Source organism: Streptomyces sp. NPDC048275, from assembly GCF_040652275.1.
Classification (GTDB): Bacteria; Actinomycetota; Actinomycetes; order Streptomycetales; family Streptomycetaceae; genus Streptomyces.
Map to the genome: position 1 here is coordinate 56,393 of NZ_JBEZLR010000030.1, position 40,976 is coordinate 97,368.

The 40,976-nt window shown below is 70.6% G+C and carries 36 protein-coding genes and 1 pseudogene (1 of these 37 cut by a window edge); 17 read left to right on the forward strand and 20 right to left on the reverse strand.

Features of this window, described 5'->3' with window-relative positions:
- From AB0D57_RS19770 to AB0D57_RS19790, 5 genes are all read right to left on the reverse strand, one after another.
- A protein-coding gene (locus AB0D57_RS19770; RefSeq protein WP_362074029.1) for a galactose oxidase-like domain-containing protein crosses the window boundary here: on the reverse strand, nt 1-138 show its 5' portion. It extends 2,280 nt beyond the left edge of the window; the window shows 138 of its 2,418 coding nt (coding positions 1-138); it begins with the start codon at nt 136-138; its stop codon lies beyond the left edge, outside the window.
- Nucleotides 135-1,361, reverse strand: a complete 1,227-nt coding sequence (locus AB0D57_RS19775; RefSeq protein ID WP_362074032.1) for a glycosyltransferase family 2 protein — start codon at nt 1,359-1,361, stop codon at nt 135-137. The genes AB0D57_RS19770 and AB0D57_RS19775 overlap by 4 nt, the downstream gene beginning before the upstream one ends.
- Entirely contained in the window at nt 1,358-3,019 is a 1,662-nt protein-coding gene (locus AB0D57_RS19780; protein WP_362074036.1) for a phospholipid carrier-dependent glycosyltransferase, read from the reverse strand. The genes AB0D57_RS19775 and AB0D57_RS19780 overlap by 4 nt, the downstream gene beginning before the upstream one ends.
- A 228-nt stretch (nt 3,020-3,247) precedes the next feature.
- Complete coding sequence (locus tag AB0D57_RS19785) at nt 3,248-4,501, reverse strand: glycosyltransferase (RefSeq protein WP_362074039.1); 1,254 nt, start codon at nt 4,499-4,501, stop codon at nt 3,248-3,250.
- A gap of 191 nt (nt 4,502-4,692) precedes the next feature.
- Nucleotides 4,693-6,723 (reverse strand): thioredoxin domain-containing protein, encoded by a 2,031-nt coding sequence (locus AB0D57_RS19790; RefSeq protein ID WP_362074042.1) that lies wholly within the window; start codon nt 6,721-6,723, stop codon nt 4,693-4,695.
- Nucleotides 6,724-6,937: 214 nt separating this feature from the next.
- On the opposite strand from AB0D57_RS19790, the gene AB0D57_RS19795 reads away from it, so the two are divergent.
- From AB0D57_RS19795 to AB0D57_RS19810, 4 genes are read left to right on the forward strand one after another with little or no spacing between them, the layout of a single operon-like run.
- A complete protein-coding gene (locus tag AB0D57_RS19795; protein WP_362074045.1) occupies nt 6,938-10,138 on the forward strand; it encodes a tetratricopeptide repeat protein in 3,201 nt (1,066 codons plus the stop codon).
- 42 nt (nt 10,139-10,180) lie between these two features.
- Nucleotides 10,181-12,799: a tetratricopeptide repeat protein gene (locus AB0D57_RS19800; protein WP_362074048.1), complete on the forward strand. Its 2,619-nt coding sequence runs from the start codon at nt 10,181-10,183 to the stop codon at nt 12,797-12,799.
- 5 nt (nt 12,800-12,804) lie between these two features.
- Nucleotides 12,805-14,118: a CHAT domain-containing protein gene (locus tag AB0D57_RS19805; RefSeq protein WP_362074051.1), complete on the forward strand. Its 1,314-nt coding sequence runs from the start codon at nt 12,805-12,807 to the stop codon at nt 14,116-14,118.
- Nucleotides 14,115-15,128, forward strand: coding sequence for a hypothetical protein (locus AB0D57_RS19810; protein WP_362074054.1), 1,014 nt, complete (start codon nt 14,115-14,117; stop codon nt 15,126-15,128). Before AB0D57_RS19805 ends, AB0D57_RS19810 begins: the two co-directional genes overlap by 4 nt.
- A gap of 18 nt (nt 15,129-15,146) precedes the next feature.
- Here AB0D57_RS19810 and AB0D57_RS19815 read toward each other — a convergent pair whose 3' ends face one another.
- Together AB0D57_RS19815 and mca are read right to left on the reverse strand one after the other, a co-directional pair.
- Nucleotides 15,147-15,395 carry a hypothetical protein gene (locus tag AB0D57_RS19815; protein WP_362074057.1) on the reverse strand — a complete coding sequence of 83 codons (249 nt, stop codon included), beginning with the start codon at nt 15,393-15,395 and terminating at the stop codon, nt 15,147-15,149.
- Nucleotides 15,388-16,248 (reverse strand): mycothiol conjugate amidase Mca, encoded by an 861-nt coding sequence (gene mca / locus AB0D57_RS19820; protein ID WP_362074126.1) that lies wholly within the window; start codon nt 16,246-16,248, stop codon nt 15,388-15,390. The genes AB0D57_RS19815 and mca overlap by 8 nt, the downstream gene beginning before the upstream one ends.
- Before the next feature lie 222 nt (nt 16,249-16,470).
- Here mca and AB0D57_RS19825 point away from each other — a divergent pair, with 222 nt between their 5' ends.
- Together AB0D57_RS19825 and greA are read left to right on the forward strand one after the other, a co-directional pair.
- Nucleotides 16,471-16,872, forward strand: a complete 402-nt coding sequence (locus AB0D57_RS19825; protein ID WP_362074060.1) for a DUF4307 domain-containing protein — start codon at nt 16,471-16,473, stop codon at nt 16,870-16,872.
- A 187-nt stretch (nt 16,873-17,059) separates the two neighbouring features.
- On the forward strand, nt 17,060-17,557 hold the full coding sequence (greA, locus tag AB0D57_RS19830) for a transcription elongation factor GreA (protein WP_362074063.1): 498 nt from the start codon (nt 17,060-17,062) through the stop codon (nt 17,555-17,557).
- 64 nt (nt 17,558-17,621) lie between these two features.
- Here the strand turns inward: greA and AB0D57_RS19835 are convergent, their stop codons facing one another.
- From AB0D57_RS19835 to ilvA, 3 genes are all read right to left on the reverse strand, one after another.
- Complete coding sequence (locus AB0D57_RS19835; RefSeq protein WP_362074066.1) at nt 17,622-18,479, reverse strand: ABC transporter permease; 858 nt, start codon at nt 18,477-18,479, stop codon at nt 17,622-17,624.
- Nucleotides 18,476-19,486, reverse strand: a complete 1,011-nt coding sequence (locus AB0D57_RS19840) for an ATP-binding cassette domain-containing protein (protein WP_362074069.1) — start codon at nt 19,484-19,486, stop codon at nt 18,476-18,478. Before AB0D57_RS19840 ends, AB0D57_RS19835 begins: the two co-directional genes overlap by 4 nt.
- Before the next feature lie 169 nt (nt 19,487-19,655).
- Nucleotides 19,656-20,885, reverse strand: coding sequence for a threonine ammonia-lyase (ilvA, locus tag AB0D57_RS19845; protein WP_362074072.1), 1,230 nt, complete (start codon nt 20,883-20,885; stop codon nt 19,656-19,658).
- 164 nt (nt 20,886-21,049) lie between these two features.
- Here ilvA and AB0D57_RS19850 point away from each other — a divergent pair, with 164 nt between their 5' ends.
- From AB0D57_RS19850 to AB0D57_RS19860, 3 genes are all read left to right on the forward strand, one after another.
- Nucleotides 21,050-21,553 carry a MarR family transcriptional regulator gene (locus AB0D57_RS19850; protein WP_362074129.1) on the forward strand — a complete coding sequence of 168 codons (504 nt, stop codon included), beginning with the start codon at nt 21,050-21,052 and terminating at the stop codon, nt 21,551-21,553.
- A 131-nt stretch (nt 21,554-21,684) separates the two neighbouring features.
- Nucleotides 21,685-22,182: a sigma factor-like helix-turn-helix DNA-binding protein gene (locus AB0D57_RS19855; RefSeq protein WP_362074075.1), complete on the forward strand. Its 498-nt coding sequence runs from the start codon at nt 21,685-21,687 to the stop codon at nt 22,180-22,182.
- Nucleotides 22,179-22,427 (forward strand): hypothetical protein, encoded by a 249-nt coding sequence (locus tag AB0D57_RS19860; RefSeq protein ID WP_362074078.1) that lies wholly within the window; start codon nt 22,179-22,181, stop codon nt 22,425-22,427. The genes AB0D57_RS19855 and AB0D57_RS19860 overlap by 4 nt, the downstream gene beginning before the upstream one ends.
- Before the next feature lie 26 nt (nt 22,428-22,453).
- Here the strand turns inward: AB0D57_RS19860 and AB0D57_RS19865 are convergent, their stop codons facing one another.
- Nucleotides 22,454-23,608, reverse strand: a complete 1,155-nt coding sequence (locus AB0D57_RS19865) for a cystathionine gamma-synthase (protein ID WP_362074081.1) — start codon at nt 23,606-23,608, stop codon at nt 22,454-22,456.
- Nucleotides 23,609-23,719: 111 nt separating this feature from the next.
- Between AB0D57_RS19865 and AB0D57_RS19870 the strand changes: the two genes are divergently transcribed.
- Entirely contained in the window at nt 23,720-24,838 is a 1,119-nt protein-coding gene (locus tag AB0D57_RS19870; RefSeq protein WP_362074084.1) for a hypothetical protein, read from the forward strand.
- 232 nt (nt 24,839-25,070) lie between these two features.
- On the forward strand, nt 25,071-25,739 hold the full coding sequence (msrA, locus tag AB0D57_RS19875; RefSeq protein ID WP_362074087.1) for a peptide-methionine (S)-S-oxide reductase MsrA: 669 nt from the start codon (nt 25,071-25,073) through the stop codon (nt 25,737-25,739).
- A 25-nt stretch (nt 25,740-25,764) separates the two neighbouring features.
- On the opposite strand, the gene AB0D57_RS19880 is transcribed toward msrA, so the two are convergent.
- The 7 genes from AB0D57_RS19880 to AB0D57_RS19910 all read right to left on the reverse strand — a co-directional run bounded on the left by AB0D57_RS19880 (nt 25,765) and on the right by AB0D57_RS19910 (nt 33,132).
- Complete coding sequence (locus AB0D57_RS19880; RefSeq protein ID WP_362074090.1) at nt 25,765-26,979, reverse strand: cytochrome P450; 1,215 nt, start codon at nt 26,977-26,979, stop codon at nt 25,765-25,767.
- Nucleotides 26,980-26,992: 13 nt separating this feature from the next.
- Nucleotides 26,993-28,384, reverse strand: coding sequence for an FAD-dependent oxidoreductase (locus AB0D57_RS19885; RefSeq protein WP_362074093.1), 1,392 nt, complete (start codon nt 28,382-28,384; stop codon nt 26,993-26,995).
- Nucleotides 28,381-28,608: a ferredoxin gene (locus tag AB0D57_RS19890; protein WP_362074132.1), complete on the reverse strand. Its 228-nt coding sequence runs from the start codon at nt 28,606-28,608 to the stop codon at nt 28,381-28,383. Before AB0D57_RS19890 ends, AB0D57_RS19885 begins: the two co-directional genes overlap by 4 nt.
- Before the next feature lie 383 nt (nt 28,609-28,991).
- Nucleotides 28,992-29,465: a GAP family protein gene (locus AB0D57_RS19895; protein ID WP_362074096.1), complete on the reverse strand. Its 474-nt coding sequence runs from the start codon at nt 29,463-29,465 to the stop codon at nt 28,992-28,994.
- A 280-nt stretch (nt 29,466-29,745) separates the two neighbouring features.
- Nucleotides 29,746-31,392, reverse strand: a complete 1,647-nt coding sequence (locus tag AB0D57_RS19900; RefSeq protein ID WP_362074099.1) for an MFS transporter — start codon at nt 31,390-31,392, stop codon at nt 29,746-29,748.
- Between the two features lie 729 nt (nt 31,393-32,121).
- On the reverse strand, nt 32,122-32,760 hold the full coding sequence (locus AB0D57_RS19905) for a TetR/AcrR family transcriptional regulator (protein WP_362074102.1): 639 nt from the start codon (nt 32,758-32,760) through the stop codon (nt 32,122-32,124).
- 54 nt (nt 32,761-32,814) lie between these two features.
- Nucleotides 32,815-33,132 (reverse strand): hypothetical protein, encoded by a 318-nt coding sequence (locus AB0D57_RS19910; RefSeq protein ID WP_362074144.1) that lies wholly within the window; start codon nt 33,130-33,132, stop codon nt 32,815-32,817.
- On the opposite strand from AB0D57_RS19910, the pseudogene AB0D57_RS19915 reads away from it, so the two are divergent.
- Nucleotides 33,065-33,319, forward strand: a pseudogene (locus AB0D57_RS19915) (DDE-type integrase/transposase/recombinase); the annotation flags it as partial. The gene AB0D57_RS19910 and the pseudogene AB0D57_RS19915 overlap by 68 nt on opposite strands.
- A gap of 229 nt (nt 33,320-33,548) precedes the next feature.
- Here AB0D57_RS19915 and AB0D57_RS19920 read toward each other — a convergent pair.
- Nucleotides 33,549-34,025, reverse strand: coding sequence for a hypothetical protein (locus tag AB0D57_RS19920; protein ID WP_362074105.1), 477 nt, complete (start codon nt 34,023-34,025; stop codon nt 33,549-33,551).
- Between the two features lie 370 nt (nt 34,026-34,395).
- Between AB0D57_RS19920 and AB0D57_RS19925 the strand changes: the two genes are divergently transcribed.
- Complete coding sequence (locus AB0D57_RS19925; protein ID WP_362074108.1) at nt 34,396-35,637, forward strand: hypothetical protein; 1,242 nt, start codon at nt 34,396-34,398, stop codon at nt 35,635-35,637.
- A 122-nt stretch (nt 35,638-35,759) separates the two neighbouring features.
- Nucleotides 35,760-37,175 carry an argininosuccinate synthase gene (gene argG / locus AB0D57_RS19930; protein ID WP_362074111.1) on the forward strand — a complete coding sequence of 472 codons (1,416 nt, stop codon included), beginning with the start codon at nt 35,760-35,762 and terminating at the stop codon, nt 37,173-37,175.
- A 37-nt stretch (nt 37,176-37,212) separates the two neighbouring features.
- On the opposite strand, the gene AB0D57_RS19935 is transcribed toward argG, so the two are convergent.
- On the reverse strand, nt 37,213-37,605 hold the full coding sequence (locus AB0D57_RS19935) for a VOC family protein (RefSeq protein ID WP_362074135.1): 393 nt from the start codon (nt 37,603-37,605) through the stop codon (nt 37,213-37,215).
- 161 nt (nt 37,606-37,766) lie between these two features.
- Between AB0D57_RS19935 and AB0D57_RS19940 the strand changes: the two genes are divergently transcribed.
- The 3 genes from AB0D57_RS19940 to AB0D57_RS19950 are packed head-to-tail and all read left to right on the forward strand — an operon-like array spanning nt 37,767 to nt 40,857.
- On the forward strand, nt 37,767-38,792 hold the full coding sequence (locus AB0D57_RS19940; RefSeq protein ID WP_362074138.1) for an iron-siderophore ABC transporter substrate-binding protein: 1,026 nt from the start codon (nt 37,767-37,769) through the stop codon (nt 38,790-38,792).
- Between the two features lie 35 nt (nt 38,793-38,827).
- Entirely contained in the window at nt 38,828-39,796 is a 969-nt protein-coding gene (locus tag AB0D57_RS19945; RefSeq protein WP_362074141.1) for an iron ABC transporter permease, read from the forward strand.
- Nucleotides 39,793-40,857 (forward strand): iron ABC transporter permease, encoded by a 1,065-nt coding sequence (locus AB0D57_RS19950; protein ID WP_362074114.1) that lies wholly within the window; start codon nt 39,793-39,795, stop codon nt 40,855-40,857. Before AB0D57_RS19945 ends, AB0D57_RS19950 begins: the two co-directional genes overlap by 4 nt.
- Nucleotides 40,858-40,976: the final 119 nt, after the last annotated feature.

Consider the following 40,976-nt stretch of genomic DNA (forward strand, 5'->3'; position numbering starts at 1 on the left):
GCCCGCCGTCTCGAAGCCCGGGTTGGTGACGAGGTTCGCGGCGGACGCGGGCTGCGGGGAGATGAGCAGCAGCCCGGCGGCGAGGCCCGCCACGGCCAGCAGTGACGTTCTGCGTCTTGGTCGTACCAGGTAGGTCATGCGGCTCTCCTTGCGGTGCGGCTCCCACGCGCGGCCTTTTCGCTGCGGCGCGGCAGATAGACCAGCGCTTCGGTCCCCACGAAGCGCAGGACGAAGGTCGTCACCAGGGCCAGGGCGGTGGCGGACAGCGCGCCCACCCCGAGGTGGTGGACGAAGAGCGCGATCAGCGGAATGCGCAGCACCAGATCGGCGTTGGCGAGCAGCGCGAACCGGCCCACGCGGTCCCACCGCTTGCGGTGCTTTCGGCGCTCCCGGAACAGGAGGTGCTCGATGAGCAGGAAGTTCCAGGCGACGCCGAGCTGGTTGGCGAGGATCTCCGCGGGCAGGTAGTGCATTCCGGCGGCGGTGAGCGCGTACAGGCCCAGCAGGTTCGGTACGAAGCCGGTGGCGCCGATCAGGCCGAAGACCACCATCCGTGCGAGGGGCGAGGCGGTGCGCAGCCCGACGAGGTGGCGCAGGAACCGGAAGCCCTCCTGCGCGGTCGACTTGGACTCGCCCGCGAACCGGTCCTGGAAGACGAAGGGCACCTCGGTGACCTCGCGGGGGCGGCTGCGCACGGCGAGTTCGAGCAGGATCTTGTAGCCGAGCGGCTGGAGGACCTCGGCGGTGACCGCGCTGCGGCGGATCGCGAAGAAGCCGCTCATCGGGTCGCTGATGCCGTGCAGCTTGCGCGGGAAGAGCGTCTTGGTCAGCCAGGTCGCGCCGCGCGAGACGGCGATGCGGTAGCCGCCCGCCAGGCCCTCGCGGCTGCCGCCCTTGATGTAGCGGCTGGCGACGACGAGCCCGGCGTTCGCGCGCTCGCCGGAGGCGACCAACTCCGGTACCAGGGACGGCGGGTGCTGGCAGTCGCCGTCCATGACCACGATCCATTCGGAGCTCGCCGCCTTCAGCCCCTCGACGACCGCCCCGCCGAGCCCGCCCTCGGGTCGGTCGCGGTGCAGCACGGTGACCGGGAAGGGGCAGTCCCGCGCCTCCCGGTTGATCACCTCCGGGGTGTCGTCCGTGGAGTCGTCCACGAAGACGACCTCGCAGGGCAGCCGGGCCGGTACCGACTCGGTGATCTGGTGCAGCAGCTCGCGGATGTTCGCGGACTCGTTGAAGGTCGGTACGACGATGGTGACGGCGCCCGGTTCAGCAACTGCGTTCTCGCGCTCGCTTCGCCTCCGGGGCGCTCCAGCCGGGGCGCCCAGTTCGTCGGGGACAGTGCTCTCGAAGCTGCTCATCGACTGCCTCCGGAACTCGCCGTGGTCATGGTGGTGGCGTTGATCTGCCTGATCTCGATCCGGTCCTCGCCCTTGCCGAAGGTGGCGACCGGCGTCGAGTGCTCGATGGCCGCCTTGACGTTGGGCAGGTCCACCGCGTCACGGCGCACGGTCGGGGAGGCGACGACGTAGTCGAGGTCCTTCCAGCCGCCTGGCATCGTCTTGGTCACCGCGGGGTCGAGGTCCGCCTTGTAGAACCAGATGACGCCGAGTCCGGGCCGGTAGCCGTCGTGCACGAGGTCGAGCCAGAGCGCGTCGTCGACGAGGACCCGGGTGTTGCGCGGATCGCTCACCTCGGTCTTCATCCATGCGGCGGCGGCCCGGTAGGGGGCGTTGGCGTCGGCGGTGACGGCGGTGTGGTTGCCGTCGTACCAGCGCGGGACGACATAGGCGGCGGCCGCCGCCACGAGCGCGGCCGCCGTCACCCGCCGCCCCCAGGTGACGTACGGCTTCTCGTCCGCGCCGCGTCCCCTGCGCAGCACCGCGTGGGCGACGCTCGCGGTGCCCCCGGCGAGGACCAGGGCGAGGAACGGCAGGGCCTGGATGACGTACATCGCGGGCAGGTAGCCGCTCGGGCGCAGCGCCACCAGGGCGAGGATGGCGACGGTGAGCGCGGGTCCGGCCAGCGCGCGGGCGGTCACCGACCAGCGCCAGGTGGCCAGCAGCAGCAGCGCTCCGGCCAGGCCGCCGAGGGGCAGCACGCGGTCGTAGTACAGCCAGGACTGCAGGACGCCGTACGAGCCGGTGCCCTGGTCGAGGATGAAGCCGGAGCCGGGGCGGCTCATCTGGTAGGTGATGCCGTCCCAGAGCGAGACATGGCCCGAGCCCGGGAACAACTCGCCCTTCAGCAGGGCGAAGAGGGGATACGAGAGGCCGATCAGGGCGCAGGCGGTGATGGCTCCGGTGAGCGCGAACTTGCGGGTGTCGCGGTGGCCGTGGCGCCACATGGTGACCAGGAGCGCGGGCAGGATGACAAGCATCGTCTCCTTGGTGAGCACGGCCGCCGCGGCCGCGATGCCCGCCGCGAAGTGGTGCCACAGGTGACGGCTCGGGGACGCGGCGAGGCAGAACGCGAGCAGCGTCCACATCACCGCGATGTTGTCCAGGAAGATCTCGCGCTGGAGCACCACCGACAACGGCGAGAGCCCGAAGAGCGCCATCGCGAGCCCCGCCGCCCAGCGCGGCAGCGAGAGACGGCGCGCGAGGACGTACAGCAGGATCGCGCTCACCGCGCTGACCGCCAGCATCGCGACCCGCATCGAGCCGACCGTCATCAGCGAGGGGCTGAGGTGGGCCGGGATCCAGGTCAGCGCGGCTATCTGGATCCAGCCCATGGGCGGGTGGTCGTACCAGTACGTGTAGTGGGCGAGGCCCTTGCCCTGCTGGACGGCCCAGGCCTGCGCGAGATAGGTGCCCTCGTCGTCACTGAGGGTCGGGTAGGCGGTGATGTTCCAGCCCTGCACGGCGAGTATGGCCAGGAGCAGGACACCGCACAGCACGAGGTCGGCGCGCGAGCGGCGCAGACGCTGCAGGGGACGGGAGTCGTGGACGATTTTGGGCGCGGAGGGCCGCTGCGCGGGGACCGTGGAGGTGGTCGCCGCGGGAAGGGTCGAGGTCACGCGGGAAGGTCCTCTCGGGACTTTCTGCACTTTCAGTACTTACTGGACGCTCAGCGGCAAGGCCGACCCACCGGAACGGGTCCCAGCCGGAGCACAATGGCCCTGACGGCCATATCCGCCCTCATGACCGATATCGACCCCATGGGGTCGATATCAGCCCTGACGGGCCACATCGGGTCCTGGCGGAGCCACCCCGGCCCCGCCGGATCACACCGGATCGCGCCGGCCCTAGCGGCTCACTTCGACCTCGGCGAGGTGCGCGCCGACATGGCTGGTCAACTCCCAGTCGTTGCGGCCCCTTTGCTCCCGCCACACGGCACGGACGGCCGCACCGGCGAGGAGCACCTGATAGAAGGGGCCACCGAGGACGAGCTTGACGTAGTGGACGAAGCGGACGCGCAGCCCGTACTGCTTGCCGAAGTCATGCAGTCCGACAAGCTCGAAGACGAAGGTGACCAGGGCGGTCACGGCCGGCAGGAAGGTGATGAAGGCGATACCCACGGGCACGTCGAGGAAGAGCGCGATGGCCACGTTGAGCGGGATGACCACGCCGGAGACGGCCTGCAGATACGGCGTCATGAGCGTGTAGCGGGCGAGCAGCCGCTGCCCGAAGCCCGGAAGCTGCTTCCAGTCCTTCTTCCGGTAGACCTGCAGGAAGCCCTGGTTCCACCGGGTGCGCTGCTTCATCAGTGACATCAGACTGCCGGGAGTTTCCTCCCGGGTCACCATGTCGGAGTCGTAGGCGACGACGACCTTCTTGCCGACGCTGGAGAGCCGGACCCCCAGGTCGCAGTCCTCGGCGAGGCAGTTGGGATCCCAGCCGTCGGCCTCCCGCAGCACGTCGGTCCGTACGAAGACGGTGTTGCCGCCGAGCGGGATGAACCCCTTCTGCGCGTGCAGGTGCAGCCGTGAGCGGAACCAGAAGAAGTACTCCAGGCAGTTGCGCAGGCTGTACCAGCTGGAGTTGAAGTTGATGAGCTGGACGCCGCCCTGGACGACGTCCGCACCCGTCGTGCGGAACGCATGGTCCACGTGGGCGAGCAGCTCCGGATGGACCTGGTCCTCGGCGTCGAAGACTCCGACGACGTCGCCGCGGCAGTGCGGCAGCGCCGTGTTCATGGCCTTCGGCTTGTTCTTCTTCTCGTGGCGGTCGACGACGACGCGTACGCGCGAGTCGCGCTCCGCGGCCGCCCGGGCCACCGCGGTGGTCTCCGGATCGTCGTGCCCGACGATGACGATGATCTCGAAGTCGGTGTGGCTCGACTCCAGCAGGCGCTGGATGGTGTGGTCGAGCACGGCCTGTTCATGGCGGGCCGGCAGCAGCAGCGAGAAGGCGAGCCGGTCACCGCCGTCCGGTCTGCTGAAACGGGTGGAAGCGAGCACTTCGGGCGTACGCCAGGCGTGCATCTGCCACCACAGAGTGAAGGCTGCCATCCAGAACAAGGCCAGCGAAACGGCAGCAATAAAGACAGACGTCAGCAAAAGATCCCCCCAGATCCCCAAAACCCCCTGTCGCGACGGTCAGTCACATCCGTCGCGTCACCGTGCAGATGCTATGGGTGATCTGTGAAGTGCGCACGTTGTTCTGATGAAGAGCGTGTTTCAAGACAGTCGGATTGATTACTGAATAAATCGTACACAGGTCTGGTTTAGACCGGTTGATGATCGATGTTTCAGCCGTTCAGAGCCGCGCTGAGCTGCTCCGGGTCGGCCGTCGGAGCGTCACAGGTGAAGTTACGACAAACGTACGCAGCGGGTTGCCCCTGCACCAAGGGCCGGTCGGCAAGGAGCGGCAGCTCATCACTCCCCGGAGCGCCTACGGCGACCACGGCGCCCGGCGCGGTGCCCAGCAGCGCGGTGCGGTGCAGGGCCTTCGTCGCCGGATCGCCGGCCGGACCGACGACCGCGATCTCGCGCGGCCCGTCGAGGAGCGCCTCCGCGACCGCCAGGCCCCAGCCGATGAAACGGGGAGCGCGCGGCCCGAGCGCCTTCACGACACCCAACGCCCGCTCGGCAGCGGTGCGATGGGGTTCAGCGCCGGTCTGGGCGGCATACGACAGCAGGGCTCCGGCGGCCGCGCTCCAGCCGGACGGCGTGGCGTTGTCGGTGGGGTCCTGGGGGCGGCGGATGAGCTGCTCGGCGTCGTCGGCGGTGTCGTACAGGGCGCCCGACTCGGCGTCCGCGAAGTGGATCAGGACATGGTCGAGGAGGAACCCCGCGAACTCCAGCCACACCCCCTCGCCGGTCACCGAGGCGAGCGCGAGGAACCCCTCGGCGACGTCCGCGTAGTCCTCCAACACCCCGGCGTTCGCCCCGACCCGCCCGCCCTTGCTAGTACGGGCGAGCCGCGCACGCTCGTCCAGATGCAGGCGCACGAGGAGGTCGGCGGCGCCGATCGCGGCGTCCACGAGGTCCGGGCGCTCGAAGTAGGCGCCGGTTTCAGCCAGGGCGGCGACGGCGAGGCCGTTCCAGGCGGCCACCACCTTGTCGTCGCGGCCGGGGGCCGGGCGCTCCGCGCGGGCGGCGAGCAGCCTGCGCCGGATGTCGTCGATCTTCTCGGCGTCGAACACGCCTTCGTGCTGCGGGAGTTGGAGGACGGAGGCGCCTTCCTCGAAGGTGCCTTCCTCGGTCACCCCGAAGTAGTGGGCGGCCAGTTCGGCGTCCGCGTCCCCGAGCACCTCACGCAGCTGCTCGGGCGTCCACACGTAGTACGCGCCCTCGACGTGCCGGCCGGTCCCGTCGTCGCTGTCGGCATCGAGCGCGGAGGCGAACCCGCCCTCGGCGGTGCGGAGTTCGCGGACCATGAAGTCGGCGGTCTCCAGGGCGACGCGGCGGGCGAGCTCGGAGCCGGTGGCCCGCCACAGGTGCGCGTAGACACGACACAGCAGCGCGTTGTCGTACAACATCTTCTCGAAGTGGGGCACCGTCCACTCGCGGTCGACGGAGTACCGGGCGAAGCCGCCGCCGAGCTGGTCGTAGATCCCCCCGCGCGCCATCCGCTCACAGGTGTCCTGCGCCATCTCGAGGGCGCCCTCGGAGCCGGTCCGCGCGTGACGGCGGAGCAGGAACTCGATGACCATGGACGGCGGGAACTTGGGTGCGCCGCCGAAGCCGCCCCGCGAGGCGTCGAACTCCCGGGTGAGCCCGAGCAGGGCCCCGGCCAGCTCGGGCTCACCCGGGACCTGGGCGTCCCCGTAACTCAGCTCCCGCTCGGCGAGGTCCCGCGTGATCTTCCCGGCGACCTCGGCGACCTCGTCACGCCGGCCGGTCCAGGCGGTGTGCACACCCTCCAGGACCTGCCGGAAGGAGGGCATGCCGTGACGGGGGGCCGGCGGGAAGTAGGTACCGAAGTAGAAGGGCTCGGCGTCGGGGGTGAGGAAGACCGTCATGGGCCAGCCGCCCTGGCCGGTGGCCGCCTGGACGGCCTCCATGTAGACGGCGTCGACGTCCGGGCGCTCCTCACGGTCGACCTTGACGCTGACGAAGTGCTCGTTCAGATACACGGCCGTCGCCTCGTCCTCGAAGGACTCGCCCGCCATGACGTGACACCAGTGGCAACTCGAATAGCCGACGCTCAGCAGCACCGGAACGTCCCGCCGCCGCGCCTCCGCGAAGGCCTCTTCCGACCAGGGCCACCAGTCGACGGGGTTGTCGGCATGCTGGAGCAGGTACGGGGACGTCTCATGGGCCAGTCGGTTCGGCATGTCTCCATCCTGCCCGAAGGCTCCCGGTCACGCGTGGGGCGGCCTGATCGTCGGACCGTCCTCGGTACGACGCCACCCGATCCGCCCAACCGACCCGCCCAGCGCCGCACGGGCGCCACACCCCCGCGTTTCCGTGATCGCCGCCCCCTCGCGCTCGCGCCCCGCGCGAAGGACACTTGTCGGAAAGGGAGTTGCCGCCGGAGGGGGACGTGACATGCGGGACAGCCACCGGGCGGAGGCCGAAAGGCTGTTGGCCCGGGCTGTGGAGGAAGAGGTACGGCGCTCGGGCGGGCGCACCGACGGGGCCGTGCTGCTGTCGCGGTCCCGCGCCGCGCTCGACGCCATGGGGCAGGCCGCCGCCGAGGAGTACGGGGCGTACACCCATGCCCTCGACGAGGCGGAGGCCGGCCGGCTGACCTTCGGGCAGCGCTACGCCCGGGAGGGCGCCGGAACCCCCTTGCTGGTGGCGGTCGTCGCGGCGGTCGCGGCCTGCGTGGCCGACCTGGCGCTCGGCACGGGCGCGGGGACGGCGATCGGCGCGGGGGCGACGGTCGCGGTGGTGGGTGCGGCGGCCACCGTGGTCAAGGTGACGGCCTCGCATCTGCCGGCCGCGAGCAGGCGAGCCGGAGCCCTGGGCCGGCCGGGAGGCGCCGAGCAGCTGCGACTGCAGTGGCTGACGGCCCTGGAGGTACGCGGCATCCGGCCGTTCCTCGACCAGCAGCGCGTCCTCAGCGCCACCACGGGCGCCAAGCAGGGTGCGCCCCAGCTGCGCCGCACCGACAAGAGCGCGGCGGCCAGGCGGCGCAGCGTCCTGGAGCAGTCGTTCGGCCAACTCCCCGAGCCGGAAGGCCCGTTCGCGGGCCGTCGGACCGAGCTGTCGCGGATCGCGCAGTGGGTGCACGCGGCGCGGGCGAGCACGGAGACGAAGCCGACGGTGGTGGTGCTGCACGGCGCGCCCGGCTCCGGCCGCAGCACCCTCGCCGTCCGGGCGGCACACAGCCTGCGGGACCAGTTCCGCGGCGCGTGCGTGGTGGATCTGCGCGGCGACAGCGCTCAGGAGCCGCCGCTGACCACCCGCGACGCGCTGCTGCACCTCCTGAACCGGCTCGGCGCGCCGCGCGAACAGCTCCTCTTCCGTGAGCGTTCCTCACAGGACCAGCAGGTCAGAAGGCTCAGCGAGCTGTACCACCAGCATCTGACCGGCCTGCCGGTGACGATCGTGCTCGACGACGCGTCCGACGCCGGGCAGGTGCGCACCCTGGTCCCCGAGCGCTCGGAGAGCCTGGTCCTGGTCACCGCCCGCAAACCGCTCGACCTGCCCGCCGACCTCCCCGCCTGGGTGCACCAGCTGCCCGTCGAGGCGCTGGACGCGGCGGGTGCCGAGGAACTGCTGAAGGCGGTCGCACAGGACTCGTCGGGCCCCTACGACGCGGACTCCTCCGAGCACGTAAGGGAGTTGTGCGGAAGCCTGCCGCTGGCCCTGCGCGTCGCGGGCTCCTCGTTGGGCCCGCGCACACCCCGCCAACTGGCCTCCGACCTCGGGGCGTACGGCCCCGTGGAGCCCGTCGAGCGGGTGCTGTGGCTGCGCTACACCGACCAGACGGACCCGGCCAGGCGGCTGCTGCGGCGCCTGGCCCTGGCCGGCCGCTCCTCACTGGGCGCCGCGGCGGCGGCCTCCCTGCTGGCGACGGACGAGCAGGAGGCCACCCGCCACCTGACCGCGCTCGCCCGGGCGGGCCTGATCGACCACGTCCGCGGCAGCCGCTACCGCCTGCACGACGTCGTCCGGGCCTTCGCGCAAGCGCGGCTGCTGGACGAGGAGGAACCGTCCGAGCGGACGGCGGCGCAGGAACGCCTGATCGTGAACTACGCCGAGCTGGCCGACTCGGTGATCCGACTGGTCGACGGCAAGACGTCCACACGCGCGGATCAGTTTGGTCCGCACGGATTCACCTCCCTCGACGCGGCCCTGCGCTGGCTGGACGACGAGTCGAGCTTCATCACGGCGACCCTGCGCCACGCGGAAGGCGTCGACCAGGCAGCCGTACTGCACCTGCTCGGCGCCCTGTGCGACTACTGCCTGCTGCGCGGCGACCTCTACCGCCTGGGCGAGATCAGCGAGTTGACGCAGGCCGTCGACCAGGGACTCCTGGTGCGCTCGGTCCAATGGCGCACCGGCATCGCGGCCCGCCAGCTCGGCGAGCTGGACAAGGCCCGTACGACCCTGTCCTCCGTGGTGGACCTCTACTTCGAGGCACACCACGACGCGGGCGCGGCCCGGGCCCTGTGCTCCCTCGGCATCACCCTGCACCACCAGGGCAACCTCACCGAGGCGGCGGCCAAGCTCCAGGAGGCCATGGACCTCCAGGCCGCCCCGGAACTGGCCGCGGACCGCGCCTGGACGATGCACGCGCTCGCCGCGGTGGAGCGCGACCGGGCCCACCTCGCCACCGCCCTCGACCTGCTCACCCGCGCCCTCGACCTGCACCGCGAGAGCGAGTCCGTGCACGGCGAGGCGTGGGCCCACTTCCAGCTCGGCCAGCTGGGCCTGCGCAGGGGCGACGTACCGAGCGCGGAGCGGGAGCTGCGCGCGGCCCTCGACCTGTACGGCCGCACCCGCGACGCCCGCGGCGAGGCCTGGGCGCTGACCCAGCTGGCCCGCGCCCGCCTCGTCGACGGCGACCCGACCGGCGCGATCGCGGGCCTGCGCCAGGCGATCTCCCGGCACCGGGAGAACGAGGACGCGCGCGGCGAGGCCTGGACGGTGTACTACCTGGGCCAGGCCCTGGAGGAGACCGGCAACCTGGACCAGGCGGTGCGTGAACTGGAGCGTTCCCGCACGATGTTCTCCCGGATGCGGGACGTGTACGGGCTCGCCTGCGCGCGTCACCACTCGGCCCGCGTGACCCGCGACCAGCGCGCCGCGCAGACCGGCTCGCTGCGCAACTCGGGCTTCGCCCGCCAGCTCCTGGTGGACGCGCGGGCCGACTTCCAGCGCATCGGCGTGGCCCACGGCGAGGCGTGGACCTGCCTGGAGCTGGCCGTGGTGGACGCCGGCAACGCCCGTACGCAACAGGCCCTCGCCCTGTGCGACGAGGCGGTGGACCTCTTCACCTCGTACGGCGACCGGCGCGGCGAGGACTGGGCCAGGCTCCTGCGGTGCACCCTCCTGCCGTACGCCTCCCCGGGCGGGCTCGAGGTGGGCAGCGCCGTGGCCCAGGAGGAACTGGGCGGGCTCTCCCGCACCGGCCATCCGTCCCGCGACACCAAGCTCGACGACTACGTGGAGGCGTATCAGCTCTTGCTGGAACGGGGGGTCGACCTGGACGCGGGATGGCAGGCTTGGCGATTGGGGATGGTGCCCGATCGACACGCTCGGGAAGTCATGGGGGTGGCGGTGGCCACGCCGCGATAGGGCGTACGGGGACGAGCGGGAGGCGGGGATTCGGTGCCGTTGGTGGGGCGTGGGCGCGAACTGGCGGCTGCACGGCGGGACCTGGCGGCCGGTTGGCCGCTACTGGTGACCGGCGATCCCGGCATGGGCAAGTCGGCGTTTCTCGACGAACTGGCGCGGGAGCTGGCGGCGGAGCGTGAGCTTCCGGTGTGCCGGGTGCGGGTGACGGACTTCGCCGAGGGCCAGTCGTCCACGATCACGCCGCTGCGGCTGCTGGACGTGCGCGGCGAGGTGTGTGCCGATGCTCTCGCCAGGCTGATCGGAGAGCCTCCGAACCAGCTGCGTGACGCGGTCGTCCGCACCTGCCGTGCGGTTTTCCTCGTAGACCCAGCGGTCGTGGTCGTGGACGGGGTGCCCACCGGCGCGGCAACCCACTCCCTTCTCACCGCTCTCTCCGAAACCCGGTCGCCGCTGCTGATGAGCCCGGCGGGCCCTGGCCTGCCGTTCGACAAGCGGCTGGCGGTCTGTCATCTGGGCCCGTTGTCCCGTGCCGACAGACAGGAGCTGATCCGGGAGACGCTCGCGGGCCCCAGCCCACGGCAGACGCTCGAGGCGATCGAACGGTTCGCGGGCGGCTCACCGCTGCTGGCCCGGCTCGCGGGCGCGCTGCCGGCCGCCGGTTCGCAGCACGGGCCCCCGAGGTTGCGGGTCCCGACAGGGCTGAGCGACGAGGCCGGAGAGCTTCTCGACGACCTGGCCGCACTCGGCATCGAGGAACTGCCCGCCGAGTTGGCCCCCCTTTTGGGATCCGCCACGGCCCTGCGAGAACTGCGCCGATTCGAACTGCTGCACCCCACCGGCGAAGGAGATCTGCGGCTCCATCCACTGGTCCGTTCGCTCGTCGTACGGGACTGGAGCAGCGCCAAGTTGCAAGCGAGGCAAACCGCGGTCACCCGGGCACTCTTCGACGCCGCGCACGAGCACCCGGGCGCGTTCGGTGATCACCCGGCGGCCTTCGTCGACCTGGTCAGCCGCAGCGACACGGTCGGTGAGTTCGTCGGACCGCTGGCGGACCAGCTGGCGCAACGCGGTCGGCTCGCCGAGCTGCTGGTACTGCGGCAGGTCCGCTGGGCCAGGACGGGTGAGGTGACCCTGGACGCACCTCTGGCCGTCGCCGCCCGCGAGACCGGCAACCCGGAGCTCGCCGCCGAACTCCTCACCGCCCACGTGGCGGACACCACCGCCACCCACGCGGCCGACACCACAGTCATCCTCGAACTGGCCGTCACCGCCCACCACATGGGCCGCCTCACGGACGCCGAGGGCCACCTCGCCACCCTCCCCTCCGGCCGCGGCGCCGACGGCTGGGCCCTGCTCACCCGGGCCGCCGTGCACTGCGACCGGGGTGACCTGCGCGCGCCCGGACCACTGCTCAGGCGCGCTGTCGAGGCTCACCAGGTCGCGGGCGACCGGCGCGGCGAGGCGTGGACGATGTTCCAGTACGGGCGGCTGTGTCTGCTGCGCGGCCAGGCAGAGGACGCGGAGAAGTTGCTGTACGCCGCGCAGGAGGCGTTCCACGCGATCGGTGACGTACGGGGGGTGGCCTGGGCGGCGACCGAACTCGGCCGGGTTTCCTTCCCGTTGGGTACGCCGGACCCCGAAGCCCTCGCCATGGCCCGCCGGCTGCACGAGCACGAGGGCGACCGGCGGGGCGCCGCCTGGGCGCACCTGTGGTGGATCCTGGCGGCGGACCAGCCCGGCTTCCCTTGGCACAACGAGTTCTCCGCCGTCGCACACCGCTTCCGCACCGTGTCCGACCGAGTCGGCCTCGCCTGGGCGCTGCACCACCACGGGCTGGCGTTGGCCCGCGCGGGCGGGCCGGACGAGGAGAAGCGGCGCGCGGCGGACCGGCTGCTCGAGAAGTCCCTGTCCCTCTTCGAAACCGCGGGCTGCCCCCACGGCATGGCCTGGACCATGCTGGAGCACGCGCTGCGCGCCCCCGCCCGCCGGTTCCTGGACGCCGACTGGTCGGCGGAGATCCGCCATATGTTCCGCCTCGTCGGCGACGAGGCGGGCGAGGCATGGGTGGACCTGGCCGAATCGGCACCGGACACCGCGCCACCGTACGAACTGGTCCGCCGGTACCCCGCCGCCGTGCTGGACGCGGTCGAGTGGACCGAGGACGGCGATCTGCGGATCCCCCGCGCCGCCCGCCACACCCAGCCAGAACCCCGCCCCGACAGCCACGACCCCGCTGGCCGCGGCCCCGCTGGCCGCGGCCCCGACGACCGCGGCCCGGACGCCACCCACGCCCATGTCCGCCTGACGCTCCTCGACGACGCCCCCGCCCAGGACGAGTCCGCCCGCATCGCCCTCCAGGTCGTCCCGGGCGCCCGGCACCGCTGGTCCACCGCCCCGCTCCCCGCGCTCCGCGCCCGCGCGACCCCCCTCACGCACGCCGAGGTCGAACCCCCGCACGCCGTCACCGTGACCGTGCGTGGTGAGGGCGCGGAGTTCCGTTTCACCCCGCACCGCCCCGGCCACCACCGCCTGCGCTTCACCATCGAGGACCCGGTCACCGGCGCCGTCCTCCAGCAGGTCGAGACGGAGATCGACGTGATCCCCTCCTCCCCGGGGCCCCGTGCGGCGGCGCCCCGTCCCGAACCCGCACGGAGGGCCTGATCCCCATGGCCCGCGAACTTCCCACCCAGGTCGTCCAGGACCCCAGCGCCGGCTTCACCCGCAGACCGGCGCCCTCGGTCCGCCACCCGGACCTGGTCCTCGCCCTCGACGCGTACGCCGACGACCACATCAGGGCCCGGATGTACGGCCCGGCCACTCCCCCGTCCCCGACCGAGCACGCACTGAGGCTGAACGTGAAGCCCGCCGCCGTGACCGCAGCCTCGGCGCAGCTGCGCGCCCTGTGGAAGCGGGAACTGGTCGACTTCCAGCCCGTCGACGAGCGCGGGATCCCGGTCGGGGGCCGCCCCCACTTCCCGTACGCCACCTGCCCGGATCTCACCGCCGAGCCCGAGGAGGAACTGCGCGAGATCCTCGACGAACTCGCGCGACAGGGCGCCTATCTGCTGTACGGGGAACTGCTGGGCGACGGCGGCCGGGCCACCCGGCGCTTCCGCGACATCCTGACCGGCGCGCTGAGCGGCGAACGACCGCTGCGGATCCGGGTCGACTCCAACCTGTTCCTGCCCTGGCCGATGCTCTGTCTGCCCGAGGACACGGCCACCGGCCCCGACAGCCACGTCTTCCACCGCTTCCTCGGCTACCGGCACCAGATCGAACAGACCGGCAGCTGCTACCCCGTCTTCCCCGAAGCCGAAGCCGAGGTCGAAGCCGAAGGTGCAGAGGGCACCTGTCCGCCGCCCTCCCCACCGGTCGTGAGCCTGAACCACGACAAAGGCATCGACCCAGAGGGTGTCACCCGCGCCGCCGAGGTCGAGGCCGCCCTCGCCGCGGACACCCTGTGCGTCGAACGCACCCGGCGCGAGGAACTGCTGCGCGCGCTCGGTTCGGGCGGGCTCGACGAGCAGCTGATGTACTTCTGGTGCCACGGGCACTTCAGACGCACCGCGGACGACAACTCGCCCTTGTTCGTGGTGCAGTTGAGCGACCACAAGGACATCGACGCCCGCGCGGTGCTGTCCCGGCGGACCACCGGAGGTCCGCTGCTGCGGCAGCGCCCGCTGGTGCTCCTCAACGCCTGCTACGCCGGTCTGCCCGGCACCGCCGAGCTGGTGCACCTGGGCGGCGCCCTCATCGAGGCGGGTGCGGGCGGGGTGCTGGGGCCGCAGATCGAGATGCCGCAGATGTTCGCCGCCGAGTACGCGTACGCGTACGTCACCCGCTATCTCGGCGGCCGGGAGACCGCCGGAGAGATAGCCCACGGGCTGGCCCGGCACTTCGCCGACACCTGGAACAACCCGCTCGGCTTCGCCTACACCCTGCACTGCGGCATGGACAACAGACTGGAGCGCACCGGATGAGTGGCAGGGGTGCGGCGGCCGAGGTGCGCGCCTTCGACCTCGACGAGTCCGGCTGGCCACTGGGACCCACCCGCTCGGGCCCGCGCCCCGTGCCCGCCGCGCGGCTCGACGCGTACTTCGCCGAGCGGCTCACCCCGCCGCCGTGGGCCACCGACATCGTCGTGTACGTCCATGGCTGGCAGACCTCACGGGACTCGGCGCTGGACGCCGTGGGCGACCTGCTGGGGCTGGTCCGCGAACAGTTCGAAGAGCGCCGCGAGATCTATCCCCGGCTCGACGGCGCGGGGCGGCCGTTCGTCCCCTGGCCCGTGCTGGTGCGCTGGCCGTCGCGCTCCCTGCCCTCGCTCGGCGGCTACCGGCGGATCCGGGACCGCGCGCACGCCATGTCCACCGACGGGCACGCCGCACGCGTCGTGGGACAGCTGCTCGGCTATCTGGACGGCCATCGGGCCGACCCGGCGGCCGCTCCCGTCCTGGCGAACCGCGGCGGCCAGTACCTGCACCTGGTGGGGCACTCGTTCGGCTGCCGGTTCCTGTGCGAGGCGGTGCAGTGGGCGGCGCGGCGTCGGGACGCGGGCACCCTCGGCTGGTCCACACCCGAGCCGCCGGGCCGGCCCTTCACCGTCGACTCGATGCTGCTGTTGCAGATGGCAGGGCCGCGCGACGCGTTCGCGTCGACGTTCACCGCCCTCGCCGAGGCCCCGCTGCGCGGCCCCGTCGTGGCGACGTACTCGCAGCACGACCGGGCCACCGGCTTCTGGCATCTGCGCGCCGAGAAGCGGGCGGGCATCGGGTACGCGGGCATCGGCACCGCGCCCGCACCCGTCTCCGCCATCAGGATGCGGCCCGTCGAGGAGCCGTATCCGCACGACGTCCTCGACCACCGCTTCGTCAGCGTCGACGCGAGCGAGGTATTCGTACGGGGGAACGGCCCGGCGGGTGCGCACTCCGACCACCTGCGGCCGGAGTCCGCACACCTGCTGCTGTCACTGGCGGACCACTCGCGGTGAGCGTCGACGTGAAGGGACTCAGCCCTTCGCCGGCGACGCCTTCCCACCCGGGGTGACGTCGGAGGCCGCCGCGCCCTTCTCCGGATCCTCCTCGAAGGCCACCTTGCCCATATGCCGATTCATCGACTTCATCAGCCCCCATACCGCCAGGGCCAGCGCCGCGAAGACGATGAAGCCGAGGACTCCGGGGGTGACCTTGTTCTCGTCGACCTCCTTGGCGAGAGGGACGAGGTGCGTCAGTGCCAGGCTTGCGCTCATGTCAGGCATTGTCGCGGATGCCCGCGAAGAGGTCGTCCTCGGGGAGGGAGGTATCGACGAGGGACTTGGCGAGCTCGTACTCCTCCGTGGGCCAGACCTCCTTCTGGAGCTCCATGGGGACCTTGAACCAGCCGCCGTCGGGGTCGATCTGCGTGGCGTGCGCGATCAGCGCCTTGTCACGGATCTCATAGAAGTCGGCGCACGGGACGTGGGTGGTCAGGGTGCGCTCGACGCGCTCGAACTCGCTCCACCGCTTCAGCCATTCCCCGTACGGCGACTCCAGGCCACGGTCCAGCATCGCCTGGTGCAGCGCCTCGGTGCGCGGGCGGTTGAAGCCCTGGTTGTAGTACAGCTTCTGCGGCTGGTACGCCGGGCCGTACTCGGACTCCGGGTACTTCTCGGTGTCCGTCGCCCCCTCGAACGCCACCATCGAGATCTTGTGGGTCATGATGTGGTCGGGGTGCGGATAACCGCCGTTCTCGTCGTACGTCGTGATCACCTGCGGACGGAACGAGCGGATCTGCCTGACCAGCTCCCCGGCCGCCTTGTCCACGTCCTCCAGGGCGAAGCAGCCCTCGGGCAGCGGCGGCAGCGGGTCGCCCTCGGGCAGGCCCGAGTCGACGAAGCCGAGCCACTCCTGCTTGACGCCGAGGATCTCGCGGGCCTCGTCCATCTCCTTCTTGCGTACCTCGTGGATGTTCTCCTCGATGTACTTGTCGCCCTGAAGCTTCGGGTTGAGGATGGAGCCGCGCTCCCCGCCCGTGCAGGTCACGACCAGCACGTCCACCCCCTCGGACACGTACTTCGCCATGGTGGCCGCGCCCTTGCTCGACTCGTCGTCGGGGTGGGCGTGTACGGCCATCAGTCGCAGCTGGTCAGTCAAGACTCAATCCTCGGTAAGTCGGCCACTCGGCGACGTCGGCCGGTCGGCAAGTCAGCAAGTCGGCGCCCGGCGTGAATCGGCGCCATGGGCGGCTTCTATAGTGACGGAATCGCGGGGCGAATAATTCCGGGGCCCGGTTCCCGGGGCCCCTATCCAGGACCTTGGCGAGATCTCGGTCCCGGCCCTGCCGAGAGGACGATCATGAGTACGGCGAGCACGCAGCTGCCCGAGGGCCGCTACGGCCGCTCCGCGGACGAGCGGGCCGACCGGAAGCTCAAGGTCATCGGCAGTGTGCTGGGCGTCGCCCTGCTCGCCCTGTTCGGCTACTTCGCGTACTACTACGTCGCCGCCAGCAAGATCAGCGCCGAGGTGATCGCCTTCAAGGCGGCCTCGGACAGCGCGGTCGAGGTGCACCTGGAGGTACGCAAGGACGCGGACGCCCGGGGCTACTGCACGCTGCGCTCGCAGGGCGAGGACGGCACCGAGGTGGGCCGCGCGGACTTCCGCTTCGAGCAGGACTCCTCCCGTATCGACAAGGTCGTCACGCTCCGTACGACGTCGCGTGGCACCACGGCCGAGCTGCTCGGCTGCCACGCCGAGTGACGTCGCCTTGACAACCACTGTCTGTCATGGGCAACCAGGCACTGACCTGCGTTGACGTAATTCTGATGCCTTATGTCCTCCCCCTTCAGCCGCTGAATTGTTAGGCTCGTGGTTTCGCCCACCCGTGAAGGAACATTCTTCTGGGTAGGGCGATGCTTTGTATTCCCAGTACCTACGAGGAGCACCTGTGACCCAGACCAGTGAGAACGTCACCTGGCTGACCCAGGAGGCGTACAACCAGCTCAGGGCCGAGCTGGAGTACCTGTCTGGTCCCGCGCGCACGGAGATCGCCGCCAAGATCGCGGCCGCGCGCGAGGAGGGCGACCTGCGCGAGAACGGCGGGTACCACGCAGCCAAGGAAGAGCAGGGCAAGCAGGAGCTCCGTGTGCGCCAGCTGACCCAGCTCCTGGAGAGCGCCAAGGTGGGCGAAGCTCCCGCGGCGGACGGCGCGGTCGCCCCCGGCATGGTCGTCACCATCGCCTTCGACGGCGATGAGGACGACACGCTGGACTTCCTGCTCGCCTCGCGCGAGTACGCGAGCGCCGACATCGAGACGTACTCGCCGCAGTCCCCCCTGGGCTCCGGCGTGAACGGCAAGAAGGTCGGCGAGGACGCCCAGTACGAGCTGCCCAACGGCAAGCTCGCCTCGGTGAAGATCCTCAAGGCCGAGCCCTACCAGGGCTGAGCCCGGGACCAGCGACTACGAGGGTGCCCCTGGCCGCGCGGCCAGGGGCACCCTCATGCCCGGGTCACGCGGTGGCGGATCGGTACTTGCGTACCGCGAGGGTTCTGAACACCGCGATGATCAGGATCGAGTAGATCACCGAGGCCCAGACCGGATGCTGCATGGGCCAGGCGTCCGACGTCGACACCCCCGGGTTGCCGAACAGGACCCGGCAGGCTTGCACCGTGGCACTGAACGGGTTCCAGTCCGCGATGTGCCGCAGCCAGGGCGTCATATTGCTGGAGTCCACGAACGCGTTCGAGATGAACGTGACCGGGAAGAGCCAGATCAGCCCGCCGGACGTGGCCGCCTCGGGGGTGCGCACGGACAGGCCGATGAGCGCGCCGATCCAGGTGAACGCGTACCCGGACAGGAGCAGCAGCCCGAAGGCGCCCAGCACCTTGCCGGCGTTGGTGTCGCCGTCCGACCCGACCCGCCAGCCGACCAGCAGGGCCACCGCCGCGAGGACCAGCAGGGTCAGCGCGGTCTGCACGAGGTCGGCGAGGGTACGCCCGGTGAGCACCGCGCCGCGTGCCATGGGCAGTGAGCGGAAGCGGTCGATGAGGCCCTTGTGCATGTCGTCGGCGATGCCCGCGCCGGCGCCCGCGGTGGCGAAGGTGACGGTCTGCGCGAAGATGCCCGCCATCAGGAAGTTGCGGTAGTCGGTGGAGCTGGTGCTGCCGCCGATCTGCATGGAACCGCCGAAGACATAGCTGAACAGCACCACGAACATGATCGGCTGGATCAGCCCGAAGATCACCATCTCCGGAATCCTGGACATCCGGATCAAGTTCCTCTTGGCGACGACCAGCGAGTCCCGGATGGACTGGCCGATCGGGTTCGAGGGCGCCGCAACCTGCACGGCGTCGGTGACGGCGCTCACTTGGTGGTCTCCTTCTTGCGCGCTAGGGCCTTGCGGTCGTCAGCCGTCCCGGAGCCCTCTTTCCGCTCTTCGGCCAGGTGGCCCGTGAGCGAGATGAAGACGTCGTCCAGGGTCGGGCGGCGCAGACCGATGTCGTCGATCTCGATGCCGCGGGTGTCCAGCTCGCGGATGACCTCCGCGAGGAGCTTCGCGCCGCCGGTGACGGGCACGGTGAGCTTGCGGGTGTGCTCCTCCACCGTGGTCTCGCCCTTGCCGAAGCCGCGCAGCACCTCGGCCGCGGTCACCATGTGCTCACGCTCGTGCACGACCACCTCGACGCGCTCACCGCCCGTCTGGGCCTTGAGCTGGTCGGCGGTGCCACGGGCGATGACGCGGCCGTGGTCGACCACGCAGATGTCGTGCGCGAGGTGGTCGGCCTCTTCCAGGTACTGCGTGGTCAGCAGCAGCGTCGTACCGCCGGAGACCAGCTGCTTGATGACCTCCCACAGCTGCTGGCGGTTGCGCGGGTCGAGCCCGGTCGTCGGCTCGTCCATGAACATCACCGGAGGCGAGACGACCAGGGCGGCCGCCAGGTCCAGCCGGCGGCGCATACCGCCCGAGTACGTCTTCGCGGTACGGTCGGCGGCGTCCGCGAGGTTGAACTGCTCGAGCAGCTCGTCCGCCCGCACCTTCGCGGCCTTCGCCCGCATCTGGTAGAGCTGGCCCACCATCTGCAGGTTCTCTCGGCCGGTCAGGTACTCGTCGACGGCGGCGAACTGTCCGGAGAGGCCCACCCGGCGCCGTACCGCGTCGGGGTGCTTGAGCACGTCGACTCCGGCCACGACCGCCTTTCCGCTGTCGGGCCGCAGGAGGGTGGTCAGACAGCGGACGGCGGTCGTCTTACCCGCGCCGTTCGGCCCGAGCAGGCCCAGGACGGTGCCCTCCGGGACATCGAGATCGACCCCGTCCAGAGCCCTTACGTCGCCGAAGGTCTTCACCAGACCTTCGGCGTAGATGGCGCCCGGCATGTGTTTTCTCCACGTCGTTGGGGATTTTTACGAGTTGGCACTTCAACGCTGAGCCACACCATAACGCGATGTATCGCGTTGCTCAACGGGTTTTTCCCATCGGAGACAAGGGCGGACGACAACGGCGGGCGACGCCGCCTGACGGCGACGAACGACGGCGGCCCCGACCTCAGTCGATGACCATGTAGCCCGCGTCGCGCAGCGCGCGCTCGACCTCGGCGCAGTGCTCCGGCCCCTTCGTCTCCAGGTGCAGCTCGACCTCCACCTCCGTGAGCCCGAGCCGTGGGTCGGTCCGTACATGGCTCACGTCGAGGACGTTAGCGTCAGCCACTGACAACACCCCAAGAAGTGTGGCCAGAGCCCCAGGACGGTCCGTCAGCCGCAGCGTGACCGCGAGATAGCGGCCGCCGGCGGCCATACCGTGGCGCAGGATGCGCTGCATCAGCAGCGGGTCCACATTGCCGCCCGACAGCAGCGCGACGACCGGCCCCTCGAAGGCCTGGGGCTCCCGCAGCAGCGCCGCGACCGGGCTCGCGCCGGCCGGTTCGACGACCAGCTTGGCGCGCTCCAGGCAGAGCAGCAGCGCGCTGGACAGATTGTCCTCGGAGACCGTGCGGACCTCGTCCACCAGGTCCCCGACGATCTGGAACGGCACGTCGCCCGGCCGCCCGACCTTGATGCCGTCGGCCATCGTCGCCGGCTTCTCGATCGTCACCGGGCGCCCGGCCGCCAGCGAGGGCGGATACGCCGCCGCGCCCGCCGCCTGCACGCCGACGACCCGCACGTCGGGACGGAGCGCCTTCACCGCGACCGCGACCCCCGCGGCAAGGCCGCCGCCACCGATACCGACGACGATCGTGCGCACCTCGGGGCACTGCTCCAGGATCTCCAGGCCGACCGTGCCCTGACCGGCGATGATGTCGGGGTGGTCGAAGGGGTGGATGAACACCGCACCCGTCCGGGCCGCGTACTCCTGGGCGGCGGCCAGCGTCTCGTCCACCACCTGCCCGTACAGCCTCACCTCGGCGCCGTAGTCGCGGGTGGCCGCGACCTTCGGCAGCGGGGCGCCGGTCGGCATGAAGACCGTGGAACGCACGCCGAGCAGCGAGGAGGCCAGCGCGACGCCCTGCGCGTGGTTGCCGGCGCTCGCGGCGACCACGCCCGCGGCGCGCTCCTCGGGCAGCAGCCCCGCGATCCGCACGTACGCGCCGCGCAGTTTGAACGAGCCCGTGCGCTGGAGGTTCTCGCACTTGAAGTGCACCGGAGCGCCCACCAGCTGGGACAGATACCTGCTGCCCTCCATCGCGGTCATCCGCGCCACGCCCCTGAGCATCTTCTGGGCGCCTCGTACGTCGTCCAGAGTCACACTGTGCAAGGTGTCAGCCGTGCGGTAGCTCATGACCACCAGTCTCGCAGTTCACACGGGCGCGCTCCTGGCGTGACCACGGTCCGAGACCGGTTTTCCCAGCGCCCGTACGGCCCGCGCCCCAGCCGCGTACCCTGTCCCCCAACCCAGCTCCCCACGCATGAATTGAGCCCCCGGCCATGCCCACAACACCAGAGATGTCGATGGACATGACGACCGTCGGTGACACCGGTCTTCTCGAAACGCTGCAGCACGAGGTCGCGGTGTTCGCGCGCCGTGCCGAACAGACCCGGCTCGGCGGAGTGGGGCAGGTGCGCAACTCCATGGACCGCGCCGCATACCTGCTGCTCAACCGCCTCGACAACGAGGGTCCGATGGGCGTCAAGGCCCTCGCCGCGAGCATGGGCATCGACTCGTCGACGGTCACCCGGCAGGTGGCCCCGCTGGTCGACACCGGCCTCGTCAAGCGCACCTCGCACCCGGAGGACGGGCGCGCCGTGGTGCTCCAGCTGTCGCCGCGCGGGCAGTCCCGCCTCGACGAAGTGCGCGCCTCCAGGCGTCAGTTGATGGCCGAGCTGACACACGACTGGGCGCCGGAGGAGCGCGAGGCCTTCTGCACGCTCCTCACGCGCTTCAATGGCGCGCTGTCGGCACGCATGGCCCCCACGGGGGTCACGGCGGCGGAGCAGCCGGACTCCTGACGTCCCGGAGTCTTGACCGGAAGGCGGCACCTGGCCTCATATGAGACCGGGTCCTTGTAGCACGCGGTGCGGCCCGTCGTACCCGGCCGGGGCCCCATTGTCCTCAGGGTCGCCCTCGGGCGGGAGGCGTGGTGCGAGAACGGCGTGCGTCGCAAGGCGCCCGCCGGGCCCGGGAGTTCGAGGCGTTCGTCGCGGGCGCGGCAGGGCGGCTGCTGCATGCCGCCACCCTGCTCACGGCGGAACCTCCGCACGCCAACCCGCGCGCGCGGCGCCTGCTGACGCTGGCCCTCGCCCACACGTACGCCTCCTGGGACCGGCTGCGCGGCGAGGACCCGTACGACCGGGCCCGCCAGCACCTGGCCGTGCGCTTCGCACGCGGCGCCTGGCACCAGTACGGGAGCTTCGGGCGGGCCCGCCCGTCCACCGGTGGCGTCCTGGCCGGGCTCGCCCCCCAGGAGCGGCTGGTCCTGGTCCTCAGGCTGTACGAGGGGGTCGCCGAGGAACAGACGGCGGCCCTGCTCGGACTCCCCACGGAACGGGTCCGCGCGATCTGCGCCCGCGCGACCGCGACGCTGCTGCACCCGCCGCGCGGTCCGGCACCGGCGGTGGCGGAGGTGGCACCCTCATGAACCAGCGCGAGCGGGAGGCAGCCGTACGGCGGATCCTGGAGCAGGCGCCGCCCCCGGTGCCGCCCGACCTGTACGCGGACGTCGTACGCCGGGGCGGCCGCATGTTGCGTCGCGGGACGGTGGCCCGGCGTCTGCTGTGGCTGCTGCTGTTCGCGGCGGCCGTCGCCTTCGTGGTCTGGGCGACGACGGCCCGCCCCTGGGTGGAGCCGCCGTCGGAGACGACTCCACCGCTGAGGGGCTGGTAGGCCTCTGGTAGGCCTTTTCCTGCTGCCTAACCGAGGGCCTGCTGGAGGTCCTGGAGCAGGTCGTCGACGTTCTCGATGCCCACGGAGAGGCGGACGAGGTCGGCGGGCACCTCGAGCGCCGAGCCGGCCGCGGACGCGTGCGTCATACGTCCCGGGTGCTCGATCAGGGATTCCACACCCCCCAGGGACTCACCGAGCGTGAACACCTTGGCGCGGTTGCAGACCTCGACGGCCGCCTCCTCGCCGCCCTCGACCTGGAACGAGACCATGCCGCCGAACGCCTTCATCTGCTTGGCGGCGATCTCGTGACCGGGGTGCTCCGGGAGGCCGGGGTACAGCACACGCGTCACGCGCGCGTGCCGGGTCAGCATGTCGGCGACCTTGGTGGCGTTCTCGCTGTGGCGGTCCATACGCACGGGGAGCGTCTTGGCGCCGCGCAGCACCAGCCAGGAGTCGAAGGGCCCGGCGACCGCGCCCATCGCGTTCTGGTGGTACGCCAGTTCGTCGCCGAGTTCCTGGTCGCCGACGATCAGCGCACCGCCGACGACGTCCGAGTGCCCGCCCATGTACTTGGTCAGCGAGTGCACGACGACGTCCGCACCGAGCGCGAGCGGCTGCTGCAGGTAAGGCGTGGCGAAGGTGTTGTCGACGACGAGCTTGGCACCCGCCTCCCGCGCGACCTGGGCGACCGCGGCGATGTCGGTGATGCCGAGGAGCGGGTTCGAGGGTGTCTCCACCCAGATGACCTTTGTCTTCGGGGTGAGGGCGGCTCGTACGGAGTCGAGGTCGCTCGTGTCCGCCACGGACCACTCCACACCCCACCGCGAGACCACCTTCGCGAAGAGGCGGAACGTACCGCCGTACGCGTCATTGGGGATGACCACGTGGTCGCCGGGGCTGAGCAGCGTACGCAACAGGCAGTCCTCGGCCGCCAGTCCGGACGCGAACGCAAGGCCACGCCGACCGCCCTCCAGGGCGGCGAGGTTCTCTTCGAGGGCGGTCCTGGTGGGGTTGGCGCTACGGCTGTACTCGTAGCCGCCGCGCAGCCCGCCGACGCCGTCCTGCTTGTAGGTCGAGACCTGGTAGATCGGCGGGACGACCGCGCCGGTGAGGGGATCGGCGGTGTTGCCCGCGTGGATCGCGAGGGTCTCGAAGTGCTGACTGATGTGCCTGTCGCTCATGGGTCCCGAGCGTAATGCGCCGACGGGTCCGGTGCCGTCCCCGAGGCCCTGCGGGCGGGTTCGTGGGGACCGGGTTCGCCAATTGTCGGACCGGTCTGGTTCGCTTGAGGCATGGAGATTCTCTGGGTCCTGATGGCGTTGGCCATGTTCACGCTGGTCCTGCTGCCGGTGCTCAGGCGTAGGCGCGCCGGTATTCAGCTGGTCTCGCCCGCCGACCCGGACGCCGCGGACCCGGCGAACTACGGATTCCTGCGGCAGGAGCAGCTGGACATCCGCATGCCCGGCGCGGACCAGGACCTGCTGGACGTGCTGGACCTGGTGCAGCGCACACAGGACTACCGCTCGGCGTCGCAGCTGCTCTCGGGCACGGAGCGGGACGGCGAGCAGCGATGGCAGCGGGTGCAGGCCTTCGCGGGTGCCGCCTCGCTGGAGCTGGCGCAGCACCCCGGCGGGGTGAGCGAGACGCCGGGCGGCCAGTGGTTGCGGGTGTGGCGGGCCGAGGCGCCCAAGGACGCGGGCGGCGCGGCGGTGCACGCGGAGTTCCTGGTGCAGCAGGCGTGGCGTACGGCGACGCCGGGCACGGACGAGTTCCGGATCATCATGGAGGAGGCGAAGGCGGCCTGCGGCGAGGCGGCGCTCCTCGCCCCCGGTGACCCGATCCCGTACATCGTCGAGCTGTCGGTGGCCCGCGGGCTCGCCTACTCCCAGCCGGAGTTCGAGCAGCTCTGGCTGAAGATCCTGGACCGCGCGCCGTCCCACATGGGTGCGCACCTGGCCGCGCTGCACTACTGGTGCGAGAAGTGGCACGGCTCGCGCGAGGTGGCGTACTCCTTCGCCGAGGCCGCGGCGGCCCGTGCCCCACAGGGCTCTCTCCTCGCCGCGATGCCGCTCTTCGCGGTCTTCGAGCACCTCCCCGAGGTGAATCTGGTCCGCAGCTTCTACCAGAGCGAGGTCGTCACCAAGGCGGTGCACGGCGCGCTCTTCGCGGTGCACGCGGCCCGCCCCGACGACCCGATGCTGGCGCACGTCCGTCACCTCCTGATCTTCTTCCTGGTCCGCAGCGAGCGCTGGGCGGAGGCGATGAACCAGCTGGTGCACGTGGACGGTCACGTAGGCGCGCTCCCTTGGACCTTGACCTCCGACCCGGCGGCGGAGTTCGCGGTCTACCGCGCGCTGGCGGTGGCGGGATACGAGGCGAACGGGGGCAGCCCGGCGACGCTGCCGCGCTGAGACCGACCGGCAATGGGAGGGTGGAAGAAGGAGCGGGGTCTGGTGCGTGCAGCTGCAAGGCGGAGGAGGGAGTGATGGCGGAGCCATCGCGACCGACGACAACGCGGCAGATGTGCGTGCCAGACCCCGCGACGCCGCCCTCCCATTGCCGGTCGGTCTGAGGAATGCCGGTCCCCGCTCGTACGTTGGAGGGCGTGCAGCCCGCCCCTCGGACCGACCTCGTGGAGACCGCATGTTTCTGCACAGCCGTACCCCGCAGCTCCCCACCGCGGAGCAGGCCCTGCGCGGTCGCCCGGAGCCGGTGTTCACGGTCCCCGATCTGCACACGGTTCTCGGCACCCCGCTGCTGGGCCCCTACCCCGAGGGCCTGGAGATCGCCGACTTCGGGCTGGGCTGCTTCTGGGGCGCCGAGCGCAAGTTCTGGCAGCTCCCGGCCGGCGTGTACACCACCCTGGTCGGCTACCAGGGCGGCTTCACCGAGCACCCCACGTACGAGGAGGTCTGCTCGGGCCTGACCGGCCACACCGAGGCGGTCCGCGTGGTCTACGACCCGTCCCTCGTGTCGTACGAGACCCTCCTCAAGCTCTTCTGGGAATCCCACAACCCGACCCAGGGCTTCCGCCAGGGCAACGACGTCGGTACCCAGTACCGCTCCGCGATCTACGCCCACACCCCGGACCAGGCGGCGACCGCCGAGGCCTCCCGCGAGGCCTACCAGAAGGTCCTCACGGGCTCGGGCTACGGCACGATCACGACCGAACTCCTCCCGGCGGAGGGCCGTACCTTCTATCCGGCCGAGGGATACCACCAGCAGTACCTCGACAAGAATCCGGCGGGGTACTGCGGGATCGGCGGAACCGGTGTCTCTTGCCCGATCGGTGTGGCCAAGGCCGACGGCTGAGCCTTCGGGCCCTGCTCCGGCCCCATCAGCTCTGCTGGATGTGGAGATGGATGGGGCCTCGCAGGACGGGGCTGGGCCGGTACGGCGGCGGGTCGGTGAGCAGTCTGGGTCCTTCCAGGCGACGTACGAGCTCGTTCAGCGCGATCTGGGTCTCCAGTCGGGCCATCGGCCCGCCGAAGCACAGGTGGATGCCGCTGCCGAACCCCAGATGCTGGTTGTCCCGCCGGTCGGGGTCGAAGCGGTCGGGTTCGTCGAAGCGGTCCGGATCGCGGCTGCCCGAGGCGAGCATGAGCATGATCTGCGAGCCCTTGGGGATGACGGTGTCGGCGATGGTGATGTCGCTGTACGCCGCCCGCCACGGAATGATGTGCACGGGGGGCTCGTAGCGCAGCAGTTCCTCGACCAGCGGCACGACCAGGTCCGGTTCGTCGCGCAGCCGTTGCAGCACTTGCGGGTGGCGCAGCAGCGTCAGCATGCCGTTGGTGATGAGGTTGACGGTGGTCTCGTGGCCGGCGATGAGCAGCAGGTTGGCGGTGCTGATGATTTCCTCGTCGGTCATCCGCCCGTCGGGCCCGTCGTCGTTGGCCAGCCGTGTCAGCAGGTCGTCGCCGGGGCGGCCGTGGCGTTGTTCCAGCAGCCCGCCGAGATACTGGCGAAGATCCTTGGTGGCCTGCACGCCGTTGTCCAGTTTCTCCTTCGGGTCGGTCTTGGGGTTGTAGTCGATCGAGTCGATGATGGCGTTCACCCACACGTGGAAGCGCGGTTCGTCCTCGCGTGGCACACCGAGCAGGTGGCAGATCACGGTGACGGGGAACGGGTAGGCGAAGTCGTCGACGATGTCGATCTGCTCCTTGCCCGCGAAGCCGTCGATCAGGCCGCCGACGATGGTCGTCAGGTCGGGTTCCATGCCGGTCACCAGCCCCGGGGTGTGCGGGGGGCCGAAGTGGCGCATCGCCAGGCGCCGCAGGCGGTCGTGCTCGGGCGGGTCGAGGTTGATGAACGAGGGCGTGGTACGTGCCTCGGCCGCGGCCATCGGATGCGCCAGGTTGCGGACGTCGGAGCTCAGGTGCGGGTTGTGCAGTATGCCGGCGAGTTCGCGGTAGGTGCTGATGACGTAGCTGCCGTCCTCCTGCACGGCCACCGGTGTCTTGCGCAGCTCGGCGTACAGCGGGTACGGGTCGGCCCGGGCGGAGTAGTCGAGGATCCGGTGCAGCGTGTCGGGCGTCTCGGTCGTGGTCATGTCGCTTTCCCTCCTACCGGTGCTGCCGCACGGATGTGACGCGCCGTTCGCTCGGGGCGTGGCCCGTGACGATCACCGTGGCGCCCTGGGCGAGCAGCACGGGGCCGGGGAAGTCGACGGGCACCGGTTTCGCGTCGACGGGCTGGTCGGGCGTGGGGCAGGGGGGCGGGAAGGGCGCGGCCGTCGCGATCAGTTGCCGGTAGTGGTCCAGCCACTTCGCGTTGTTGAAGCTGACGGCCGCGGTGACGCGGCCCTGGTACCCGTATGTGGCGACGAAGCGGCGGTCGGGCACGGATCCCTGGGTGACGACGACTTCGTCGGCGTAGGTCGGTACACCGACGGACTTGATGTTGACGCCGAACTGGATCGACCAGAACGCCGGGATGGACAGGTGCGGCCAGCGGTCCGCCTGGGCGCTGACCATGTTGTGCGCCGCGATCTCGGCCTGCTCCACGGCGTTCGCCCAGTGTTCCAGCGAGATGAACCGGTATTCGTAGATCGGGTTCGGACAGCGTGCCACGTCTCCGGCGACGAAGATGTCGTCGGTGACCAGGCCGTTGAGGTCGAAGGCGCGGCAGCCCGCGTCGCAGGCGACTCCCCAGACGCCCACCGCCAGTCCCGAGTCCCGCAGCCACTCGGTGTTGCGGATGCCCCCGAGCGCCACCACCGCCACGTCGGCGTCGACCGTGGTGCCGTCGTCGAAGTGAGCGCGGCGAAACCGCCCCTGCGCGTCGCCCTCCAGCCGGGTGACTTTGACACCGCAGCGCAGGTCCACACCGTGGGCGCGCTGCATGTCGGCGGCGACCTCGCCGATCATGGCGCCGAGTCCCCCGACCAGCGGGGCCGGCGCGAGCTCGGCGACGGTCACCGGGATGTCACGCTCGCGGCAGATGGAGGCGATCTCGGAGCCGGTGAAGCCCGCGCCGATGATCAGTACGCGGGAGGGCCCTGCGGCGACCGCTCGCTGCAGTCCCTCGGCGTCCCCGCGCGTGCGGACGACGAACACTCCGTCCAGGGCGGCCTCGGCCTCGACGAACCAGGGCCGGGCCCGTACCCCGGTGGAGATCAGCATGCGGTCGAAGGGAACCTCGCGGCCGTCGGCCAGGTGCACGTTGTTGGTCGCCAGGTCCAGCCCGTCGGCAGGTACGCCCAGGAGCCACTCCGCCTCGATGTCACGACGTCGCGGCAGAGTGGTGTCCCCGGCAGGCACCCACCCGGTCAGTACCTGCTTGGACAGGGGAGGCCGGTCGTAGGGCTCACCCAACTCGTCACCGATCATGGTCAACGAACCGGTGAAACCCTCGTCGCGCAGAGCCTCCGCGGCTCGCAGTCCCGCCAGCGACGCGCCGACGATCACGACGCGGCCGTCGCGCTTGAACCCTTGCAGGGTGTCGGCACTGCTCATGACGGCGACGCCCCCACCGGCGCGTCCCGTCCCTCCAGTTGGTCGACCAGAATGGCCTGGAGCGGACAGGCCGCCGCGGCGCGCAGCACCTGCTCGCGCTGGACGTCGTCGGGCTTCGGGTTGTACATCAGCGCTTCCTCGCCGTGCATCCGGAAAGCGTCCGGAGCCAGGAAGGCGCACTGCGCATACCCCTGACACCGGGAAAGATCAACGACAACTTTCATCCCGAACTCCGTTTCAGGGACGCAAAGCTGCGGGCCTTGAGGCAGCACCACCACGGCGCCCAAAGCGCGAGGCACGCCTTCGAAGAAAGGAATCGGCTGTTGCTCCCCCCTGCCGAATGCGAAGGGGTGCACCACGCACGTCAAAGGTCTCCGCAGGAAGAATGAATCATCGCGAATGAGGCCCGGGCGTCTGCAAAACCGCCCGGAGAACCTGACCTTGCCGTCAAAAGCGTATCCCGGGCGCATGTGGTCCGCACTCTGGGAAGGGCCGTGCGGGCGTCGCTCACCCCAGCAGGCCAAAGGGCGTTGAAGCTGCCGGCTTACTCGCGCGTGGGGTTCCTGGCCTCGCGCTTCAGCAAGAAGCGCGGCTGCTGTGGCCGCTGTCAGGAGGTGAGGACGGCGATGCCGTCACCGAGCAGTTTCAACCCGATGACGAAGAACAGGACTCCCATCAGGAAGACTCCCAGCGGGGCCGGCAGTCCGAGGGAACCGATCAGTACGAAGATCGCCAGCGAGGCGATCTGCTCCCCGACAGAAAGCCCGGCCGAAGCGATCGAGGCGCCTGCGGCGATGGTCAGCGGGGCGTTCTTGGCATTGAGCGCGGCCAGTGCCACGGCGAGTCCGAAGACCTTCAGCGGCGTGAGTCGGTCGATCGTGGCCATCCACTTCGGCAGCTGCGCCTCCGAGGCGTCCTTCGGGCGCCGACGCCACAGCCGAGCGCCGAAGACGAGGAGCAGCACTCCCAGGGCGAGCTTGAGGGCGCCCACCCAGGTGGCCGGCTGACTGTTGGTGGAGGCGCCCCCTGGGCCGGCGATCCTCGACCGGACATCGCCCGACCGCACGGCGCGGGCGCCCAAGCGGTGAGCCCCCTGGACCACCGCGCGGCACGCTCTCAACATCTGCATCCGGCCGCGAGGCCGTGGAATGATTTTCGGCTTGATCATGCAGGAGGAGGTGTCCGGGGGGACGCGTCGCCGTCGTAGGCGCCTTCGAACATACGGAGAGGACGGTGCCGGAGTCCCCTCCCGGCACCGTCCCGAGGCCATGCTCCGCTCAGGGCATGGTCCGTCATGAGGGAGCTGGGCCGCAGCCGGTCGTTGGTGAACGTTCCGGCTCTGCGGCGCCTGCTCCCTGCTCCTACCGTGACGACGTTCCCTGCAGTGTGCGGGGGTTCAGATCCGCTGCGGCGTCCTGGTGACGGCTCGGCGTCCGTGCCGCGTGGTCTTCCTTCGCACGGGTCTTGCGGCTGGGGAGGAGGGCCAGGACCACCATGGCGCCGGCGGCCATGATGATGCCGCCGACCAGGCTGGTCTGCGCGACACTGTGGGCGAAGGACTCGTGCACGGCGTCGACCAGAGCCTGCACCTGCTGCGGGCCGACTGTCGGAATCTTGGCGGCCTGCTCGGCGACCGCGAGGCCGGCCCCCACCGACTCGTCGGCCACGTCCATCGCGTCGGCCGGAAGGCGTCCGCCGATCAGGTCACCCAGCTTGTCCCGGTACTCGGTGCCCAGCAGCGAACCCATGACGGCAATTCCGAGAGCGCCGCCCAGCTCGAGCGAGGTGTCGTTGACGCCACCGCCGACACCCAGTTCGGACTCGGGGAAGGAGCCCATGATCGTGTCCGTGGCCGGGGCGACACTCAGACCGATCGCGAAGCCGATCAGGAGCAGTGCGGCCGCAAATGTCGCGTAGGAGGAGTTCTTGTCGACCTGGACCATGATCAGGACACTCACGGAGGCGACGAAGATACCGAAGACGACCATGGCCTTCATGCCCAGCTTCGGCGTCAGCCAGCCGGTGAGCGCGGAGCCGACGAAGACGGCAGCGGCCATGGGCAGGAGCCGTACACCGGTCTCCAGTGCGTTGTAGCCGAGGACGAACTGCATGAACTGGGTCACGTAGTAGATCGAGCCGTACGTGCCGAAGAAGAGGAGCGCCACCGCGATCGTCGAGCCGCTGAAGGAACGCTCCCGGAACTTGCGGACGTTGAGCATCGGGTGCGGGTGCTTCGACTCCCAGAGGGCGAACGAGAGGAGGCCGAGCGCTGCGAGCACGGTGCCGGCGACGACGGGGGCGGCGCTCCAGCCGCGGTGGGGGCCTTCGATGATGGCGTACACGAGGGAGCCCAGCGAGACGATGGACAGCAGCCCGCCGACGTAGTCGATCCGGCCCATGCCTGTGGCCTTCGACGGAGGTACCAGCATCAGCGCGCAGACGACGCCCAGGAAGGCGATCGGGACGTTGATCAGGAACGTGGATCCCCAGCCGTTGTCCTGCAGCAGCCAGCCGGCGAGGAGTGGGCCTACGGCGACGCCGAGTCCCGAAGTGGCGGTCCACGCGGTGATGGCACGCGCCCGCTCACGCTTGGGGAAGATCGCCACGAGCAGGGAGAGCGTGGCCGGCATGACGACGGCGGCACCGACGCCCATGATGGCGCGCGCGGTGATGACCAGGTTCGTCTCATCTGCCTGACTGCCCATCACGGAGCCACCCATGAAGATCAGCAGGCCGGTGATGAGTGCACCCCGGCGGCTGTACTTGTCACCGATCGAGCCGAGGACGAGCATCAGCGCGGCGAAGGGGACCGTGTAGGCGTCGATGACCCATTGCAGGTCGCTGCTGCTGAGCTGCAGGTCCTTGGTCATGTCCGGGATGGCGACGATGAGGGACGTGTTGGCCATGACAACGATCAGCAGGCTCATGCACAACACGATCAGCGCGAACCAGCGTCGCGAATACGACCCGGTCATCTTCTCGACCGGCGTGGTGACGACGAGTGACATCCAAAGCTCCTGAGGTGAAGGAACGGCTGCGAGATCGGCAAGAACAGATGCGGAGCGTGGCCCCGCCAGATGAGGCAGTTAGTTGCTCACCCATGTGCATATTAGCTTCGTTGCTCAGCCGTGTGCAAGTAGTTCTTGCTCATCGGTGTGCACATAACGCGGCTCGCGGCTGAACGAAGATCGCCTGTGAATGACTCGCCGGACCGGTGTCTGCCGCTCGGCTCGGAAGCGCACTTGCAGGTCGCGGAGTTCTTGTGGGGGAGAGCCCACGATCCGGGCGCCTTGGCGGAAGGTGGTGCACGGGTGCGGACCGGGCAAGGCCGGCACTGGCACTTGGTGATCCTCGCCATGATCAGCGGCGACGCGGTGGGAGTGAGGAGGTCGGGCAGGGGCCGTGCCAACTGACCTGGCCCTGGGGGCAGGTCACATGCCGGCGGTCGAAGTCGATGGGAAAATCGTCCCGGCCGAAGCCTTCGCTCTGGCGGTGCCGGCGGGTGGGATTACCCGGCAGCGGGCCGGTGAGAGGTGTAGCCGCCGTCGACCAGGTGCTCGGCGGGCAGTAGGCCCCCATGCTTGAGGCGGGTGTGGATGCCGGGCAGGGCCTCGGCATCGTTCGTCATGGCCGGGTGGTGGCCACGTCTGTGATGACGTCGGCGCCGTCGGATGAGCAGGTCTCGGTGAGTTGGGCGGCGACCGCGTGACGAACCGCCGCTCCCGCCGCCTGACCGGTCAGCAGGCCTCGCGCCCGAGGTCCGAGGTGACCGCCTCGACCACCTGGCGGGCCTGCTCCGTCGGCACGCCCGCCGCGACCAGCGCAGCGACAGCCGCCCCCGTGCCGTCGTCCTCCCACATCCCCACATTGACGCACTCGAGCAGGGAAACGATCAGTGCCTCGAGTCCGGCACCGAGCACAGCCGACGGCAAGTGGGCGGGAAACACGCCTTCACGCTGCCCTCGGTCCAGGATGGCCGTGGCCTCGTCACGGGCTGGGCCCAGTACCTCCGACACCCGCTGCGCACCCAGGTCCTGATGGATCAGCGCCAACAACAGCCGGTAGCGATCCCCCACGGGCCAGATCGAAAGGACGAATCGCGCCAACTCGTGGGCAGGCGTCTTCGCCGGCTCGGCCTGCCCGGCCACGGCGGCCCAAAGCGCCTGCGACGCCTCCTCCGTGAGCGCCTCAACCAGTGCCGCGCGCCCCGGAAAGTGCCCGAAGAGCGTACGGCGCACCACACCCGCGGCCCGCGCGATCTCCTCCAGCGTGACATCGGGGTTGCGGCCGAGCTCCTGCCTGGCGGTGGCCAGGATGCGCGCCCGGTTGGAGCGCGCGTTACGCCGGATCGGCTCACGGCCCTTGGGCTCCACCACGACAACACCACCTTGCGGACTCACTGCGGCCAACAGGACGTAACTGCGGCGCCCTCATCCTGCCACGGCCGACCAGAGCACCTCGGCCGCGCAGCCACCGTAGGGCCGACGGCGGCCATGGCAGGCTTCCCGTGAGCGTCCGCACACACGGCCGGACCATCTGAGGGCCGACAGGACAACCAAGGCGGGGACGCTGCCGGAGTCGTCGATCGACGCGGCCGTCCACGAGTTGGAGGCCGGCCGTGCGGGCGTAGCCGCCATGCGGTGGAGGAGATCGACTTCGATGTTGATCTGCGGGAGCTTCAAGGGGGCCCGGCGCTTCCTCCGCCGCCTGATGAAGAAGACCCGTGCGGTGCCGAGGGTGATCGTCATCGACAAGCTCCGCCTTTGCGGCGCCGCTCACCGCGAGGCCATGCCCTCCGTGGAGCACCGCTCACACAAGGGCCTGAACAATCCGGCGGAGAACTGCCATCAACCGGCGAGGCAGCGCAAACCTGCGAGGAAGGGCTTCCGCTCGGTGGGCGGGGCGGAGCGGTTCCTGTCCGCGTTCAGCGGCATCTCGCCCCGCCTCCGGCCCCGTTGCCACCTCATGACAGCTTCCGGCCACCACGCCGAGATGGCCATCCCCTTCGCGATCCGGAACCGGATCACCGGCCCGCCACCGCCTGACCGCAGGCCCAAAACCCGGCACCCGCGCTCTGGCACTCCGTCAGGCAACCACACACCCGACAACGTGACAGTGCCCTTCAGCCGACGACGCGGGCCCTATTGCCGCTGCCCACATTCAGTCAGAGCTCCGCCACGAAGGAGAGCTTGGCGGTGACACGCCGATACTTTTCGGCGGCTTCCTCCAGTGGCATGTCTTGGAAAGCGACCGCGGTGGCAAGCGAGTCGAGTTCCGTTCTGGAGGCTTCCGCGGTCGCCAGTTTGCCGGCCACGTCCTCCGCGCGTTGCAGCCCGGCGACGATGGTGCCGGCTACCGATGCGAGTAGCGCTGCCACACACAAGGTTTGCCAGACGAGCGAACTGCTGTCGCCAGGGAGGGCATTACCCACCGTCGTCGCGAAGCCCTGCCCGCCCAAAGCGGGGCCCGCGGTAGCCAGTGACACCACCGCGCCGGCAATTATGCCCAGCAGTGACAGCCGGTCGCGCCGACGCCGGGCGCGTTGAACGTAGACACCGATATCGTCCTCCCGGCTCTCGATGCGCCTCACCAGAGCCTGCCGAGAATCAGTCTGATCCTCAGTCGCCGTCATCTCAGCCATTCGTCCTCCTCGGAGCCGTCGCCCCGATGTTTCCCCATGTCATGGACTCGGCTTCAAGACACCGGCCACCCCTCCGACGTAACAGCCCGCGGATGAGACGTAGCCCACACCGGACGCAAGGGAACGCCATCCCTTTCCTTGGGCGGCAGTTGGGCATGCGTGCTCAGACGATCACCAGACGGCGCCACGGACAGGCCGCAGGTCCGCGTGCGGATCTGTCCCCGACCCCGGGTTCCCTGCCCTGGCGCGGACGCGTCAGGGTTCGATTGGGTTGTACATAATCGAACGGATTGCTCACGGAACGGGGTGTGCGCTTGAATCCCGGTGCGCCCGGCGGGGGGTCGGGGCTTCGGGTGTCCCTGGGGGAGACATGACGTATACCGTTCGCGCTGCGACAGGAGCGTCCGCGCTGGTCGCCGCGCTCATGATGACGGCGTTACCGGCAGCTCACGCGGCACCGGCAGCATCGGCCACCGTGCGGCTGAGTGTGGCGGCGGACGGCACGCAGGCCGATGCCTCGGCCGGCGGCGCCGTGGTCAGCAGGAACGGACGGGTCGCGGCGTTCGTGTCGGCCGCCTCGAACCTGGTCCCGGGCGACTCGCCGTGCTCGCAGGACATCTTCGTACGCCGACTGCGCACCGGGGAACTGCAGCGCGTCGCTCTGGCCGGCTACCGGCTGTCCTCGCCGTCGCTGAGCCGCACCGGCCGTCTGATCGCCTACACCGCCTATCCCAACGAGGCCTCGCCGAACAGCGCGTACGTCCAGGACCTGCGGACCGGCGCCGTCGAGCGCCTCGGTGCCCCACCCGAGGACGACTTCGCGGCCGGTTCGGTCAGCTCTCCCGTGCTGACTGCCGACGGCCGTCATGTCGCGTTCGTCGTGAGCCGGCCGACCGGCTCGACCGCGGCCGAGGGATCGCGGGTGTACGTGCGGGACCGGGTCACCGGTACGACCGAGTGGGTCAGCAGGCCCGACACCGAGCCGGAGGTGTACTACGCCGGGAGCCCGGCGATCAGCGACGACGGACAGCGCGTCGCGTACACCTTCACCACCCCCGTCCCCAAGGGTCCCCATGTCGGGCATGTGTTCCTGCAGGACCGCGCCGCGGGCACGGAGCAAGTGGTCGACGTGGCGTACGACGGGACGACACCCCTGCGGGTCCTGGGCTTCCCGGCGATCAGCGGCGACGGCAGGCGGGTCCTGTTCGCGAAGTTCAACGCCGGGTCCATGACCCCGGACGACCGGTCGAGCAACACGTTCGTCAGGGATGTGGAGACCGGCACCACGATCGCGGTCCCGGGCAACCCGGAGCGGCCCGGCACCCGCGGCGGCACGCTGAGCGCGGACGGCGGCCATGTGGCGTACGAGCTGGGAGCCGACGACCCGGCCGCCGAATCCGGCTGGGCCTGGCCGGCCGTGGTCCTCGACCTGAAGACCGGGGAGTCCCGGCGCGTGAGTTCGGGTACGGACGGCGGCCCTGCGAACGGTTCGCTCGACCGCGGAGCCGTCTCAGGCAACGGCGGGGTCGTGGTCTTCAACTCCACCGACACCGACCTCGTGCCCGAGGACACCAACGCGGTGGGCGACGTCTTCGTCCACCGCGCCCGGTGACCGCACCCGGTCCGGCGCGGCTGAGCCGTCTCGGGGCAGCAGATCTCCACCTGGTGGTCGCACCCGAGCCGGTCCCCCGATACGGATGGAACGACCTGGGGGCGCCGGTCTAGGATGCATACATGTCGAAGGTACTGAATAAACTTCCAATCGGTGAGCGTGTCGGAATCGCGTTCTCCGGCGGTTTGGACACCTCTGTCGCGGTGGCGTGGATGCGTGAGCGTGGCGCCATCCCTTATGCCTATACAGCCGACATCGGGCAGTACGACGAGCCGAACCTGGCCGACGTGCCCGAGCGTGGCCGTGCCTACGGTGCCGAGCAGGCGCGGCTCGTCGACTGCCGTGAGGCCCTGGTCGAGGAGGGCCTCGCCGCGCTGGCGTGCGGTGCGTTCCACATCCGGTCGGCCGGTCAGACCTACTTCAACACCACCCCTCTCGGGCGTGCGGTCACGGGCACCCTGCTGGTGCGCGCGATGCGCGAGGACGACGTCTCCATCTGGGGCGACGGGTCCACCTACAAGGGCAACGACATCGAGCGGTTCTACCGCTACGGCCTGCTCGCCAACCCCGCCCTGCGGATCTACAAGCCCTGGCTCGACCAGTCGTTCGTGACCGAACTCGGCGGCCGGCACGAGATGTCCGCCTGGCTGTCCGAGCGCGACCTGCCCTACCGGGACTCGGCCGAGAAGGCCTACTCCACCGACGCGAACATCTGGGGCGCCACGCACGAGGCCAAGCGCCTGGAGTACCTCGACACCTCGCTGGAGATCGTCTCCCCGATCATGGGTGTCCGCTTCTGGGACCCCGAGGTCGACGTCCCGGCCGAGGACGTCACCGTCGAGTTCGAGCACGGGCGGCCGGTGCGGATCAACGGGCGCGCGTTCGAGTCGCCGGTCGAGCTGGTCCGGGAGGCCAACCTCATCGGCGGCCGGCACGGACTCGGCATGTCCGACCAGATCGAGAACCGCATCATCGAAGCCAAGAGCCGCGGCATCTACGAGGCCCCCGGCATGGCGCTGCTGCACATCGCCTACGAGCGGCTGCTCAACGCCGTCCACAACGAGGACACCGTCGCCATGTACCACGTCGACGGGCGTCGGCTCGGGCGGCTGCTCTACGAGGGCCGCTGGTTCGACCCGCAGGCGCTCATGCTCCGCGAGAGCCTGCAGCGCTGGGTCGGGTTCCCCATCACCGGCAGCGTCACCGTGCGGCTGCGCCGCGGCCAGGACTTCACCGTCCTCGACACCACCGGCCCGCACCTCAGCTACCACCCGGAGAAGCTGTCCATGGAGCGCAGCGTCAACGCGGCGTTCGTCCCGGACGACCGCATCGGCCAGCTGACCATGCGCAACCTCGACATCGCCGACTCCCGGACCAAGCTGGAGCAGTACGCCGCCCACGGCCGGCTCACCGCGTGGAGCGGCCTCATCGGCGAATTGCCCCCGGGCGGCGCGGAGGTCATCGCCGCGAGCGACGAGACCGTACCGGTGGACGCCGACGCGCTCGACCACGCGGCGATCGAGTCGGGCACGGACTGACCGGCGCTCCGTCCCCGCTCTCGACCGTCACGCGAAGTCAGCCCTCGCCGCTCCCGTACGGCCTCGTCAGGATTTCCATGCTGTGGCCGTTCGGGTCGTCGAAGTAGGTCCCCCGGCCGCCGTCGTTGGTGTTGATCTCGCTGACGCGGCGGTGGGACGGGTCCGCCCAGTAGGTGAGGCCGGCGGCCTGGATGCGGGCGAAGATCTTGTCGAACTCGTCCTCCGAGACGAGGAACGCGTAGTGCTGTGGGGTGATCGGCTCGGTCGTCTCGATGTCCATGTAGTCCAGCGTGACGCCGTTGGGTATCGGGACCGGCATGAACGGGCCGTACTGCGGGCTTACTTGGAGTCCCAGGATGTCGGCGAGGAACTGGGCCGAGGCCTGCTTGTCGTGGGCGGCGACGATCGTGTGGTTCAGCTCGATGGCCATCGCGAGGACCTCCTCGTACGTCGCTGCGCGTCCTTCCACACTAGGCAGCCCGGCCCCCCTGCGCCCACCCCTCCGATATATGGCTAAGGTTAGCCTTGCCTTATTCATTGATCGGAGTTCTTGTGCGCACTTTGGGGTCGAAGGCCGTCGTGGCCGTTGCCATGGTCGGCGGGCTGCTGGCCGGATGTTCGTCCGGAAGCGGGGACGAGGACAGCACCGGCTCCTCGAAGAGCGAGAGCAGCGCCGGCAGCGACCGCAACCTCGTGGCCGGCGCTTCCGAAGGGCCCTCCGTCGCGCCCAGCGCCGTCGAGGACGGGATGGGCGCCGGCAGCGCCGAGGACGGCGAGTTCCCGAGGACCGTCGGGCACTTCCAGGGCAAGACGGAGATCAAGACCGAGCCCAAGAAGATCGCCGCGCTCAGCACCGGACAGCTGGACGACCTGCTGTCCCTGGGCATCGTCCCCACGGCCACGACCCGCGCCGACAACGCCGGACTCGTACCGGACTATCTCGCGGACGCCTTCCCGACGTACAAGAAGAAACTCGCCGCGATGACCGACGCGGGGACCCGGCAGGCGCCCAATCTGGAGACCCTGGCCGCCGCCGAGCCGGATCTGATCCTGGTCAACGACTCGCTCGGTGATCTCTACCCGAAGCTGTCGAAGATCGCGCCCACCGTCGTCACGGCGGGCAACGGCATCAACTGGAAGCGGGACCTGCTGCTCGTCGGCGCCGCCGTCGGCAAGGCGGACAAGGCGCAGGAGTTGCTCGACGACATCGTGGGCGACGCCGCCGAGAGCGGAAAGCAGCTGGGTGACCCCGCCGTGTCCATGGTGCGGTTCACGCCCGACCGGACGCGGATGTTCGGGGTGTCCTCCTTCACCGGCTCCCTCGCTGTCGACATGGGGATCGGACGCCCCAAGTCCCAGCAGTTCAACGCGATTTCGCAGGACATCGGGGCGGAGAGCATCGACGTCGCCGACGGCGACTGGATCTTCTACTCCGTGCAGGGCGACGCGTCCGAGACCGACGCCGGGAGCGTGCTCGCCGGACCGCTGTGGAAGTCGATGAAGGCCGTCGAGGCCGGGCACGCGGTGAAGGTCGACGACGACCCCTGGTACCTCAACGCCGGACCGACCGCCGCCCGGCTCGTCGTCCAGCAGCTCGCGGACACCATAGGCAAGTGACGCGTCGTACGTCCGCGGGTACGCGTACGGTCTGGCTGACCGTCGCCCTCCTGCTCACCGTCACCGCCGCGGTCCTCAGCCTCGCCGTCGGCACCCGCCCGGTCCCACTGTCCACCGTCCTCGACGCCCTGGTGCACGGCGGGAGTTCACCGGACGCGCTGGTCGTACGGTCCTTGCGGGTGCCGCGGACGGCGATCGGGCTGACCGCGGGTGCCGCCCTCGGGCTCTCGGGGGCGGCACTGCAGGCGGTCACCCGCAATCCGCTCGCCGACCCGGGAATCCTCGGGCTGAGCCAGGGCGCGGCGGCCGGCGTCGTGTGCGCGATCGTGCTCGGCTGGGCGAACGGCTTCAGCGGGTACGTCTGGTACGCCTTCGCCGGCGCCGTCGCCGCCGCGTGTGTCGTGTACGCCATCGCCTCGCGCGGACGTGGCGGGGCCTCTCCGGTCAAGCTGGCGCTCGCCGGGACCGCGCTGTCGGCGATGACGGCGGGGGCGACGACCGTCGTCCTGACGTCGAGCTCGGCCACGCTGGACCAGTTCCGGTTCTGGCAGGTGGGCGCGCTCAGCGGGCGCGATGCCGGGACCGTCGGGCGGATGCTGCCGTTCCTGATCGCCGGCGCGCTGCTCGTGCTGGCCTGCGCCCGCGGCCTGGACTCGCTCGCGCTCGGCGACGACACGGCGCGGGCGCTGGGCCACCGGGTCGCGCTCGTACGGGGCTGTGCGGCGCTCGGCGCGACCGTGCTCACCGCGTCCGCGGTCGCCGCCGCGGGCCCCATCGCCTTCATCGGCCTCGCCGTACCCCACCTCGCTCGCCGTCTGGTCAACGGCGGCCACCGCTGGACCCTCCCCCTGTCCGCCCTCCTCGGCGCCGCCCTGCTGCTCGCGGCGGATGTGGCGGGCCGGGTGGTCCGCGCCCCCGCGGAGGTCCCGGCCGGGGTGATGACCGCGCTGGTGGGCGTGCCGGTGCTGGTCGTACTCGTCCGGCGCAAAGGGGTGGCCGCGTGACCCGGACGACCACCACGGCCCCCGCCCATCCGCGCTCGGCCGGCCTCTTTGTACTCCGCCACCGCGGCCTCTCCCTTCTCCTGCACCGGCGCTCCGCCGCCGTCACCACCGTGCTCCTCGTGCTCCTCGCGGGCGTCATGCTGCTCTCGGCGTGCGTCGGGCAGTCGTACGTCCCGCCGGGCGAGGTCTGGCAGGTGCTGCGCGGCCACGGAGGCCCCTACGACCTGATCGTCGGTGAACTGCGGGTCCCGCGGATCGTGCTCGGCGCGCTGGTCGGCACGGCGCTGGGGCTGGCCGGGGCACTCGTGCAGACCGTGACGCGCAACCCGCTCGCCAGCCCGGACGTCATCGGCGTCGGCCACGGTGCCGCCGCCGCGACGGTACTGGCGCTCGCCACCGGCACGGTCGCCTCACCCGGCGCGCTCCCGGCCGTCGCCGTCACCGGGGGTCTCGCGGCCGCCGCCCTGGTGTACGTACTGGCCTGGCGGCACGGGATGCAGCCGAGCCGGTTCGTGCTGACGGGGGTCGGGATCGGGGTCGCGCTCTCCGCGATCGTCCAGCTCTACCTCACCGAGAGCGAACTGGCCGAGGCCGAGCAGGTCAAACTGTGGCTGACGGGCAGCCTGAACGGACGCGGCTGGGAGCAGGCCGGGCCCCTGTCCTGGGTACTGCTGCTCTCCCTGCCCGCCCTGGTGTGGGCGAACCGCGCGCTGCGCCCGCTCGGCCTGGACCCCGACACCGCGGCCGCCCTCGGCGTCCGCGTCCAGCGCACCCAACTGGGCCTGACCGTCCTGGGCGTGGTGCTCGCCGCGACCGCGACCGGCGCGGCGGGCCCGATCGGCTTCGTCGCCCTCACCGGCCCCCAGCTGGCCCGCCGCCTCACCCGTACCCCACACCTCCCCCTCCTCGCCTCGGCGTTGACCGGCGCGTTCATCGTGGTCGCCGCCGATCTGGTGGCCCGCACGCTGGTGCCGCCGCTGGAGATCCCGGTCGGCGCGCTCACCTCGCTGGTCGGGGGGCCGTATCTGCTGTGGCTGCTGGGGCGGTCGGGCAGACGCTGACACGCCAAGGGGCGCCGGCCGGTCGTCTTCCGCCCACTCCAGGACGAGCCGCTGGTACTCCCGCCGCTCCTCCATACTCAGCGTCCCGCCGGCCCGGAACCAGAGGGCCCGGATCTCCT

What these genes read in the sequence shown, in the direction of transcription:
- AB0D57_RS19775 (WP_362074032.1), bottom strand. Translation starts at nt 1,361, where the DNA reads ATGAGCAGCTTCGAGAGCACTGTCCCCGACGAACTGGGCGCCCCGGCT.
- AB0D57_RS19790 (WP_362074042.1), bottom strand. Translation starts at nt 6,723, where the DNA reads ATGCCGAACCGACTGGCCCATGAGACGTCCCCGTACCTGCTCCAGCAT.
- AB0D57_RS19795 (WP_362074045.1), top strand. Translation starts at nt 6,938, where the DNA reads ATGCGGGACAGCCACCGGGCGGAGGCCGAAAGGCTGTTGGCCCGGGCT.
- AB0D57_RS19805 (WP_362074051.1), top strand. Translation starts at nt 12,805, where the DNA reads ATGGCCCGCGAACTTCCCACCCAGGTCGTCCAGGACCCCAGCGCCGGC.
- AB0D57_RS19810 (WP_362074054.1), top strand. Translation starts at nt 14,115, where the DNA reads ATGAGTGGCAGGGGTGCGGCGGCCGAGGTGCGCGCCTTCGACCTCGAC.
- AB0D57_RS19815 (WP_362074057.1), bottom strand. Translation starts at nt 15,395, where the DNA reads ATGCCTGACATGAGCGCAAGCCTGGCACTGACGCACCTCGTCCCTCTC.
- mca (WP_362074126.1), bottom strand. Translation starts at nt 16,248, where the DNA reads ATGGCCGTACACGCCCACCCCGACGACGAGTCGAGCAAGGGCGCGGCC.
- AB0D57_RS19825 (WP_362074060.1), top strand. Translation starts at nt 16,471, where the DNA reads ATGAGTACGGCGAGCACGCAGCTGCCCGAGGGCCGCTACGGCCGCTCC.
- AB0D57_RS19840 (WP_362074069.1), bottom strand. Translation starts at nt 19,486, where the DNA reads ATGCCGGGCGCCATCTACGCCGAAGGTCTGGTGAAGACCTTCGGCGAC.
- ilvA (WP_362074072.1), bottom strand. Translation starts at nt 20,885, where the DNA reads ATGAGCTACCGCACGGCTGACACCTTGCACAGTGTGACTCTGGACGAC.
- AB0D57_RS19850 (WP_362074129.1), top strand. Translation starts at nt 21,050, where the DNA reads ATGTCGATGGACATGACGACCGTCGGTGACACCGGTCTTCTCGAAACG.
- AB0D57_RS19860 (WP_362074078.1), top strand. Translation starts at nt 22,179, where the DNA reads ATGAACCAGCGCGAGCGGGAGGCAGCCGTACGGCGGATCCTGGAGCAG.
- AB0D57_RS19865 (WP_362074081.1), bottom strand. Translation starts at nt 23,608, where the DNA reads ATGAGCGACAGGCACATCAGTCAGCACTTCGAGACCCTCGCGATCCAC.
- AB0D57_RS19870 (WP_362074084.1), top strand. Translation starts at nt 23,720, where the DNA reads ATGGAGATTCTCTGGGTCCTGATGGCGTTGGCCATGTTCACGCTGGTC.
- msrA (WP_362074087.1), top strand. Translation starts at nt 25,071, where the DNA reads ATGTTTCTGCACAGCCGTACCCCGCAGCTCCCCACCGCGGAGCAGGCC.
- AB0D57_RS19880 (WP_362074090.1), bottom strand. Translation starts at nt 26,979, where the DNA reads ATGACCACGACCGAGACGCCCGACACGCTGCACCGGATCCTCGACTAC.
- AB0D57_RS19885 (WP_362074093.1), bottom strand. Translation starts at nt 28,384, where the DNA reads ATGAGCAGTGCCGACACCCTGCAAGGGTTCAAGCGCGACGGCCGCGTC.
- AB0D57_RS19890 (WP_362074132.1), bottom strand. Translation starts at nt 28,608, where the DNA reads ATGAAAGTTGTCGTTGATCTTTCCCGGTGTCAGGGGTATGCGCAGTGC.
- AB0D57_RS19900 (WP_362074099.1), bottom strand. Translation starts at nt 31,392, where the DNA reads ATGTCACTCGTCGTCACCACGCCGGTCGAGAAGATGACCGGGTCGTAT.
- AB0D57_RS19910 (WP_362074144.1), bottom strand. Translation starts at nt 33,132, where the DNA reads ATGACGATCACCCTCGGCACCGCACGGGTCTTCTTCATCAGGCGGCGG.
- AB0D57_RS19920 (WP_362074105.1), bottom strand. Translation starts at nt 34,025, where the DNA reads ATGGCTGAGATGACGGCGACTGAGGATCAGACTGATTCTCGGCAGGCT.
- AB0D57_RS19925 (WP_362074108.1), top strand. Translation starts at nt 34,396, where the DNA reads ATGACGTATACCGTTCGCGCTGCGACAGGAGCGTCCGCGCTGGTCGCC.
- argG (WP_362074111.1), top strand. Translation starts at nt 35,760, where the DNA reads ATGTCGAAGGTACTGAATAAACTTCCAATCGGTGAGCGTGTCGGAATC.
- AB0D57_RS19935 (WP_362074135.1), bottom strand. Translation starts at nt 37,605, where the DNA reads ATGGCCATCGAGCTGAACCACACGATCGTCGCCGCCCACGACAAGCAG.
- AB0D57_RS19940 (WP_362074138.1), top strand. Translation starts at nt 37,767, where the DNA reads ATGGTCGGCGGGCTGCTGGCCGGATGTTCGTCCGGAAGCGGGGACGAG.